The organism is Streptomyces sp. NPDC005263 (assembly GCF_042872365.1).
Lineage (GTDB): Bacteria > Actinomycetota > Actinomycetes > Streptomycetales > Streptomycetaceae > Streptomyces.
In genome coordinates this window covers 168,877-226,547 of sequence record NZ_JBIAKJ010000009.1, presented here as the reverse complement: position 1 = coordinate 226,547, position 57,671 = coordinate 168,877, and the positions used below count along the sequence as shown (strand labels likewise).

The 57,671-nt window shown below is 71.5% G+C and carries 50 protein-coding genes and 1 riboswitch (2 of these 51 only partly in view); of the genes, 18 read left to right on the top strand and 32 right to left on the bottom strand.

Going from position 1 to position 57,671, the window contains the following annotated elements; genetic code table 11:
• Positions 1-497 carry the 3' end of an alpha/beta hydrolase gene (locus tag ACFYRY_RS33895; RefSeq protein WP_389154460.1) on the top strand. The gene continues 1,108 nt to the left of window position 1, outside the view, so only the last 497 of its 1,605 coding nucleotides appear in the window; the start codon falls outside the window, past its left edge; it ends in the stop codon at positions 495-497.
• A 63-nt stretch (positions 498-560) separates the two neighbouring features.
• Here ACFYRY_RS33895 and ACFYRY_RS33890 read toward each other — a convergent pair whose 3' ends face one another.
• From ACFYRY_RS33890 to ACFYRY_RS33860, 7 genes are all read right to left on the bottom strand, one after another.
• Positions 561-1,595, bottom strand: coding sequence for an NAD-dependent epimerase/dehydratase family protein (locus ACFYRY_RS33890; RefSeq protein ID WP_389154457.1), 1,035 nt, complete (start codon positions 1,593-1,595; stop codon positions 561-563).
• A 58-nt stretch (positions 1,596-1,653) separates the two neighbouring features.
• On the bottom strand, positions 1,654-2,379 hold the full coding sequence (locus tag ACFYRY_RS33885) for a lysophospholipid acyltransferase family protein (RefSeq protein WP_389154454.1): 726 nt from the start codon (positions 2,377-2,379) through the stop codon (positions 1,654-1,656).
• Positions 2,380-2,585: 206 nt separating this feature from the next.
• The gene (locus ACFYRY_RS33880; RefSeq protein WP_389154451.1) at positions 2,586-3,815 is read right to left on the bottom strand and encodes a SpoIIE family protein phosphatase; all 1,230 of its coding nucleotides are present in this window, start codon (positions 3,813-3,815) and stop codon (positions 2,586-2,588) included.
• Between the two features lie 58 nt (positions 3,816-3,873).
• The gene (locus ACFYRY_RS33875; RefSeq protein ID WP_389154448.1) at positions 3,874-6,324 is read right to left on the bottom strand and encodes a SpoIIE family protein phosphatase; all 2,451 of its coding nucleotides are present in this window, start codon (positions 6,322-6,324) and stop codon (positions 3,874-3,876) included.
• Between the two features lie 140 nt (positions 6,325-6,464).
• On the bottom strand, positions 6,465-7,688 hold the full coding sequence (gene rocD, locus ACFYRY_RS33870) for an ornithine--oxo-acid transaminase (RefSeq protein ID WP_389154446.1): 1,224 nt from the start codon (positions 7,686-7,688) through the stop codon (positions 6,465-6,467).
• Complete coding sequence (ddaH, locus tag ACFYRY_RS33865; RefSeq protein WP_389154443.1) at positions 7,685-8,506, bottom strand: dimethylargininase; 822 nt, start codon at positions 8,504-8,506, stop codon at positions 7,685-7,687. Before ddaH ends, rocD begins: the two co-directional genes overlap by 4 nt.
• Before the next feature lie 124 nt (positions 8,507-8,630).
• Positions 8,631-9,146, bottom strand: coding sequence for an Lrp/AsnC family transcriptional regulator (locus tag ACFYRY_RS33860; RefSeq protein WP_389154441.1), 516 nt, complete (start codon positions 9,144-9,146; stop codon positions 8,631-8,633).
• Positions 9,147-9,247: 101 nt separating this feature from the next.
• On the opposite strand from ACFYRY_RS33860, the gene ACFYRY_RS33855 reads away from it, so the two are divergent.
• From ACFYRY_RS33855 to ACFYRY_RS33840, 4 genes are read left to right on the top strand one after another with little or no spacing between them, the layout of a single operon-like run.
• Positions 9,248-9,997: a LytR/AlgR family response regulator transcription factor gene (locus ACFYRY_RS33855; protein WP_389154438.1), complete on the top strand. Its 750-nt coding sequence runs from the start codon at positions 9,248-9,250 to the stop codon at positions 9,995-9,997.
• A 2-nt stretch (positions 9,998-9,999) separates the two neighbouring features.
• A complete protein-coding gene (locus tag ACFYRY_RS33850) occupies positions 10,000-10,359 on the top strand; it encodes a hypothetical protein (RefSeq protein ID WP_389154436.1) in 360 nt (119 codons plus the stop codon).
• An 11-nt stretch (positions 10,360-10,370) separates the two neighbouring features.
• Positions 10,371-12,083 (top strand): cation acetate symporter, encoded by a 1,713-nt coding sequence (locus ACFYRY_RS33845; RefSeq protein WP_389154433.1) that lies wholly within the window; start codon positions 10,371-10,373, stop codon positions 12,081-12,083.
• Between the two features lie 28 nt (positions 12,084-12,111).
• Positions 12,112-13,323 carry a sensor histidine kinase gene (locus tag ACFYRY_RS33840; RefSeq protein ID WP_389154430.1) on the top strand — a complete coding sequence of 404 codons (1,212 nt, stop codon included), beginning with the start codon at positions 12,112-12,114 and terminating at the stop codon, positions 13,321-13,323.
• Positions 13,324-13,326: 3 nt separating this feature from the next.
• Here the strand turns inward: ACFYRY_RS33840 and ACFYRY_RS33835 are convergent, their stop codons facing one another.
• The 7 genes from ACFYRY_RS33835 to ACFYRY_RS33805 form a co-directional block, all read right to left on the bottom strand.
• Entirely contained in the window at positions 13,327-13,497 is a 171-nt protein-coding gene (locus ACFYRY_RS33835) for a hypothetical protein (RefSeq protein WP_356770440.1), read from the bottom strand.
• Positions 13,498-13,510: 13 nt separating this feature from the next.
• Entirely contained in the window at positions 13,511-15,331 is a 1,821-nt protein-coding gene (locus ACFYRY_RS33830) for a protein kinase (RefSeq protein ID WP_389154427.1), read from the bottom strand.
• Between the two features lie 17 nt (positions 15,332-15,348).
• Entirely contained in the window at positions 15,349-16,701 is a 1,353-nt protein-coding gene (locus ACFYRY_RS33825; protein WP_389154888.1) for a DUF6777 domain-containing protein, read from the bottom strand.
• A gap of 177 nt (positions 16,702-16,878) precedes the next feature.
• Entirely contained in the window at positions 16,879-17,829 is a 951-nt protein-coding gene (locus ACFYRY_RS33820) for a cytochrome c oxidase assembly protein (protein WP_389154425.1), read from the bottom strand.
• A gap of 131 nt (positions 17,830-17,960) precedes the next feature.
• On the bottom strand, positions 17,961-18,986 hold the full coding sequence (locus tag ACFYRY_RS33815) for a 6-phosphofructokinase (protein ID WP_389154422.1): 1,026 nt from the start codon (positions 18,984-18,986) through the stop codon (positions 17,961-17,963).
• 289 nt (positions 18,987-19,275) lie between these two features.
• Complete coding sequence (locus ACFYRY_RS33810) at positions 19,276-20,004, bottom strand: type 1 glutamine amidotransferase (protein ID WP_389154419.1); 729 nt, start codon at positions 20,002-20,004, stop codon at positions 19,276-19,278.
• Positions 20,005-20,027: 23 nt separating this feature from the next.
• Positions 20,028-21,266 carry a MurT ligase domain-containing protein gene (locus ACFYRY_RS33805; RefSeq protein ID WP_389154417.1) on the bottom strand — a complete coding sequence of 413 codons (1,239 nt, stop codon included), beginning with the start codon at positions 21,264-21,266 and terminating at the stop codon, positions 20,028-20,030.
• Between the two features lie 146 nt (positions 21,267-21,412).
• Here ACFYRY_RS33805 and def point away from each other — a divergent pair, with 146 nt between their 5' ends.
• Entirely contained in the window at positions 21,413-21,967 is a 555-nt protein-coding gene (gene def / locus ACFYRY_RS33800) for a peptide deformylase (RefSeq protein WP_389154414.1), read from the top strand.
• Positions 21,968-22,022: 55 nt separating this feature from the next.
• Here the strand turns inward: def and ACFYRY_RS33795 are convergent, their stop codons facing one another.
• A complete protein-coding gene (locus tag ACFYRY_RS33795; protein WP_389154411.1) occupies positions 22,023-22,682 on the bottom strand; it encodes a TetR family transcriptional regulator in 660 nt (219 codons plus the stop codon).
• A 191-nt stretch (positions 22,683-22,873) separates the two neighbouring features.
• Between ACFYRY_RS33795 and ACFYRY_RS33790 the strand changes: the two genes are divergently transcribed.
• Positions 22,874-24,100 (top strand): acyl-CoA dehydrogenase family protein, encoded by a 1,227-nt coding sequence (locus tag ACFYRY_RS33790; protein WP_389154408.1) that lies wholly within the window; start codon positions 22,874-22,876, stop codon positions 24,098-24,100.
• 140 nt (positions 24,101-24,240) lie between these two features.
• Here ACFYRY_RS33790 and ACFYRY_RS33785 read toward each other — a convergent pair whose 3' ends face one another.
• The 5 genes from ACFYRY_RS33785 to ACFYRY_RS33765 form a co-directional block, all read right to left on the bottom strand.
• A complete protein-coding gene (locus ACFYRY_RS33785; protein ID WP_356770456.1) occupies positions 24,241-24,477 on the bottom strand; it encodes a DUF6213 family protein in 237 nt (78 codons plus the stop codon).
• 25 nt (positions 24,478-24,502) lie between these two features.
• Positions 24,503-25,888: an NADP-dependent succinic semialdehyde dehydrogenase gene (locus ACFYRY_RS33780; protein ID WP_389154405.1), complete on the bottom strand. Its 1,386-nt coding sequence runs from the start codon at positions 25,886-25,888 to the stop codon at positions 24,503-24,505.
• Positions 25,889-26,032: 144 nt separating this feature from the next.
• On the bottom strand, positions 26,033-26,491 hold the full coding sequence (locus ACFYRY_RS33775) for an NUDIX domain-containing protein (RefSeq protein WP_389154402.1): 459 nt from the start codon (positions 26,489-26,491) through the stop codon (positions 26,033-26,035).
• A complete protein-coding gene (locus ACFYRY_RS33770; RefSeq protein WP_389154399.1) occupies positions 26,488-28,026 on the bottom strand; it encodes an ATP-dependent DNA ligase in 1,539 nt (512 codons plus the stop codon). The genes ACFYRY_RS33775 and ACFYRY_RS33770 overlap by 4 nt, the downstream gene beginning before the upstream one ends.
• Positions 28,027-28,055: 29 nt before the next feature.
• A complete protein-coding gene (locus ACFYRY_RS33765; protein ID WP_389154396.1) occupies positions 28,056-28,997 on the bottom strand; it encodes an NAD(P)/FAD-dependent oxidoreductase in 942 nt (313 codons plus the stop codon).
• Positions 28,998-29,074: 77 nt separating this feature from the next.
• Between ACFYRY_RS33765 and ACFYRY_RS33760 the strand changes: the two genes are divergently transcribed.
• The 6 genes from ACFYRY_RS33760 to ACFYRY_RS33735 all read left to right on the top strand — a co-directional run bounded on the left by ACFYRY_RS33760 (position 29,075) and on the right by ACFYRY_RS33735 (position 34,472).
• The gene (locus ACFYRY_RS33760) at positions 29,075-29,689 is read left to right on the top strand and encodes a helix-turn-helix domain-containing protein (protein WP_389154393.1); all 615 of its coding nucleotides are present in this window, start codon (positions 29,075-29,077) and stop codon (positions 29,687-29,689) included.
• Positions 29,690-29,793: 104 nt separating this feature from the next.
• Positions 29,794-30,771, top strand: a complete 978-nt coding sequence (locus ACFYRY_RS33755; protein ID WP_389154391.1) for an NADPH:quinone oxidoreductase family protein — start codon at positions 29,794-29,796, stop codon at positions 30,769-30,771.
• Positions 30,768-31,949 carry an acyl-CoA dehydrogenase family protein gene (locus tag ACFYRY_RS33750; RefSeq protein WP_389154388.1) on the top strand — a complete coding sequence of 394 codons (1,182 nt, stop codon included), beginning with the start codon at positions 30,768-30,770 and terminating at the stop codon, positions 31,947-31,949. Before ACFYRY_RS33755 ends, ACFYRY_RS33750 begins: the two co-directional genes overlap by 4 nt.
• Positions 31,946-33,028, top strand: a complete 1,083-nt coding sequence (locus ACFYRY_RS33745; protein ID WP_389154385.1) for an acyl-CoA dehydrogenase family protein — start codon at positions 31,946-31,948, stop codon at positions 33,026-33,028. The genes ACFYRY_RS33750 and ACFYRY_RS33745 overlap by 4 nt, the downstream gene beginning before the upstream one ends.
• A gap of 227 nt (positions 33,029-33,255) precedes the next feature.
• Entirely contained in the window at positions 33,256-34,119 is an 864-nt protein-coding gene (locus ACFYRY_RS33740) for a phosphatidylinositol-specific phospholipase C/glycerophosphodiester phosphodiesterase family protein (RefSeq protein WP_389154382.1), read from the top strand.
• A 158-nt stretch (positions 34,120-34,277) separates the two neighbouring features.
• On the top strand, positions 34,278-34,472 hold the full coding sequence (locus tag ACFYRY_RS33735; RefSeq protein ID WP_356770476.1) for a hypothetical protein: 195 nt from the start codon (positions 34,278-34,280) through the stop codon (positions 34,470-34,472).
• Between the two features lie 3 nt (positions 34,473-34,475).
• On the opposite strand, the gene ACFYRY_RS33730 is transcribed toward ACFYRY_RS33735, so the two are convergent.
• The 11 genes from ACFYRY_RS33730 to ACFYRY_RS33680 form a co-directional block, all read right to left on the bottom strand.
• Positions 34,476-35,714: a phosphodiester glycosidase family protein gene (locus ACFYRY_RS33730; protein WP_389154379.1), complete on the bottom strand. Its 1,239-nt coding sequence runs from the start codon at positions 35,712-35,714 to the stop codon at positions 34,476-34,478.
• A 101-nt stretch (positions 35,715-35,815) separates the two neighbouring features.
• Positions 35,816-36,199 (bottom strand): DUF779 domain-containing protein, encoded by a 384-nt coding sequence (locus tag ACFYRY_RS33725; RefSeq protein WP_389154376.1) that lies wholly within the window; start codon positions 36,197-36,199, stop codon positions 35,816-35,818.
• Positions 36,200-36,254: 55 nt separating this feature from the next.
• Positions 36,255-37,316, bottom strand: a complete 1,062-nt coding sequence (locus ACFYRY_RS33720; protein ID WP_389154373.1) for an NUDIX domain-containing protein — start codon at positions 37,314-37,316, stop codon at positions 36,255-36,257.
• A gap of 72 nt (positions 37,317-37,388) precedes the next feature.
• Positions 37,389-40,322 (bottom strand): ATP-binding protein, encoded by a 2,934-nt coding sequence (locus ACFYRY_RS33715; protein WP_389154370.1) that lies wholly within the window; start codon positions 40,320-40,322, stop codon positions 37,389-37,391.
• Positions 40,323-40,517: 195 nt separating this feature from the next.
• Entirely contained in the window at positions 40,518-41,522 is a 1,005-nt protein-coding gene (locus ACFYRY_RS33710; RefSeq protein WP_389154368.1) for a (-)-alpha-amorphene synthase, read from the bottom strand.
• On the bottom strand, positions 41,506-42,870 hold the full coding sequence (locus tag ACFYRY_RS33705; protein ID WP_389154365.1) for a cytochrome P450: 1,365 nt from the start codon (positions 42,868-42,870) through the stop codon (positions 41,506-41,508). Before ACFYRY_RS33705 ends, ACFYRY_RS33710 begins: the two co-directional genes overlap by 17 nt.
• A gap of 468 nt (positions 42,871-43,338) precedes the next feature.
• Positions 43,339-44,571 (bottom strand): PP2C family protein-serine/threonine phosphatase, encoded by a 1,233-nt coding sequence (locus tag ACFYRY_RS33700; RefSeq protein WP_389154362.1) that lies wholly within the window; start codon positions 44,569-44,571, stop codon positions 43,339-43,341.
• 167 nt (positions 44,572-44,738) lie between these two features.
• On the bottom strand, positions 44,739-46,124 hold the full coding sequence (locus tag ACFYRY_RS33695) for an aminotransferase class V-fold PLP-dependent enzyme (RefSeq protein ID WP_389154360.1): 1,386 nt from the start codon (positions 46,122-46,124) through the stop codon (positions 44,739-44,741).
• A 74-nt stretch (positions 46,125-46,198) separates the two neighbouring features.
• Entirely contained in the window at positions 46,199-47,182 is a 984-nt protein-coding gene (gene meaB, locus ACFYRY_RS33690; protein ID WP_389154357.1) for a methylmalonyl Co-A mutase-associated GTPase MeaB, read from the bottom strand.
• Positions 47,179-49,353 carry a methylmalonyl-CoA mutase gene (scpA, locus tag ACFYRY_RS33685; protein WP_389154354.1) on the bottom strand — a complete coding sequence of 725 codons (2,175 nt, stop codon included), beginning with the start codon at positions 49,351-49,353 and terminating at the stop codon, positions 47,179-47,181. Before scpA ends, meaB begins: the two co-directional genes overlap by 4 nt.
• Positions 49,353-51,161 (bottom strand): methylmalonyl-CoA mutase family protein, encoded by a 1,809-nt coding sequence (locus ACFYRY_RS33680; RefSeq protein ID WP_389154351.1) that lies wholly within the window; start codon positions 51,159-51,161, stop codon positions 49,353-49,355. The genes scpA and ACFYRY_RS33680 overlap by 1 nt, the downstream gene beginning before the upstream one ends.
• Before the next feature lie 159 nt (positions 51,162-51,320).
• Positions 51,321-51,503: riboswitch (cobalamin riboswitch) on the top strand.
• 37 nt (positions 51,504-51,540) lie between these two features.
• On the opposite strand from ACFYRY_RS33680, the gene ACFYRY_RS33675 reads away from it, so the two are divergent.
• From ACFYRY_RS33675 to ACFYRY_RS33660, 4 genes are read left to right on the top strand one after another with little or no spacing between them, the layout of a single operon-like run.
• Complete coding sequence (locus ACFYRY_RS33675; RefSeq protein WP_389154348.1) at positions 51,541-52,572, top strand: ABC transporter substrate-binding protein; 1,032 nt, start codon at positions 51,541-51,543, stop codon at positions 52,570-52,572.
• A 26-nt stretch (positions 52,573-52,598) separates the two neighbouring features.
• A complete protein-coding gene (locus ACFYRY_RS33670) occupies positions 52,599-53,597 on the top strand; it encodes a FecCD family ABC transporter permease (protein WP_389154885.1) in 999 nt (332 codons plus the stop codon).
• Positions 53,594-54,385: an ABC transporter ATP-binding protein gene (locus ACFYRY_RS33665; protein WP_389154345.1), complete on the top strand. Its 792-nt coding sequence runs from the start codon at positions 53,594-53,596 to the stop codon at positions 54,383-54,385. Before ACFYRY_RS33670 ends, ACFYRY_RS33665 begins: the two co-directional genes overlap by 4 nt.
• Positions 54,386-54,435: 50 nt before the next feature.
• Positions 54,436-54,882 (top strand): OsmC family protein, encoded by a 447-nt coding sequence (locus ACFYRY_RS33660; RefSeq protein WP_389154342.1) that lies wholly within the window; start codon positions 54,436-54,438, stop codon positions 54,880-54,882.
• A 128-nt stretch (positions 54,883-55,010) separates the two neighbouring features.
• On the opposite strand, the gene ACFYRY_RS33655 is transcribed toward ACFYRY_RS33660, so the two are convergent.
• A complete protein-coding gene (locus ACFYRY_RS33655) occupies positions 55,011-56,495 on the bottom strand; it encodes a glycosyltransferase family 2 protein (RefSeq protein ID WP_389154882.1) in 1,485 nt (494 codons plus the stop codon).
• 427 nt (positions 56,496-56,922) lie between these two features.
• On the opposite strand from ACFYRY_RS33655, the gene ACFYRY_RS33650 reads away from it, so the two are divergent.
• Positions 56,923-57,671: the 5' portion of a glycoside hydrolase family 5 protein gene (locus ACFYRY_RS33650; protein ID WP_389154339.1), read on the top strand. 289 nt of this gene lie beyond the right edge of the window; only the first 749 of its 1,038 coding nucleotides appear in the window; it begins with the start codon at positions 56,923-56,925; its stop codon lies off the right edge, out of view.

Below are 57,671 nucleotides of genomic sequence, written 5' to 3'. Positions count from 1 at the left end.
CGCTCGTCGACGCGGCCGCCCCGGACATGTCGGACACCGCGGGCAACATCGCCTCGGAGAACGGCAACGCCGTCTACACGGCCGTGGAGTGCACCGACGCGAAGTGGCCCACCAGTTGGAAGAAGTGGGACCGGGACAACACCCGGCTGCACCAGAGCCACCCCTTCCTGACCTGGTCCAACGCCTGGATGAACCTGCCCTGTGCGACCTGGCCGGTCAAGCAGCAGACCCCGGTGAACGTGAAGACCGGCAAGGGGCTGCCGGGCGTGCTGATCGTGCAGTCCGAGCGTGACGCCGCCACGCCGTACGACGGCGCCGTCGAACTGCACAAGCGGTTCAAGGGCTCCCGCCTGATCACCGAGAAGAACGCGGGCTCGCACGGCGTGACCAGCCTGGTCAACCCGTGCATCAACCCGCGGGTGGACTCGTACCTGCTCACCGGCAAGCTGGACCGCGCCGACGTCACCTGCGCGCCGCACGCGACGCCCAAGCCGTAAGGACCCCCTGAGTCCCATGACGGCGGGGAGGGGGCGGTCGTCGGCCGCCCCCTCCCTTCGTGTTCATGCGCCGAGCGTGTCGAGGAACGCGTCCTCCGCCGCGTAGTCGAAGAGGTCGCCGTACGTCCGGAACATCTTCGGGTACGCCTCCCGCCAGTCCCGCCCGGCCAGCTGCCGTTCGATCCAGGCGACCGTGTCCGGCAGCGTCTCGGCGTACCGGACGACCGGGCGGTAGCCCAACTCCCGCTCGGCGGCGCCCATGTCGCAGACCACCGGCACCGGCACCGTCCACGGCGTGTCCCCCACGGTGGGGGCGGGCGGCGGACCGTCCACCAGGACGTCCTCCCGTTCGACGCCCATCACCGTGTCGATCGCCCGGGCGATCTCCGCCACCGTCGGCGCGTCCGGGTCCACGGCGTTGAGGGCGCGGGTGCCCGGTCGCGCGGCGGACAGCCGGATCAGCTCGGCGATGGTGTGGACACTCGCCGGATGGAACCGGCTCTCGCCGCGGTACGGGAGGATCCGCCGGGGTCGGCCGTCCAGGTTGCGCTTGACGAAGTAGAGCTCGCGCGGGGTCATGCAGTGCGGGCCGTGGACCGCGCCGGCCCGCAGCAGCGTGGTGGGCAACGCGTCGCCCGCGGCGAGGAGTTCGTGCTCCAGTCCGGCCTTGCGGGTGCTGTACGAGGCGTCACCCGGCCGAACGGTCCGCTGGTCCTCCGCGATCGGCAGCGGGTACTCGGGAAAGCCGTCCGGCTCGCCCTGGGTGTCGAAGCTGCGGCCCTTGTCGTCCTCGTACACGGAGACGCTGGAGATCACCACGGCCGAGCCCACCCGGTCGGCCAGCGAGGTCAACTGCCGTGCGTGCCCGGGGCCGTACGCCACCATGTCGACCAGCACGTCGCAGTCGTCGCCGACCACCTCGGCCAGCGCCGCCGTGTCCTCCCGGTCGGCGCGCGCGACCCGCACGTCCCCGGGCCAGCCCTCATCACGTCCGCCGCCCCGCGAGAGGGCCGTCACCTCCCAGCCGTCCCGGGCCAGCGCGCCCACGGCCACCCGCCCGATCTGTCCCGTCGCTCCGATCACCACAGCACGTCTCATGCCATGACCGTACGGTCCGGGCGGCCCCCGTCCCAGGGCTGTCTGCCGACAGCAGAGATCAACTCAGCGGCAGTTTGCGGAACCTGCGCTCCTTGTCGGAACTCGCGGCGGTGTCCTCCGCCTTCGCCACGGCCGCGTACTTGTCGACGTACTCCTGCTCGGACAGCGTCAGGATCGCGTACATGATCTCGTCGGTGATCGCACGCAGGACGGCCTTCTCGTTCTCCATCCCGGCGTAGCGGGAGAAGTCGAGGGGCTTGCCGAAACGGATCACCACCGGGTGCAGGTTCGGGACGACCTTGCCGGGTGGCTGCGCCTCGAACGTGCCGATCATCGCGCACGGGATCACCGGCACCCCGGCCCTGAGCGCCATCACCGCGACGCCGACCTTGCCCTTGTAGAGCCGCCCGTCGTGGGAGCGCGTGCCCTCGGGGTAGATGCCGAGCAGCTCGTCCTTGCTCAGCACACCGAGTCCCTCGCGGATCGCGGCCTGACCCGCCTCCTTGCCCGAGCGGTCCACCGGGATCTGCCCGGCGCTGCGGAAGAAGGCCGCGGTCAGACGCCCCTTCAGGCCGGGGCCGGTGAAGTACTCCGCCTTGGCGAGGAAGGTGATGCGCCGCTTCAGGACAGCGGGCATCAGGAAGTGGTCGGAGAACGACAGATGGTTGCCGGCGATGATCGCGGCACCCGTGTCCGGTACGTGTTCCAGGCCCTCGATACGGGGCCGGAAGACAAGTCTCAGCAGGGGGCCCAGCAACACGTACTTGAGCACGTAGTAGAACAACGGGTCGCTCCTCACTCCGGCGGCGGGCCGGGCCGCCGTGTTCCAGCAGGTCAACCGGCGTGCTGTGGGGGTGTCAAGTGTAGGGGCAGGACGGGAGGGGCGAAACCGCGTCCGGCCGGCCACCCCGCCCCGGACGAGGGCCCGTTGGGGGGTGCCCGTACGACCCGGCCCGCCGGGCTTCCCCGTCCGGCCCCGGGTTCGTGCCCTCACAGCCGCACCACGATGAGCGCCGTGTCGTCGGTGGCGCCTCCCTGGGGCAGCAGTTCCAGCAGGACGGAGTCCGCGAGGACCTCGGGGTCCGCCCCGCGATGCCGGGTGAGCGAGGAGGCGAGCCGGGCGAGGCTGGTGTCGATGTCCTCATGGCGCCGCTCGATCAGGCCGTCCGTGTACAGCACGAGGGTGGCGCCGTCGGTGAACGCCGTTCCGGCCTGGGGTCTGGGGGCCGGGTCGGGACGCGCGTCCAGCGGCGGGTCGGTGGCCCGGTCGAGGAACTCCGTCCGGCCGTCCGGATGCACCAGCACCGGCGGTGGATGCCCGGCGCTGCTGTAGGCGATGGTGTGCCGGTCGAAATCGATGAACGTGGTGACGGCGGTGGCCGATTCGGCACCGTCGACCACGTGCGCGTAGCGCCCCAGCACGTCCAGCGCCTCGGCGGGACCCTCGGCCACCCGGGAGGCGGCGCTGAGGGCGCTGCGCAACTGGCCCATGACGCCGGCGGCCTCCAGCCCGTGGCCGACCACGTCGCCCACGGACACCCCGAGCCGATGGCCGCCCACCAGGTCGATCAGGTCGTACCAGTCGCCGCACACGTTCAGCGCGCCGACCGCGGGCCGGTAGCGCACCGCCGCCCGGTGGTCGCTCACCTGGCGGCCGGCCGGCAGCATCGCCTCCTGCAACGCCAGGGCCACCTCGCGCTCACGGGCGTGCGCGCGCCGCAGGCGCTCGTTGAGCTCCTGGAGCTCACGGGCGCGGGTGTAGAGCTCGGCCTCCAACACCTGGGCCTTGCCGGTGTGCCGGCCGCCGCGGGCCTGGACCAGCTCGGTGACCTCCTCGACCCGGAGCACCAGAAGCACCACCTCGCCGTCCGGGCCGAGGACCGGCGCGTTGACCGGGCTCCAGTACCGCTCCTGCCAGTGCCCGGGCCGCTCCGGGTCCTCGACGTCATAGCGCTGAAGTGCCATCGTGTCGCGCTCACCGGTGGTCAGCACGCGCCGCAGGGAGGCCTCCAGATTGCGCGTGCCCGTCGCCCCGGGGTCGTTGGGATTGTCCGGGAAGACGTCGAACAGATGGTGCCCGATCAATTGTTCCCGTTTCCGGCCGGCCGTGCGCAGGAACTCCTCGTTGACGCCCACGTACACCAGGTCGGGCGTGAGCAGGGCCACCATTCCGGGCAGGGCCTGGAACGCCGCCGCGTAGTCGACCGCCGAATCGTTCATGGCTCCCGCTCTCGCCACCGAGATCACCCTATTTTCGCATGATATGCACGGTTCTACGTCATGCCGATGGGTCCGTCAGGGGCTGCTCCGCCCAGATGATCTTCCCTTCGGGGGCGAAGCGGGTCCCCCACCGCTGGGTGAACTGGGAGACCAGCAGCAGTCCGCGCCCGCCCTCGTCCGTGGTGCGCGGATGACGCAGGTGCGGTGCGGTGGCGCCGCCGTCGAGCACCTCGCAGATCAGCGCCCGCTCCTTGATCAGACGCAGCCGGATGGGTCCGTTGGCGTGCCGGATGGCGTTGGTGACCAGTTCGCTGACGACCAGCTCCGTGGTGAACGCCAGCTCCTCGAGACGCCACTCGGTGAGTTGCCGGGTGGCCGCCTTGCGCGCCTCGGCCACCACGGCCGGGTCACCGGGCAGGTCCCAGTCCGCGACCTGGTCGGCGCCGAGGAGCCGGGTCCGCGCCAACAGCAGGGCCACGTCGTCGTCCGGATGCTCCGGCGCCAGCGCGTCGACCACGCTCTGGCAGCGCACGTCCAGCGAGGTCGCCTCCCGCTCCAGGGCCCGTCGCAGCCGGTCCCGGTCCGAGTCCACGGTCCGCTTCGGCCCATGGGCCAGCAGACCGTCGGTGTGCAGGGCCAGCGTGCTGCCCTCCGCCAGCGCCAGCTCGACCGCCTCATAGGGCGGCCCGCCCACGCCGAGCGGCGCCCCCTGCGGAAGATCGACGAAGGTGATCGTCCCGTCGGGCAGCACGACAGCGGGCGCGGGATGCCCCGCGGCGGCCATCGAGCACTGCCCGTCGGCGGGGTCGTAGACGACGTAGACACACCCGGAGCCCACCGCCTGGGTGCTGTCCGCGCCCAGCGGATCCACCTCGACGCCCTCCTCGCGGGCGGTCCGCGCCACCAGGTCGTCCAGGTGGGCGAGCACCTCCTCGGGCGGCAGCTCCAGCGCCGCGAGGGTCCGTACGGCGGTCCGCAGACGTCCCATCGCGGCCGCGGCCCCGATGCCGTGCCCAGGCACCTCGCCCACCACGAGGGCGACCCGCGCGCCCGACAGCGGGATCAGGTCGTACCAGTCGCCGCCCAGGCCGGTCAGCTCGTCGGCCGGCCGGTAGCGGGCGGCGACCTCCACCGCGAACTGGTCGGGCAGCCGGTGCGGCAGCAGGTTGCGCTGCAGGACCAGGGCGGCGTCCCGTTCGCGGGTGTAGCGGCGGGCGTTGTCCACGCACACGGCCGCCCGCGAGACGAGATCCTCGGCCAGATGCAGGTCGTCCTCGTCGAAGGGCTCCTGGTGGCCCCGCCGGACGAACGTGCTGACCCCCAGGGTGACTCCCCGCGCCCGGACCGGCACCACCAGGACGCTGTGCGGGCCCGGCTCCGAGGCGTCGGGGCCCCTGAGGAAGTCGGTGCCCCACTCCGGGGCGAACGCGTCGAGCCGCTCCCGGAGCCAGGACCGGCCGGTGATCAGACAGTGGATCGGTGGCGACCCGGGAGGGTGGACGACGTCCTCGCCGATGCCGACGGCCCAGGCGACCAGGGAGTCCGCCGACCGCCGTCCGGCTCGTCGCAGCCGCACCGGAGCGACCCCGTCCAACGGGCCGGGAGCCGGTTCCGCGCCCCGCATCACCGACTCCAGCAGGTCCACGAAGACATGGTCGGCGAAGGCCGGGACCGCCACGTCGGCCAGCTCCTGCGCGGTCCGCACGATGTCCAGACCGCGACCGATCCGCTCACCCGCCCGGTCCAGCAGGGCCAGCCGCTGCCGGGTGCGATGGTGCGCGGTGATGTCCACGACGGTGTAGTAGACGCCCATCGGGTGACCGCGCTCGTCGTCGAGCCGGGTGAACGACAGCATCTGCGCGGTTTCCCGGTGCGGTGACGACCGCAGGCTGCCGAGCTGCTCGTATCCGATGACCGACTCCCCGGTCGCCAGGACGTGGCGCATGTGCGCCTCCGCCTCGTCGGTGTCCAGGCCCGGCTGTACGTCCCGCAGCCGCAGTCCCAGCCGCTGCTCGGGCGGCCCGCCACCGAACCGGGCCATCGCGTCGTTCGACCAGACGAACCGCAGCTCCGTGTCGACGATGGCGATCCCGATCGGCGAGCGGGCGACCATCTGCTCCAGCACCGTGCGGTGCATGTCCCACCCCGAGGCCCCCGCCAGTTCCGACAGCAGCATCAGCCACCGCGAGGGTCCCCGGGCCTCCTCGGTGGAGGTGACCCGCGCCATGACTCTGACCGGCCCTCCGTCGCCGCGCCGGACCGTCAGCAGCCCCGCCCAGCCGCCGTCCCGGTGCCACCGCTCGATCAGGCCCGGCACCCGGTCGGCGTCCTCGGCGGACACCAGCTCGGCCAGGTTCGTGCCCACCGCCTCGGCGGCGGGGTGGTCCAGCAGCCGCTGCGCCTGGGCGCTCCAGCTCGTCACCACCCCCGCGGAGTCGAGCAGCAGGGGTGCGGCATCCGCCACGTCGAACCGCCGACGGGCAGTGTCACGCTCCTCGTCTGTGCCCACGGCCGACCTCTCTGTAGCCGAGGGGGGTCTACCACCCCGTGACTCAATCTTGCCCCTTTCGGTAGAGATCGCGCGGTCGGCCGGCGCCCGCCCGGGCGGGACCGAGGAGCAGACGGCGCCTCACCGGCCGACCGCCCGGGTCACCCCCTGCCCAGCACCCTCTCCAGCGCTCCCAGCGCCATGGCGAGCTCCTCCTCGGTGATCGTCAGCGGCGGCGCCAGGCGGATGGTCGAGCCGTGGGTGTCCTTGACCAGGACGCCCTCCCGCAGCAGCCGCTCGCCGATCTCACGACCGGTGCCCACGGCCGGGTCCACGTCGACGCCCGCCCACAGTCCGCGCGCACGGAAACCGACCACGCCGCTGCCGACCAGAGCCGTGAGCCCGTCACGGAGCACCGTGCCGAGATCGGCGGCACGGCGCTGGAACTCGCCCGTCTCCAGCAGCTCCACCACCGCCGTGCCGACCGCTGCGGAGAGCGGGTTGCCGCCGAACGTCGACCCGTGCTGGCCCGGCCGCAGCACGCCGAGCACATCCCGGCGGGCCACGACCGCGGACACCGGGACGATGCCGCCGCCCAGCGCCTTGCCCAGCAGCAGCACGTCCGGCACCACACCCTCGTGCTCCACGGCGAGCGTGCGGCCCGTGCGGCCGAGCCCCGACTGGATCTCGTCGGCGACGAAGAGACAGCCCCGGCGCCGGGTCAGCTCCCGTACGCCGGTCAGATAACCCTCGTCCGGGACGACCACGCCTGCCTCGCCCTGGACGGGCTCGATCAGCACCGCCGCGGTCGTCTCGTCGACGGCCGCCTCCAGAGCGGCCAGGTCGTTGTACGGCACCACCCGGAAGCCCGGTGTGAAGGGGCCGAAGCCCGCCCGGGCCGTCTCGTCCGTCGAGAACGACACGATCGTCGTCGTACGGCCGTGGAAGTTGTCCGCCGCCACCACGATCGTCGCCCGGTCCGCCGGGACGCCCTTCACCTCGTACGCCCACTTGCGGGCCACCTTGATCGCGCTCTCCACCGCCTCGGCGCCGGTGTTCATCGGCAGCACCATGTCGAGCCCGGTCAACTCCGCCAGCCGCTCGGCGAATTCGGCGAGCCGGTCGTTGTGGAAGGCGCGCGAGGTGAGCGTCAGCCGGTCCAGCTGGCGGTGCGCCGCCTCGATCAGCGCGGGGTGCCGGTGACCGAAGTTGAGAGCCGAGTAGCCGGCCAGCAGGTCGAGGTAGCGGCGGCCCTCCACGTCCTCCACCCAGGTGCCCTCCGCGCGGGCCACGACCACGGGCAGCGGATGGTAGTTGTGCGCCAGCACCGGCCCCTCGGCGTCGATCAGGTCGGCGGACGAACGCGTGCGGACGGGAGCGGTCATGAGCGGATCTCCTGAGTGCAGCACTTGATGCCGCCGCCGGCCTTCTGGAACTCCGAGAGGTCGACGGGGACGGGGACATAACCGCGGTCGGCGAGGCGGGTGGCCAGCGCCTCGGCCTGCGGTGCGATGAAGACGTTGCGGCCGTCGGAGACGGAGTTCAGCCCGAACGTCATCGCGTCGTCGCGGGTGGCGAGCACCGCGTCCGGGTACAGCCGCGCGAGGACCTCGCGACTGCCGTGGGAGAAGGCCTGCGGGTAGTACACGATGTTGCCGTCGTGCCCGCCGTCCAGGACGAACAGGGCCGTGTCCAGGTGGTAGAAGTACGGGTCCACCAGCGTCAGGCTGATGACCGGGTGCCCGAAGAACTCCTGCACCTCGCGGTGCGCCTCGCGGGTCGTGCGGAAGCCGGTGCCGGCCAGCAGGTACCGGCCCGTCCACACCAGGTCCCCCTCGCCCTCGCAGACGGAGGTGGGGCGGTGGACGTCGTAGCCCGCCGTCTTGAACCAGGTGTCGTAGTGCGTGGACTCGGGACGGCGCTCCGGCGCGTGGAAGAGCGAGCCGAAGACCCGGCCGCCGACCACGAGCGCCGAGTTGGCGGCGAAGACCATGTCCGGGAGACCCGGGACCGGCTCCAGGGTGTCGACCTCGTGGCCATGGGCCCGGTAGGCGCGGATCAGCTCCTGCCACTGCTCGTGCGCCAGATCGGTGTCGACTCGGGTGTCGGGATGCATCCAGGGGTTGATCGCGTACTGCACGGCGAAGTGTCTGGGTTCGCAGACGAGGAAGCGCCGTCGGCGCGGCACACGGGTATCGGTCACAGAGGGGTTCCTCCGCTTCCTGCGGTGTCGACTGAGGGTTGACACCAAGGTAGAAAGAGGTGCATACACCCGACAAGAAACAAGAAGTGCGCGCTTGCGCAGGATTGCTGCGTCTTTAGCCGGTTCAGCGCACGTCTGTTGCGTAGCCCGGGTTTTCCTCCGGCGCGGGCTGGCTGGCACCCGCCTCCGGGCTCTCCGGGAGCAGGTGGGACAGCACCATCACACTGATCGTCTTCCGGATGAACGGCTCCGTCCGGATCCGCTCCAGCACCTCCTCGAAGTGGTCCACGTCCCGCGCCCGCACATGCAGCAGCGCGTCCGCCCCGCCCGTCACCGTCATCGCCGCGGTGATCTCCGGATGGTGGCGGACCATCTCCGCGAGCCGCCGGGGCGGGGCCGCGCCCTCGCAGTACACCTCGACGTAGGCCTCCGTGAGCCAGCCCAGCGCCGACGGCCGTACCGTCGCCGTGAACCCGGTGATCACACCCGTCTCACGCAGCCGGTCCACCCGCCGCTTCACCGCCGTCGCGGACAGTCCGACCACCGCGCCGATCTCGGCGAAACTGGTCCTGGCGTTCGCCATCAGCGCGGTCAGGATCTTCCGGTCGAGCTCGTCGAACGGTGTGGGCCTGCTGTTCATGCGGGCACTGTATCCAGTGCCCCCGGGGCACCCCCTCCGGCGCGCACCTCCCCACGCAGGCACATGTCCAGTCGTACGAATTGCTCCTACACTCCACCTTCATGCTGCGCGCCCTGGCTGTCGACGACGAACACCCCTCACTGGAGGAACTGCTCTACCTCCTGAACGCCGACCCCCGCATCGGCAGTGCGGAGGGCGCCGGTGACGCGACCGAGGCGCTGCGCCGGATCAACAGAGCCCTGGAGTCCGGGCCGCACGGGCCGGAGGCGATCGACGTGGTCTTCCTCGACATCAACATGCCCGGCCTCGACGGGCTGGACCTGGCCCGCCTGCTGACCGGGTTCGCCGAACCGCCGCTCGTGGTGTTCGTCACCGCGCACGAGGACTTCGCCGTCCAGGCCTTCGACCTCAAGGCCGTCGACTACGTCCTCAAACCCGTCCGCAAGGAACGCCTCGCGGAGGCCGTCCGCCGGGCCGCCGAGCGCAGCGACCTGAGCCCCCGCATCCCCGTGCACGAACCCGACCCGGACCACATACCCGTGGAGCTCGGCGGCGTGACCCGCTTCGTCGCCGTCGACGACATCACGCATGTCGAGGCGCAGGGCGACTACGCCCGGCTGCACACCGACAGGGGCAGCCACCTCGTACGGATCCCGCTGTCCACCCTGGAGGAACGCTGGCGCTCCCGCGGCTTCGTCCGCATCCACCGCCGCCACCTGGTCGCACTGCGCCACATCGGCGAACTCCGCCTGGACGCGGGTACGGTGAGTGTCCTGGTCGGCGCGGAAGAACTCCAGGTCAGCCGCCGCCACACCCGTGAGCTGCGGGACCTGTTGATGAGGAGGCCCTGACGGTGCCCCAGCACCCCACCGAACGCCGGGTCGTCGTCACCGGCCCGCCCCGACGGGAACGCCGCGTCCTCGGCTACTACCGGCCGCGCACCGAGATCGACGAACAGACCACCCTCGGCCACACCTACGTCCGCTCCCTGATGCGCAGTCAACTACGCGCCGCACTCACCGTGTTCGCCGTCCTCGGCCTGCTGGTGGGCCCGCTGCCGCTGCTCTTCGCGGCGATGCCGGACGCCCGCCGCCTGGAATGGGCCGTCCTCGGCTTCGGCCTCTACGCCCCCCTGGTGCTGCTCGCCCGCTGGTACGTGCGGCGCGCCGAACGCAACGAGCGGGACTTCGTGCGCCTCGTCGAAGACCGCTGAACAGACCGCGGATGAACTCGAACTACGCCGTCCCCGCCGTCGCCCTCGTCGTCGTAGCGACCGTCCTCGTCGGCGCCTTCGGCCTGCGCATCTCCCGCACCACCTCCGACTTCTACGTGGCCTCCCGCACCGTCGGCCCCCGCCTGAACGCGACCGCCATCAGCGGCGAGTACCTCTCCGCCGCCTCCTTCCTCGGCATCGCCGGACTGGTCCTGGTCCAGGGCCCCGACATGCTCTGGTACCCCGTCGGCTACACCGCCGGCTATCTGGTCCTGCTCCTGTTCGTCGCCGCCCCGCTGCGCCGCTCCGGCGCCTACACGCTGCCCGACTTCGCCGAGGCCAGGCTCGCCTCCCAGGCCGTACGGCGACTGGCGGGCGCCTTCGTCGTCGGGGTCGGCTGGCTGTACCTGCTGCCGCAACTCCAGGGCGCCGGGCTGACGTTGACCGTGCTGACGGGGGCGCCCGAGTGGCTCGGCGGAGTGATCGTCGCGGTCGTGGTGGTGGCCACCGTCGCCGCCGGCGGCATGCGCAGCATCACCTTCGTGCAGGCCTTCCAGTACTGGCTCAAGCTCACCGCCCTGCTGGTCCCCGCCCTCTTCCTGTTCCTCGCCTGGCAGGGCGACGGAGCACCCCGGCACGCCTTCGAGGAACCGGTGACCCTCCGCGAGCAGCGCGTCGTCCGGGTCGACGACAGCCTCGACCTCAAGCTCGACGGGCCCCTGACCGTCACCGTCACCGGCACGGTCGACGGCCGCCCGCACGAGGGGCAGCGCCTCCGTCTCCCGGCCGGCACCCACCGCATCGAGCAGGGCACCCGGCTCACCTTCGCCAAGGGCGCCACCGTCCCGGCCGCCGACCGCGGCACCAACGGCGGCATGTCGACCTCGCTGGCCGCGAGCCGTGAGGAACGCCCGCTGTACGCCACGTACGGACTGATCCTCGCCACCTTCCTCGGCACCATGGGCCTGCCGCACGTCGTCGTCCGCTTCTACACCAGCCCGCACGGCGTCGCCGCCCGGCGCACCACGGTGGCCGTGCTCGCGCTGATCGGCGTCTTCTACCTGCTGCCACCGGTCTACGGCGCCCTCGGCAGGCTCTACACCCCCGAACTCACCCTCACCGGCAACACGGACGCCGCCGTCCTGCTGCTGCCCGACCGCATGATCGGCGGCGTCGGCGGAGACCTCCTCGGCGCGCTGGTGGCGGGCGGTGCCTTCGCCGCGTTCCTGTCCACGGCCTCCGGGCTGACCATGGCCGTCGCCGGCGTCCTCACCCAGGACGTCCTGCCCGCGCGCGGCGTACGGCACTTCCGGCTCGGCACGGCCCTCGCCATGGCGGTGCCGCTCGCCGCGAGTGTCCTGGCCGGCGGACTGCCCGTCGCGGACGCGGTGGGCCTGGCCTTCGCCGTGTCGGCGTCGTCGTTCTGCCCGCTGCTCGTCCTCGGCATCTGGTGGCGCAGGCTGACCCCGCCCGGCGCGGCCACCGGGATGCTGGTCGGCGGCGGCTCCGCGTTCGTGGCCGTGGCCGCGACCATGGCGGGCTTCCCGGGCACCGGCCCGCTGCACTCCCTGCTCGCCTGGCCGGCGCTCTGGTCGGTGCCGCTGGGCTTCCTCACCATGGTGCTGGTGTCCCTGGCGACTGCGGGACGGGTACCGGCGGGGACGGCGGCGATCCTGGCGCGTTTCCATCTGCCGGAGGAACTGCGGGCGGAGGTCAAGGCATGAGCGTGCCTCACCGGGCGGCGGCGACACCATGAGCGGATTCCTCGCCGGGCTGTGCGTGGCGATCCTGCCCCTGCTGGCCGCCGGTTTCTGGCTCGGCCGGCGCACCGCGCGCCCCCAGAACCTCGGCGGCCTCGGCACCCCCGTCGAACACGCCACCTTCGAGACCCTGCACACCGCCTCCCTCGCCGCACCCCCGCTGCGGGCCGGCCTGACCGAGGAGACCGCCCGCAAGTCGGCCCGACGGCTGCGCACCCTGCTCGGCACGGACGCGCTGTGCCTGACCGACCAGCGGCAGGTCCTGGTCTGGGACGGCGTGGGCGGCCACCACCGCTCCGAGATCATGGAGCGTCTGGCGGGCCCCTTGGAGACCGGCCGCGGGGAGGCGTTCCGGCTCAGGTGCGACGCCCCCGACTGCCCGGTGCGCTGGGCGGTCGTCGCCCCCCTCACCGTCGACGACCGGGTCCACGGCGCCCTGGTCGCCTGCGCACCCCGCGAGTCCGCCGTCCTGGTCAGGGCCGCCGGAGAGGTCGCGCGCTGGGTCTCCGTACAGCTGGAACTCGCCGACCTCGACCAGTCCCGCACCCGCCTCATCGAGGCCGAGATCAAGGCGCTGCGCGCCCAGATATCCCCGCACTTCATCTTCAACTCGCTCGCGGTGATCGCCTCGTTCGTCCGCACCGACCCCGAGCGGGCCCGCGAACTGCTCCTGGAGTTCGCCGACTTCACCCGCTACTCGTTCCGCAGACACGGCGACTTCACCACCCTGGCCGACGAACTGCACGCCATCGACCACTACTTGGCGCTCGTCCGGGCCCGCTTCGGCGACCGCCTCTCGGTGACCCTGCAGATCGCCCCCGAGGTGCTGCCGGTCGCCCTGCCGTTCCTGTGCCTGCAACCCCTCGTCGAGAACGCCGTCAAGCACGGCCTGGAGGGGAAGGCCGCGTCCGGCAAGAGCCACATCACCATCACCGCACAGGACTCCGGCGCCGAGGCCCTGGTCGTCATCGAGGACGACGGCGCCGGAATGGACCCCGCCCTGCTGCGCCGCATCCTCGCGGGTGAGATCAGCCCGTCCGGCGGCATCGGCCTGTCCAACGTGGACGACCGGCTCCGCCAGGTCTACGGCGACGCCTACGGCCTGGTCATCGAGACCGCCGTGGGAGCGGGCATGAAGATCACCGCCCGGCTGCCGAAATACCAGCCGGGGGTGCACTCCGCGAGCCGCCTCAGTGGCGGCTGACGGTCAGGTGCTGCGCGTGGCCACCATCCCGAGGGTGATCAGGCCCAGCACGACCCAGCCGAACCACAGCCAGCCGTTACTGCCGAGAGCCACCGTGTAGGCGGTCACCGCGACGAGTCCGCCCACGGTGAGCACCCCCATCGTTCTGATCGAGCCGTCCGGGGAACCGGGCATCGCAACACCCTCCTCATGGTTCGTCTCCCTCCATGGTGCCCCCGTTCTGCCTCCGAACGGTGCAGACGACGAAATGTGTGCCACGCTTCCAGGGCCCCTGGCTGGTCCAGGAGCCCGCCGTGTAGACAGAAGGGTCGAATCCGTAGTCGCCGGGCGGGACCTCCCGCCCGCACGCCAGGTCCGACTCGGTGCGCGCCTCGGCGAGCGTGACCTCGGCGCCGAGCCGGGTGAACCCGAGCACCTGCTCGTCGTGCGGTCCGCCGCAGGGCGCCAGCCGGGCGTCCCGGTTGGACCGGACGTCCAGACAGTCCCGCTTCTGCATGGTCGCCGTGTCCGCGAAGGCCGAACCGGGCCCGCGGTGGCCGCCCAACGGCCCGTACACGGGCCCGTGCGCGCCCAGCACCAGACAGGCGCTGCGCCGTCCGGCGGTCCGGAAACCGTCCGGCGACGGCACGACGGCGAGAGCGCGCACATCGGCCAGCTTGTCCCGGATCTCCCGCGTCCGCTCCTCACACCGGGCCGGCCCCAGCCGCCGCGCCTCGTCCGCCGACGCCGCCGGTACGAGGGCCAGCACCTGTCCGTCCGGGGCCGCGGTGCTCCCGCAGGTGGTGTCCACGGTCAGCCGGGGCACGCCCTGGAACCGGGCGCCCGCCCACTGTGTGAGGACACAGTCGCCCTCCCGCAGCGGCCCGGTCAGCCCGACGGCCTCGCCGTACGGCGGTCCGGTCCCGGTGTCCAGGCCGCCACCCGCTCGGTCGGCCAGGGCGTACCAGACACCGCCCAGCGCGAGCGCCAGCCCCAGAGCGCAGGCGACCGCGGCCCGCCGGAGGTGCGAGCGCTCACGCCGCCGCCGAGGCGCCGCGGGCCGGGGAACAGCTTGCCGCGGATCTGTCGGCGGTGCGGGCGGCCCCGCCCACGGTGGCTGCGACCCCAGGTCGGTCCGGGTGCGGGCGTACGCCTCCGCCTGCGGGGTGACGATCCGCGACAGCGCCGCCTCGGTCTCCGGCGCCGTCAGCCGCTGGTCCGGGTCCTTGGCGAGCAGGGCCCGCAGCACCGGCGCCAGCGCCCCGGCCCGCACGGCCGGCCGGGGCTCCTCCATGACCACCGCGGTGATCTCCGCGAGATGCGACCCGCGTTCGAACGGCCCCTCGCCCTCCACGGCGTGGTAGAGCGTGCACCCCAGCGAGAACAGGTCGGCGGCCGGGGTGGGCGCCTCGCCCGTGGCCCGCTCGGGCGCCAGATAGCCGGCCGTGCCCACGAGCACGGACGCCAGCGTGTACCGCGTCTCATCGGTGTCCGGCCGCACGGAGATGCCGTAGTCCATGAGCAGGACTCGTCCGTACGGGGCTCCGGAGCGATCCGGCGCCAGCAGGATGTTCGCCGGTTTCACGTCCCGGTGCAGTACGCCCTGTTCGTGTCCTGCGGTCAGCGCGTCGAGCACGGCCAGGCCGATCCGGGCGCACTCGGCGGGGGCGAGCGGCCCCTGTGTCGCGACCAGGTCGCGCAGATCGACGGCGCCCGCCACGAACTCCATGACGATCCACGGCAGCCCGTCGTGCTCCAGCACGTCGTGCACGGTCACCACATGCGGATGGCCGCGCAGCCCGGCCGCGTACCGGGCCTCGGCGCGAGCCCGCGCGACCCGCGTCTCCCGTTCGTGATCCGCTTCGGCCGGGTCACGGAACACGATCTCCTTGAGCGCGACCTCGCAGGCGAGTCTCTGGTCGTGGGCGAGCCACACATGGCCCATGCCACCACTGCCCAGCCGGTTCAGCAGCACATAGCGGCCGGCGATGACCCGGCCCACTCCCGACGTCGATGATCCTTGGGACATCCGGTGACTCCCGGGTTCTACGAGGTGCCAGGTGAACGCGTCGAGGTCGGCTCGCCGCCCGCCGGTTCGCCGGTGGCGCTTGTCGGGGGCGGAGCGCTGGTGGTCACCGGGGTGCTGGACGGGGGCGGGGCGCCGGGCGGGGGCCCGCTCGTCAGCTCGGGCGGCGAAGGGACCGGAGGAACGGACGCGGGTGGCGCACCCGACCGGGGCGAGGCCGCGGGCTCGGAAGCCGGCGCGGGAGGCGGGTCCGACGACGGTGGCCCGGATCCGGGCGGCGGGGCGGACGGCGGAGACGGCGGCCCGAGTGAGGCACCGGGTGGACCAGAGGTTCCGGACGTGCCGGGAGTGCCGGGAGTGCCGGGAGAGGGAGTCTGCGGCTCGCCGCTGGACGGGGGAGTGGTCGTCCCACCGGGCGGGACACCGGGCGGCACCCTGGGCAGGCCACCGGGCAGGCCACCGGACGTGCCCTCCGACCCGCCGACGGAGGGTTCCTCGGCCGGGTCCCCCCGCCCGCCTCCGGACCCGCCCCCGGCCACGCTCAGCGTCACATACTCCCCGAACCGCAGCTCGGTCCCCGCGGGCGGATCGGTGGCCGTGACCCTGGCGGTGTCCCGCGGCAGCCCCCGCCCGTCGTAGCCGGCCGCCAGCCCCGTGTCGGCCAGCCGGCGGCTCGCCTGCCCGAACGTCGTCCCGGCGAGGTCCGGCACCGCGCGTCGCTCCCGGGTGTCGAAGGCGGAGTCGTCCTCGCCCGTCGTGCCGACCGGCCGGTTGATGCCCCGCGTCGGCGTGTGGACGTCGACGAGGGCGACCCGGTCCAGCGTCCGGGAGGCCGGCCGTACCGCCACCACCGACGAAGGCTCGTACCCCCGCCATTTCCTGTTGCCGTCCTCGAACCTGACGGAGATCCGGCTCGTGTCGCCCTGGAAAGGCCGCAGTGGATTTCCGCACGAGCACTTCACCGCGGGAAGCCCCCGCTGATCGACGAGAATCGAGATTCCCGCCTGAAGCAGGGAGTCGTAGGGGACGGCCTTTCCCTCTTTGTAGTCGTGGTTCTTCACGAGAGTGTCGTGACGCAACAGAACGGGTGTGAGTCGTTCCAGATAATCCGGGATCTCCTCCCTGGGGATCCCCAACACCCGTGCCCACACCCGCGACTTTTGTTCGTTCGCGGGATCCGTGAGGAACTGTTCGAGCCGTTCGACATCACAGACCGTCGGCTGTTTCGAGCCCCCGTACAGTCCGGGTGTGTCGCCCTGCTGCAACCCGCCGTGTGCGGGAAGCGACCTGACCTGGGCGTCCTGGCCGAGCCCGCTGTCCTCATCGAAGAACGGCGCCAGGGAGGGCACTCCCGCGGCGACCGCCTTCACCACCGACAAGGACGTGTCTCTGCCACATCCGCTCAGAAAAAGAACAAGAACGAAAACGAGAAGGAGAACGCGTGGACACGCAATCCTTTTCGTGGGCCTGTGCATGAACGCGCGAAATGTCATCACCGCTCCCCCTGGCGGTTCCCCCGTCGCGCCTCATGCTACTGAAAGAGTGGCCCTTCAACGCCCGCGTGAGTTCAATGAGGCCAAATAGGCGTTGTACGCCTCGAGTTCCTTGTCGCCGTCCCGGTCGGCGGCCCGGTCCTGGCGCTTGGCCTGCCGCTGCTCGGACCCGTACCACTGGAACAGCAGTGCGATCAGCACGAGTACGGACGGAATCTCACTGAACGCCCACGCGATTCCACCGGCCGCGTTCTGGTCCGACAGCGCGTCGATACCGAGCGAGGCCGGCGGGTTCTCGAACGTCTTGACCATCGGCGTGGACGCCATCATGAGCGCGATGCCGAAGAAGGCGTGGAAGGGCATGCCCGCGAACAGCTCCAGCATCCGCATCAGATAGCCGGGGCGGTTCGGGCCCGGATCCACTCCCATGATCGGCCAGAAGAAGACCACGCCGACGGCGAGGAAGTGCACCATCATCGCGATGTGCCCGGTCCTGGACCCCATCAGGAAGTCGAAGATCGGGGTGAAGTACAGCGCGTAGAGGCTCGCGATGAACAGCGGGATGGTGAACGCGGGGTGCGTGATGATCCGCATGTAGCGGCTGTGCAGGAACATCAGCAGCAGTTCCCGCGGACCCTTGCGGCCGCGCCCCGCCGGCGGCAGCGCGCGCAGGGCCAGTGTGATCGGGGCGCCGAGCAGGATCAGGATCGGCGACAGCATGCTGATCACCATGTGCTGCACCATGTGCACGCTGAACATGACCATGCCGTAGTCGTTCAGCCGGGTGCACATCACGAACGCGATGGTCAGGACACCCGCCACGTACGCGACCGTCCGTCCGACCGGCCAGGCGTCCCCACGCCGCCGCAGCCGCACGACCCCCCACCCGTACAGGGCGAGGCCCACCAGGCAGGCCACCAGGAAGAACGGGTCAGCCGACCACTGAAGACCCCGCCCCAGCGTGAACGGCGGCAGATCCATGGTCATGCCGTGCCCGCTGTGATCCATTCCGCCGGCTCCTGATTCGTGGGGGTTGTACGGTTTCGGTCCGCCCCAAGACTAGAACCGCCCCCGGCCACTGATGTGACCGGGGGCGGGACAACCGGCTCGACCGCACGCACCGAGCTGTCATCGGCACGTCACAACACGCACTCCGCCTCCGCGTACCGCTCCGCCGGGACCGTCTTCAACGTCTCCACGGCCTCCGCCAGCGGCACCATCACGATGTCCGTCCCCTGCAGGGCCGTCATCTTCCCGAACTCCCCCCGGTGCACCGCCTCCACCGCGTGCCACCCGAAGCGGGTCGCCAGCACCCGGTCGTACGCGGTGGGCGTGCCACCCCGCTGCACATGCCCGAGGATCACCGGTCGCGCCTCCTTGCCCAGCCGCTGCTCCAGCTCGATCGACAGCTGCCGCGCGATCCCCGCGAACCGCTCGTGCCCGTAGATGTCCTTGCCGCCCTCGTCGAAGGGCATGGTGCCCGGCGCCGGCTTGGCGCCCTCCGCCGCGACGACGATCGCGAACCGCTTGCCCGCCTCGAACCGCTCGCCGACCCTGCGGGCCAACTCCTCGATGTCGAAGGGCCGTTCCGGTACGACGATGGCGTGGGCGCCGGCCGCCATACCGGACTGCAGCGCTATCCAGCCGGTGTGCCGGCCCATGACCTCGACGACCAGGACACGCTGGTGGGACTCGGCGGTGGTCTTGAGCCGGTCGAGGGCGTCCGTCGCGACGCCCACGGCCGTGTCGAAGCCGAAGGTGACGTCGGTGACCGCGATGTCGTTGTCGATCGTCTTCGGCACGCCCACGATGGGCAGACCGCCGTCCGACATCAGCCGGGCCGCCTTGAGCGTGCCCTCGCCGCCGATCGGGATGACCGCGTCGAGGCCGAGCTCCTCGAGATGGCCCCGGGCCCGCTCCACACCGTCCCGCAGATGCGAGGGCTGGACCCGGGAGGAGCCGAGGATCGTGCCGCCGCGAGCGAGGATGCCGCTCACCGCGTCGAGGTCGAGTTTGAGGTAGTCGCACTCCAGGAGGCCCTTCCAGCCGTCCCGGAAACCGATGACCTCGTCGCCGTGGTCGGCGACGGCACGGTGCACGACGGACCGGATGACCGCGTTCAGTCCGGGGCAGTCGCCGCCGGACGTCAGGACACCAATGCGCATAGCCCGAAATACCTTCTCCACGTGGGCCGGGTCCGGACCACGTCGTCCGGCTGGATTCCGGCCACCTTATCGGCGTCTGGGGGTGGCTCCGTAGCAGGCGTCCGCCTGATGGACGCAGCCGCACAAGTGAGCGGATGACGCGTCAGGCGGGCTCGACGACGACGATGCCGGAAGGTACCAGCGGCCGCCTGGAGTTCCCCTGGAACGCACGACGGGCGCGCCCGAGGTCTCCCTCGTACGCGCCCGTGGCGAAACCGGCCCGAAGCTCACGCGGGCCGCCGTGCCGTTCTCACGCGGGCTGCTGCGCGGCAGTGATGCGCTCGTTGCGCAGCGCCTCGTACCACCGCTCGTCGGTCGGCGGCAGCGCGTTCACGTCGAGCGCCAGCTTCAGCAGCAGGTCGGCGATGAGCGGATTGCGCGCCAGCACCGGGCCGTGCATGTACGTGCCGAAGACCGTGTCGTTGTACGCGCCCTCGGTGCCGTCGCCGGTGCCGTTGCCGTTGCCGAAGCGGACCTGGGCCAGCGGGCGGGCCGTGGGGCCGAGGTGCGTGACGCCCTGGTGGTTCTCGAAGCCGGTCAGCGGGGGCAGCCCCAGGCGCGAGTCGATGTCCCCGAGGACGTCACCCACACACCGGTCGCCCTCGCCGCGCACCGACACCACGTCGAGCAGACCGAGGCCGGGCTCGCGCTGACCGAGGTCGTTGATGAACTCGTGGCCGAGGATCTGGTAGCCGGCGCACACCGAGAACACGATGGCCCCGTTCTCCACCGCCCGCTGCAGACCGCCGTCCCGGCGCAGCCGCTCGGCGGCGAGCCGCTGCGGGCGGTCCTCGCCGCCGCCGATCAGGTAGATGTCGCCTGAGGTCGGGATCGGCTGGTCGCTGCGCACGTCCAGACGGGCCACGTCGAGGCGGCGCTGCCGGGCCCGGCGCTCCACCACGAGGACGTTGCCCTGGTCGCCGTAGGTGCTGAGCAGGTCGGGATAGATCCAGACGACCCGCAGTTGGTTGTCGCTCACAAAAGTCCCCTGAAGTCCGGTGCTCAGTTGCCGACCCGGCGGCGCAGGTCCTGGAAGGCGGTGTAGTTGGCGATGACCTCGATGCGGCCCGGCGGGCTCATCTGCACCGCCTGGTCGAGGTTCTCGCACACCTGGAAGTGCTGGTTGGCCACCTCCAGACGCACCGCGAGGTCCAGCTTCCGGTCCCCGATCACGCAGATGGGGTGGCCGGTCAGGCGCGTGTAGTCGACGTCCCACAGCCAGGAGGTGTCGGTGCCGTCGGCGCCGCGCGCGTTCACCGAGAGGATCACCGGGGTCGGCGGCGGGTCGATCAGGCTGAACGTCTCCAGCCAGCCGGCCGGGTTCTTCGCGAGCAGCAGACGCAGGTCGCGCTCCATGAACTGGACCACGTCGTACCGTCCGGCCACCGCCTGCACCTGGTACATGCGCTCCAGCGCGACCTGCGGCGGCACCCCGAAGACGGCGGCGACGGCCGCCGAGGAGGCGGCGTTGGCCTTGTTGGCGCGGCCCGGCAGCTGGAGGTGGATCGGCCAGGCGGACCCGTGCGGATCGAGGACGTGGTCCCCGGACAGGGCCCAGCTGGGCGTCGGCCGCCGGAATCCGCACTCGCCGCAGAACCAGTCGTCGCCCGGCCGCTGCATCACGCCACCGCAGGACGGGCAGGACCAGGCGTCGTCCTTCCACATCTGTCCGGCGGCGACCCAGATCACATTGGGGGAGGAGGACGCGGCCCACACGACCAGCGGGTCGTCCGCGTTGGCCACGATCACGGCCTTGGAACCGGCCAGGCCCTCCCGCCAGTTCTCGGCGAGCATCCGGGTCTCGGCGGCGCGGTCGAGCTGGTCGCGGGAGAGGTTGAGCAGCGCGATGCACTTCGGGTCGGTGTCCTTGGCGACACCGGCCAGGTACTTCTCGTCGACCTCGATGACGCCGTAGCGGGCGTCCGAGCTGCCCGCCAGCGCCGAGGTGATGCCGGCCGGCATGTTGGCGCCGAGCGCGTTGGAGACGACCGGGCCGGCCGCCCGCAGTGCCTCGGCGATCAGCCGGGTCGTCGTGGTCTTGCCGTTGGTCGCCGACACCAGCACGACGTCCAGGTGCTGGGCGAGCCGGGCGAGCAGGTCGGGGTCGAGTTTGAGCGCCACCCGGCCGCCGATCACGGAACCGCTGCCGCGTCCGGCGGCGCGCGACGCCGCCGCGACCGCCTTGCCCGCGGTCACGGCGATCTTGGCCCGCGGCGAAAGCGGGTCCGAGTTGCCTGCCATCAGTTCTCGATCCTCCTTGCGTACGCGCCGCGCTCCTGCCTCCGGCAACGTGGTGTGGACCTCAGCCTATCGAGATCCATTCGCACTCCCGAATCGCGGCGCCCGTACGACCTTCGCGTGACACAGAGGACCGTACCCTTGCCGCCATGCGAAACGGCTCCATCCCGGGCTCCCGAGGGCGTGTGAGGCCCCTCGCCCTGCTCGGCGACCCGGCACTGCACGCCCCCTGCGAGGAGGTCACCGACTTCGGCCCCGAACTGGGGCGTCTCGTCGAGGACTTGTTCGCGACGATGTACGCGGCCCAGGGCGTGGGCCTCGCCGCCAACCAGATCGGCGAGCCGCTGCGGGTGTTCGTCTACGACTGCCCGGACGACGAGGAGGTCCGTCACCTGGGCCACGTGGTGAATCCGCGCCTGGTGGACGCGGACGGGGTGGTGCTGCGGGGCCCCGAGGGCTGCCTGTCCCTGCCGGGTCTGGAAGCCGGAACCGAACGCTACGACCACGCGGTGGTCGAGGGCTTCACGGTGACGGGGGAGCCGGTCACCGTGCACGGGACGGGCTTCTTCGCCCGATGCCTGCAGCACGAACACGACCACCTGGACGGCAGGGTCTACGCGGACCGCTTGGCGGGCTGGCGTCGCAGCAGGCTGATGCGACAAGCAAGACGAGCCTCTTGGAGCAGGGAGACTGATCCCACATAGGGGCGCGGGGAACCGCGCGACCGGCCACCCACAACCCGCGGTCGTCCCACGACCGTCAGAACCCCGGACTGCCGATCTTGTCCGCCGCCGCGGCCAGCCGCCCCCACAGCAGATCCGCCAGGCTCCGCACCAACTCGGCCCGTGAGCACGGTCGTTCCTGCAACCACCAGTCACCGGCCGCGTGCATCATCCCGACGATCCCGTGGCCCCACACCCGGGCCAACTGCTGCCCCCCGGGCCCGAGATCCAGCCGGTCCTCGATGACCTGGGCCAACTCCTCGCCCATTCGCCGCAACAGCGGGATGGAGTGCTTGCCGACATCGAACGCCGGGTCCCCGGCCTGCCCCCCGTCGGCATGGCCGCCGTCCGCCGGGTGCATCAGGAACCGGTACACCTGGGGCCGGGCCTCGATCGCCGCGAGATACGTGTCCAAGGTGGCCTCGACCCGTTCCCGCCGCTCCGCGGGAGCGTCGAGCGCCGCCCGCAGCGAATTGAGCAGGGCGTCGGTGTGCCGCTTGGCCAACGCGGCGTAAAGTCCGCCCTTGTCGCCGAAGTGGCGGTAGAGAATCGGCTTCGTGATGCCTGCTTCCGCAGCGATCGCGTTCATCGAGGCCTGAGGTCCGTCGCGCAGCACCACTCGGTCCGCGGCCTCCAGTAGCTCGCGTCGGCGGCGGTCGGCGGACCGTTGCTGATCGGTCCGCTGCGTGGTGTCCATGTGCTCTCCCCACCCGTGGTTTAGGTAACGCCTGCGCAAACTAACACCAAGGATGCACCGCACATCGAACGGGCGGTCGGGCGGTCACCAGGACTTGACTTTGCCGATCAAGAGTTGACTTTTCCTACCCGCGAGTAACAGACTCGGTGTTACCTTAAGTAACACGCACGTGCTTCGCCGCTGGAGGGGACATGGCCGAGTTCACCATGGAGCTCAATGACGAGCAGAAGGAGGTCAGGGACTGGCTGCACGGCTTCGCGGCCGACGTCATCCGCCCCGCGGCAGCCGAATGGGACGAGCGTGAGGAGACTCCCTGGCCGGTGATCCAGGAGGCCGCCAAGGTCGGGATCTACTCCCTCGACTTCTACGCCCAGCAGTACTTCGACCCCACCGGCCTCGGCATCCCGATGGCCATGGAGGAACTGTTCTGGGGCGACGCGGGCATCGCCCTGTCCATCGTCGGCACCGGCCTCGCCGCCGTGGGCGTCCTCGCCAACGGCACCGAGGAGCAGATCGGCACCTGGATCCCGCAGATGTACGGCGATGCCAACGATGTCAAGGTCGCCGCGTTCTGCTCCTCCGAGCCCGACGCCGGCTCGGACGTCTCCTCGATGCGTACCCGCGCCGTGTACGACGAGGCCACGGACGAGTGGGTGCTCAACGGCACGAAGACCTGGGCGACCAACGGCGGTATCGCCAACGTTCATGTCGTCGTCGCGGTCGTCGACGCGGACCTGGGCTCCAAGGGCCACGCCTCCTTCATCGTCCCGCCGGGCACGCCGGGTCTCGCGCAGGGCCAGAAGTTCAAGAAGCACGGGATCCGTGCCTCGCACACCGCCGAGGTCGTCCTCGACAACGTGCGCGTCCCCGGCTCCTGCCTGCTCGGCGGCAAGGAGAAGCTGGACGAGCGGCTGGCTCGGGCCCGGGAGCGGGCGAGGACCGGTGGCGAGCGAGTGAAGAACGCGGCGATGGCCACCTTCGAGGCCTCCCGTCCGGCCGTTGGCGCGATGGCCGTCGGTACCGCCCGTGCCGCGTACGAGGAGGCCCTCGACTACGCCAGGACGCGTGAGCAGTTCGGCCGGCCCATCATCGACAACCAGGGGGTGGCCTTCCAGCTCGCGGACATGCGCACCTCCATCGACGCGGCCCGTCTGCTGGTGTGGCGGGCGTCCTGGATGGCGGTCAACGGCAAGCAGTTCACGGCCGCCGAGGGATCGATGTCGAAGCTGTTCGCGAGCGAGACGGCGAAGAAGGTGACGGCACAGGCGGTCCAGATCCTGGGCGGGAACGGCTACACGCGGGAGTACCCGGTGGAGCGGATGCACCGGGACGCGGCGATCTACACCATTTTCGAGGGGACGAGCGAGATCCAGCGGCTGGTGATCGCCCGGACCCTGTCGGGGATGCCGATCCGGTAGCGCCCGTCAGGGGTGTGGGTCCGTCGCGGTCCGACGGCCGTCCGCGGCCGGTGCGCCCACGCGCACGGCTCAGCCGTGCTGCGGCACGGCCCCACACCCGCCCCCGTCACCGCGAATCCCACCGGTGCGAGGGGTGCCGCCTACGGCGTGGTCCCGCTGCTGTGCGCGATGCACGCCACGTCGATCCGGTCGGCGAGCTTCGCGAGCTCGATCGTCAGGGCCGCCACCGTGTCCTCGTCGAGCCCGTCCTCCCCGGCCTCGACGAGGTGCAGCCAGCGACCACCCACCGTCCGCAACAACTTGCTGACTTCGGCGGCAGCCACCTGCAAGGTCCCGCGGTCGTCGACGATCAGAGGCAGAGTCACTTCGCGGTTCACAAAGGGGATCGTAGCCGCGGAAGCGTCACGCTCCGTGCCATACCGTGGTGATGTTGCAGAACTCCCGGATTCCGTGCCCGGACAGCTCACGTCCGTACCCGGACCTCTTGACTCCGCCGAACGGGAACGCCGGGTGCGACGCGGTCATCCCGTTCACGTACACCCCGCCTGCCTCCAGGTCCCGTACGAACCGGTCGACGTCCGTCTCGTCCCGCGTCCACACATTCGAACTCAGGCCGAAAGGCGAGTCGTTGGCGATGAGTACCGCCCCGTCCAGGTCGGCCGCGCGGTACAGCGTGGCGACCGGCCCGAAGGCCTCCTCCCGGTGGATGCGCATCTCGCGGGTGATGCCGGCCAGGACGGTCGGCGGGTAGTACCAGCCGTCCCCGTCGGGCCGTTCGCCCCCGCACAGCACGCTCGCGCCGCCGCGCCTCGCGTCGTCGACGAGTTCCTCCAGGTCGGCCCGCCCCTGCTCGCTGGACAGGGGCCCGATCTCGGTGTCCTCCTCCAGCGGATCGCCGACCTTCAGCGCCTCCATGCCCGCGACGAACCGCTCGGCGAACGCGTCGTAGACGTCCGTGTGGACGATGAACCGCTTGGCGGCGATACAGGACTGCCCGTTGTTCTGCACCCGCGCGGTCACCGCCACCTGGGCGGCCCGGTCGATGTCGGCGGAGGGCATCACGACGTAGGGGTCGCTGCCGCCCAGCTCCAGCACCGTCTTCTTGATCATCTCGCCGGCGGTGGACGCGACCGCCCGGCCCGCGGGCTCGCTGCCGGTGAGGGTGGCTGCCTTGACCCGGTCGTCCCGCAGGATCTCGTCGACCGCGCCGGATCCGATCAGCAGGGTCTGGAAGGTGCCCTCGGTGAAGCCCGCGCGGTGGAAGAGGTCCTCCAGGTACAGCGCGGTCTGCGGGACGTTGGAGGCGTGCTTGAGCAGGCCCACGTTGCCCGCCATCAGGGCCGGAGCCGCGAAGCGGACCACCTGCCACAGCGGGAAGTTCCACGGCATCACCGCGAGCACCGGGCCCAGCGGCCGGTAGCGGACCAGGGCGCGGGAGGCGCCGGAGTCCTTCACGTCGGCGGCGGCGGGTTCCTCGTCGGCGAGCAGTTCCTCGGCGTGGTCGGCGTACCAGCGCATCGCCCTGGCACACTTCGCGGCCTCGGCGCGGGCCTGCTTGACCGGCTTGCCCATCTCCGTCGTCATCACACGGGCGATGTCCCGCTGGTCCTCGTCGAGGAGATCGGCGGCCCGGTGCAGCAGGCGGGCGCGCTCGGCGAAGCTCGTCGTCCGGTACGTGCGGAACGTGGCCTCCGCGAGCTGGAGCCTGCGCTCGATCTCCTCCTCGCCCATGGCTTCATACGTCTTGAACGTCTCGCCGTTCGCCGGGTTGACGGTTGCGATGGGCATGGCTGGCCTCCCTGGGACGGCTGTGTCTCCGACCTTCCCGCGCGGCGGTGCGGGCCGCAACGCGGGTGCGTCTGCCTAGGAGGGTGCTGTAGATCTTGGCCGGATCAGTGAGCCGGGGGCCCGGACAAGATCTTCAGCGCCCTCCTAGACCGAGTGCTCCGTCAGCCGGTCGAGAAACGCGGCCTGTGCCTTCACGATCACCGCGCGGGCGGCGTCGAGGCCGAACCACGCCACCCGGTCCAGTTCGGGGAACTCCTGGGTCTGTCCGGACTTCGGCGGCCACTCCATGCGGAACGTGCCCGGCGTGATCGTCGCCGGGTCGAGGTCCGCCGCCACCGCCCACGCCGTGACGATCTTGCCGTTGGTCTGCCGGACCTCGCCCAGCGGCACCGCCTCGCCGTCGGGCGGTGCCAGCCCCAGCTCCTCCTGGAACTCGCGCCGGGCCGCGTCGAAGGCGGGCTCGTCGGGTTCGTACTCGCCCTTGGGCACCGTCCAGGCCCCGGCCTCGCGCCGCGCGAAGAAGGGGCCGCCCATATGCCCGAGCAACACCTCCAGCCCGTGATCGGTGTGCCGGAACAACAGCAGGCCCGCGCTGCGTTTCACGGCCTCACCTCGGGATGGGCGGCGAGGAGCATCTCGACCGTGTCGGCGTCCTCGGGGCGTTTGTCCTCGCGGTAGCGGACCACGCGGGCGAAGCGGAGGGTGACGCCGGCCGGGTAGCGGGTGGACCTCTGCAGACCGTCGTAGGCGATCTCGACGACGAGCTCAGGACGTACGCTCACCACGTACCCGTCGCTGTCCACGGCCAGTTCCTGGAGCCGTTCGGTCTGCCAGGCCAGCATCGCGTCGGTCATGCCCTTGAAGGTCTTGCCGAGCATCGCGAACGAACCGTCCGCGGTGCGAGCCCCCAGGTGCAGGTTGGACAGCTTCCCGGTGCGGCGACCGTGGCCCCACTCGGCGGCCAGGACCACCAGGTCGAGCGTGTGCACGGGCTTGACCTTCAGCCAGGAGGCACCCCGCCGGCCCGCGCTGTAGGAGGCGTCGAGGGATTTGGCGACCACGCCCTCGTGGCCGCGCTTCAGGGTCTCGGCGAGGAACTCCTCGGCCGCCCCCACCCCCCGCGGGCCGGACACCAGGGTCCGCCGTACCCGCATCGGTTCCGGCACCAGCCGGGCCAGCTCCGCGTGCCGCTCGGCGAACGGCAGGTCCAGCAGGTCACGGTCGTCGACGGACAGCACGTCGAAGAAGACGGGGGAGACGGGGACCGCCCGGGCGGCTGTGGTCACGTCCACCCGGGAGCCGACCCGCCCGGCGGTCTCCTGGAAGGAGCGGGGGCGTCCGGCGGCGTCGAAGGCGATCACCTCGCCGTCCAGGATGAACCTCTCGCCCCGCAACTCCAGTGCCGCCGAGGTCAGTTCGGGCAGCCGGTCGGTGATGTCGTCGAGGGTGCGGGTGTACAGCCGTACGGAGTCGCCGTCCCGGTGCACCTGGACGCGGATGCCGTCCAGCTTCTCCTCCACCGCGCACGCGCCGAGCTTGTCGACCGCCTCGGACACCGAGGAGGCGCTGTGCGCCAGCATCGGCAGGACAGGGCGGCCGACGGTGAGCCGGAAGCGGTCGAGGGCTCCGGGACCGTCCGAGAGCAGGGCCTCGGCCACCGTCTGCAGCGAGCCCGCGAGCATCACGGCCCGCCGTACGTCCGCCGCCGGCGCCCGGGTGGCCTGGGCGAGGCCCTCGATCGCGACGGCGTCCAGCGCGCCCTGCCGTACCTCGCCGCTGATCAGTCCGAGCAGGAACCGCTGCTCGTGCTCGGTGGCCGCGCCCATCAGCTCGCCGACCAGGCGGGTCCGCTCGGCCTGCGATCCGGCGCCCGAGACCTCGCCGAGCGCGCTCAGCAGGTCGTGCGTGTCGCGCACGGTCAGGCTCGGCTCGGCGGCCGGGGCGACGGGCCGGCTCAGCACCTTCCAGCCGACGCCGAGCCGCCCCTGGGGCAGCCGGCCGGCGAGGTAGGGGATGACGATCGGCACGTCCTCCGCCTCGGCCTCCCGGAACAGCTCGGCGAGGAGCGCGATCTTCCGGGAGCGCGCCGAGGTGGCGGCCACCTCCTGGGACACCTGGGCCAGCCGGGTCAGCAGCATGCAGCCATGGTGCACCGCGGACCGGCGGTCTACACCCCGACGGCCGCGTCGAGGTCCGCCATCAGCAGGTCCCCGTTGATGGTCGCGGCCGCCCGGTAACCGCCGGCCGCCGCGTTGACGACCTGTTCCGCGAAGCCCATCACGTTGCCCGCCGACCAGACGCCGGACACGGTCGTCAGCCCTGTCTCGTCGACCACGGGATACGCGCCGAACGGGGTCTCCCGCAGCTCTGCCCCCAGCCGCCGGAGCAGACCGGTCCGCGGGACGGCCCGGGGTGCCACGAACAGCGCCTCGCACCCGTGGACCGCGCCCCCGGCGAGCCGGACCCCGGTGAGCCGGTCATCGGCCAGGACCAGTTCAAAGACCTCGCCGGGCACCACCGCGACCCCGGCCGCGGCCAGCCTGCGCAGGTCCTCGTCGGACAGCTCCTCCTCGGCGAGCCGGTGGAGGAAGAACGTCACGTCCTTGGACCACTGGGAGACCATCAGCGCCTGGTGCACACTCATCGGGGTCGTCGCGAGGACGCCGAAGGCCTGGTCCCGCACCTCCCAGCCGTGGCAGTACGGGCAGTGCAGCACATCCCGCCCGAAGCGTGCGGCGAGGCCGGTGACGTCCGGCAGTTCGTCCCTGAGGCCGGTGGCGATCACCAGGCGCCGGGCGCGCACCGTCCGGCCGCCCGCCAGAGCCACGGCGAAGTCCCCGTCCCGGGTCACGTCGAGGGCCCGGTCCCGGACCAGCTCCACCCCGTAGCGCGCGATCTCCTCGCGGCCCTTCGCCAGGAAGGCGGCGGGTGACATACCGTCCCGGGTCAGATAGCCCTGCATGTGCGCGGCGGGCGCGTTGCGCGGCTCGCCCGCGTCGACGACCAGCGTCCGGCGCCGCGCTCTTCCCAGGATCAGCGCGGCGGACAGTCCAGCCGCGCCGCCTCCGACGACGACCACCTCGTAGGTGTCGTTGTCCTTCTCGGTCATGGTGACCACCTCCACTCCGACCGTCGCTCGTCCCTGCCACATTGACAAACTGGTTTGCCGAAACTGCAATGGTCGGCATGAGTGACGACGGTATGGACGAGGTGCTCGCGGAGGTCGGCCCGCGACTGCGTCGGATCCGCAAGGAGCGCGGCGCGACGCTGGCCGGGCTGTCCGGGGCGACCGGTATCTCGGTGAGCACGCTCTCCCGGCTGGAATCGGGTCTGCGCAGGCCCAGCCTGGAGTTGCTGCTGCCGATCGCGCGGGCGCACGAGGTGGCGCTCGACGAACTGGTGGGCACCCCCTCGGTGCGCGACCCGCGGGTGCGGACCGCGCCGATCTCCCGGCACGGGCGCACCTACTGGCCGCTCACCCGCCAGCCCGGCGGACTCCAGGCCTTCAAGGTGCTGGTTCCGCAGGGGAACGAGGAACCGGAGCCGCGGACCCACGAGGGTTACGAGTGGCTCTACGTGCTGTCCGGACGGCTCCGGCTCGTGCTCGGCGGGCACGACGCGGTCCTGACGGCCGGGGAGGCCGTGGAGTTCGACACCCGGGTGCCGCACTGGTTCGGGTCGACGGGGGAGGGGCCGGCGGAGTTCCTCAGCCTCTTCGGGCCGCAGGGGGAGCGGATGCACGTGCGGGCGCGGCCGAAGCGGTCGAAAAGGACGGCCCGCGAGGGCGACGAGGACCACTGACGTACCACCGAAGCCGACGGGCGGGAAGTGTTCCCTGATCAGCAAGCGACCGCTTAGTATGCGAGGGACCCCGGTCAGACGAAGCAGTCCTGTGGAGGCCCCGCATGCAGGCATGGCAAGTGCACGAGAACGGCGAGCCGGGCGAGGTGATGCGCCTGGCGGACGTGGCGCGGCCCACGCCCGGTGACGGCCAGGTCCTGCTGAAGGTGCGCGCCGCGAACATCAACTTCCCGGACGTGCTGATGGCCCGGGGTCACTACCAGGTCAGGCCGCCGCTGCCGTTCACGCCCGGCGTGGAGATCTGCGGCGAGACGGAGGACGGGCGCCGGGTCGTCGCCAACCCGGCCCTGCCGTACGGCGGTTTCGCGGAGTACGCCGTCGCGGACGCCGCCGCTGTCCTGCCCGCCCCCGAAGCGCTGGACGACGCCGAGGCGGCCGCCCTGCACATCGGGTACCAGACCGGCTGGTTCGGCCTGCACCGCAGGGCCGGGCTGGAAGCCGGCGAGACGCTGCTCGTCCACGCTGCCGCAGGAGGGGTCGGCAGTGCGGCCGTGCAGCTCGGCAAGGCTGCCGGAGCGACGGTGATCGGAGTCGTCGGCGGCGCCGACAAGGTCTCCGTCGCCCGGCAGCTGGGCTGTGACGTGGTGATCGACCGGCGCGGCGAGGACGTCATCGCCGCCGTGAAGGAGGCCACCGGCGGCCGGGGCGCCGACGTGATCTACGACCCCGTCGGCGGCGACGCCTTCACCCAGTCGACCAAGGTCGCCGCCTTCGAGGGCCGGATCGTCGTCGTCGGCTTCGCGAGCGGCACCATCCCCAGCCCGTCGCTCAACCACGCCCTGGTGAAGAACTACACGATCCTCGGCCTGCACTGGGGCCTGTACGGCACCAAGAACCCGAAGCTGGTCCAGCACTGCCACGAGCAGCTCACCGACCTGGCCGCCCGGGGCGCGATCAAGCCGCTGGTCAGCGAGCGGGTGCCGCTCAGCGGTGCCGCGGCCGCTGTGCAGCGGGTCGGGGACGGTGTGACGACCGGACGGGTCGTGGTCGTCCCCGCCCTGACGGAAGGAACGGCGGCATGACCGACGCAGCCGAACTCAGGCGCCGCACAGCGGAGTTGCTGGCCGCCCATCCGCCCGCCGACACCGACCGGCTCGACTTCCTCAAGGCCCGGTTCGACGCCGGACTCGCCTGGGTGCACTACCCCGAGGGCCTCGGCGGCCTCGGAGCCCCGCGCTCCCTCCAGGCCGTCGTGGACGCGGAGCTGGCCGCCGCCGGAGCCCCCGACAACGACCCACGGCGCATCGGCATCGGCCTCGGGATGGCCGCGCCGACGATCCTCAAGTACGGCACCGACGAGCAGAAGCAGCTGCTGCGGCCGCTGTGGGTGGGCGAGGAGGTCTGGTGCCAGCTCTTCAGCGAGCCCGGCGCCGGGTCCGACCTGGCCGCCCTGCGTACCCGGGCCGTCCGTGAGAGTGGGGGAGAGTGGGTCGTCAACGGGCAGAAGGTGTGGACGTCCAGCGCGCACCTCGCCCGCTGGGCCATCCTCATCGCGCGCACCGACCCGGACGTGCCCAAGCACCGGGGCATCACGTACTTCATCTGCGACATGACCGACCCCGGGGTCGAGGTCCGGCCGCTGCGCCAGATCACCGGCGAGGCCGAGTTCAACGAGGTCTTCCTCACCGACGTCCGCATCCCCGACTCCCGGCGCCTCGGTGAGGTCGGTGACGGCTGGCGGGTCGCCCAGACCACACTGAACAACGAACGCGTCGCCATCGGCGGCATGCGGCTGCCCCGCGAGGGCGGCATGATCGGCCCGGTCTCCCGGACCTGGCGGGAACGCCCCGACCTGCGCACCCACGACCTGCACCAGCGCCTGCTGAAGCTGTGGGTGGAGGCCGAGGTCGCCCGTCTCACCGGCGAACGCCTGCGCCAGCAGATGGCCGTCGGCCAGCCCGGCCCGGAGGGCGCCGGCATGAAGCTGGCGTTCGCCCGCCTCAACCAGGAGATCAGCGGCCTCGAGGTCGAACTCCTCGGTGAGGAGGGCCTGTTGTACGACGACTGGACCATGCGCCGACCGGAGCTGGTCGACTTCACCGGCCGCGACGCCGGCTACCGCTACCTCCGCTCCAAGGGCAACAGCATCGAGGGCGGGACCAGCGAGGTCCTGCTGAACATCGTCGCCGAGCGCGTCCTGGGCCTGCCCAGCGAACCGCGCACCGACAAGGACGTCGCCTGGAAGGACCTCGCCCGATGAGCACCGAGCCGGACCTGCTGTACTCGGAGGAGGAAGAGGCGCTGCGCGCCGCCGTCCGCGACCTGCTCACCGACCACTGCGACCCGGCGGGCGTGATCGCGCGGACCGAGTCGGCCACGCCCCACGACCGCGAGACATGGAAGGCCCTCACCGAGGGCATGGGCCTCGCCGGGCTGCTGGTGCCCGAGGCGCACGGCGGCCAGGGCGCGACCCACCGCGAAGTCGCCGTCGTCCTGGAGGAGTTGGGGCGGGCCGTGGCGCCCGTGCCCTACCTGACCAGTGCCGTCGTCGCCACCGAGGCGCTGCTGGAGTGCGCGGCCGACGACCTGCTCGCCCTGCTGGCGTCGGGCCGGACGATCGCCGCCCTCGCCGTCGCGCTGCACACGGCACCGGACGCGGCCTTCACGTCCGTACGGCTGGAGAACGGCACCCTGCACGGGGAGCTGACCGGGATCGCGGACGCGGCTGTCGCCGATGTGCTGCTCGTCCCGGCCGAGGACGGCGGGCTGTACGCCGTCGACGCGGACGCCGTGACCGTCACCCCGCAGGTGCCGCTGGACCTGACCCGGCCGCTCGCCACCGTCACCCTGGACGGTGCGTCCGCCCGCCGGATCGGTGACGCCGGGCCCGCCGTACGGCGCGCGCTGCGCACCGCGGCCGGGCTGCTGGCCTCCGAGCAACTCGGCCTGGCGGAGTGGTCGTTGACCGAGACGGTCCGCTACCTCAAGGAACGCAAGCAGTTCAACCGACCCGTCGGCGGATTCCAGGCGCTCAAGCACCGGCTCGCCCAGCTCTGGCTGGAGGTCGTCAACCTGCGGGCGGCGGCCCGGGGCGCGGCGGACGCGCTCGCGACCGGCGAGGACGTCGACGTGGCGGTCGCCGTCGCGCAGGCCTACGCGGCCCCCGTCGCGGTCCGCGCCGCCGAGGAGGCCCTGCAACTGCACGCCGGCATCGGTATGACCTGGGAACACCCGATCCATCTGAATCTGAAGCGGGCCAAGGCCGACTCGATCGCCTACGGCACCGCGGGCGCCCACCGCGCGACCCTGGCCGAACTGGTCGACCTCCAGGCACCCTGACGTTCACGAGGCAAAGCCCGCCCGCCCGGCGAATCTCCAGCGGGCGGGCTTTTCCGTGTGCCCTGCGCGGATGAGATGAACGGACAGCGGCAGTCCGGCCAACTCCTGTTCCGGCTCTGCACCTCGGGGTCGTACGGATCGCATACTCACCCCCAGTCCCGCATTCGCTCGACCGGGGGACAGGGAACCCCCCATCGATCCCGTACGGCCCACCAGGGAGGCAGAGTATGGCCCTCACCACCCGACGCAGAGCCCTCACCACCCTCGGCGCCGCCCTTGCGGGCGCGGTCGCCCTGCCCGCTGCGGACGCCTTCGCAGCCGAACACCGGCACCGGCCGCGCCCGTTGTGGCGTGCCCACGCGCACAACGACTACGAGCATCCGCGGCCCCTCCTCGACGCCCTCGACCACCGCTTCGGCAGCGTCGAGGCCGACATCTACCTCGTGGGCGACCAGCTTCTCGTCGCCCACGACCCCGTCGACCTCGACCCGACCCGCACCCTCGAATCCCTCTACCTCGACCCGCTGGCCGCCCGGGTCCGGGCCAACCACGGCTCCGTGTACCGGGGTTGCCGCGAGCCGCTGCAACTGCTGATCGACATCAAGACGGAGGGGTCGTCGACCTACCTCGAACTCGACCGTCATCTGCGGCGCCACCAGCACCTCTTCACGACCTACGCCCACGGCCGGGTGCGCCCGGGCGCGGTCACGGCGGTCATCTCCGGGGACCGTGCGGCGCGTACCCCGATGGAGGCCCAGACCGTCCGCCGGGCCTTCTACGACGGCCGGCTCGCCGACCTCGGCAGCACGGCACCCGCCTCCCTCATCCCGCTGATCAGTGACAACTGGATGCTCAACTTCACCTGGACGGGTGTCGGCGCCTTCCCCGACGCCGAACGGCAGAAGCTGCGCGGCATCGTCCGGGCGGCTCACCAGCGCGGTCAGAGGGTGCGGCTGTGGGCCACGCCGGACCTGGCCGGCCCGGCGCGGGACGCCGTGTGGGCCGAACTGCTCGCCGCCGGCGTCGACCACATCAACACCGACGACCTGGCGGGACTGGAGGCGTTCCTCGACGCCCACCAGGCGACGTAGCCACCAGGCGACGTAGCCACCAGCCCGACGTGACCACCACCCGCCGGACACCACCTGTTCGGCGGACAGGTCAGCCGCCCGGACGAACCCTCCGCTACGCCACACTTGCGGCCGAACGCCGCGAACCAGACATGGCGGCGTGGCGGAGGAGGTTGACGATGGCGATTTCCATCTCTGTGGTGCTGCTGCTGGTGATCCTGGCGACGGTCTTCCTGCGCAGTGGCGGGCTGAAGGTCTCCCACGCGCTGGTGTGCCTGCTGCTCGGCTTCTACCTGGCCGGCACGGACATCGCACCCAGCATCAACAGCGGTCTGATGGCGACGGCGGACATCGTCAGCGGCCTCAGACCGTGAGCGTCAGCGGGTCGTGAAGACCCCGATGCCGTTGGGGACGGGCCGCTCCGCGCCCCCGGAGGGATGGTTGCGTACGGTGACGGTGCTCGCGCCGGGCACCCGGGCGGCCAGGGTCGTGGAACCGCCGCCGTCCAGGCTGAAAGCGTCGACCGACCCCAACTCCCGCATGATTCCGGCGACTTCGGCGATGGTGAGCCCGCTGCGGTACTGGGGTGCGCCGTCCAGCGCGAGCAGCAGCAGGCGCCGCCCGCCGTTCGCGACCCCCACGGCGGTCCGCACGGCCGAGGTCGTGTTGTCGAGGCCGGGCAGCGGCAGCTCGCCCCGCAGGACGGGGTAGCCGCCGAGCGCGAAGCGGTACCGGACCCGGGTCGAGGACGACACCAGGCGGTGCCGCACCGTCACCCTCTCGCCCCGGGAGAACGTCCGCAGCTGCCGCGCGCCCGCCTCCCGGCCCACCAGCACGGTGGTCCCCGCGGTGATGGGGCCACTGCCGGGAGTGTCGGACACCGACACGACCCGATGGTGACGGACGGTCACCTCGTAGGTGTCCTTGCTGCACGGAGCGGCCCGGTCCACGTCGGTGCCGCAGGTGGCGCGCACCCGGGAGGCGCTGCCCCAGTCGGAGGTGAACGCGCCGACGGAGCCCTCCGGCAACGCGTACTGGTTCAGCCCGCCGAGCGGCAGTCGCCCCACCGGCGTGCGGATCGAACCGTCCAGGGCGAGGGCGTCCAGCCGGGCCCGTCGGTCCACCCCCACGCCGAACACCTCCTCGGTGCCGGTGCCGGGCGGCAGCGCCGGGCCGAAGCGCTGGCCGTCGGGCACCGCCGCCTTGAGAACGTGGCCCCGTGTGATCGCCGGGCCCACGGTCGCGCCCGTCGCCTCGACACCCGGGTGCTGGGTCTCGCTGATGTTGAAGAAGTCGCCGTTGACACCCGCCACGGCCCCGGCCGCGTCCGCCATGCCGGAGACGGGGGCACGCGCGGCCACCGCCCCCGGATACAGCAGGTCCAGGCGGACGTGAGGATCGCGCAGGTCGACGGTGAGCACATGGGCGTGCGCCACCCCCTTTGCCGCCGGGACGTCGAACTCCCGGTACCCGACCCCGGGCGCGAGCGCCGTCCCGTCCGCTACCGCGCCGGCCGGTGCCGCCCCCACCAGGGCCGCACCGGCCAGGGTGCCGAGCGCCGCGAGCAACGCCAGTACGTTTCTGCCCGCCCCGAACCGTCTCTGACGACGCGTCACAGTCACAGTCCCCCCACTGATGTCTCGTCCCGTCCTGATGTCCCGTCAACTGTTCCAGGACCCAGGGGAAGTGCACCAGACGACCGGGAGCGGAGCGGTGTCTATGCGCCGACGACCCGCGAACGGATGAGGAATCGCACCCCCTCGGGTGCCTCCAGCGAGAAGCCGCTGCCGCGGCCCTCGACGACGTCGACGATCAACCGGGTGTGGCTCCACACCTCGTACTGGCTGCGGGACATCCAGAACGCCACCGGCTCCTCGACCCCCTCCACCACCAGCTCGGCGAGCAGCACGTCCGAGCCGCCGGTACGGAACTCGCCCGCCGCGAAGCACATCGGCGCGCTGCCGTCGCAACAGCCGCCGGACTGGTGGAACATCAGCGGGCCGTGCGTCTCGCGCAGTCGCCGCAGCAGGTCGGCGGCCGCGTCCGTCAGCTCGACGCGGGGGGTCTCGTCGTACCCGGCGCGTGCGGATTCCTCGTCCATGGTCCCCGAGTGCAGCACGGGCAAGGTTGCGAGAGGGTTGCACGCGCCCGCGCGGTCATCGGGCGTACGGGGTGAAGTGGGCGGGGGTGTGGTCGACCGGCAGGTCGGGGCGCCATGCGGTGAGTCCCTGGGCACTGCACACGAACAGGTTCTCCGGCAGCCGGTCCAGGGCGAACCAGCGCCAGTCGCCGACGCGTTCGCCGGGCTGGTCGGCCGGCTCGCCCCGCCACGCCGCCACCAGGGCGGGCACCGTCACCCGTACGACGTCGCCGACATGGTCGAGGAGCGTGCCCAGGAGGTGTACGTCGGCGGGGCCCGCCTCGATCCCCGTCTCCTCGGCGAGTTCGCGCACCACCGTCTCCTGGAGCGACTCACCGGGTTCCACCGTGCCGCCGGGCAGCTCCCAGGTGCCCCTGCGGTGCCGCCCCAGCAGCAGGCCCCGCGGGCCGTACAGGATGGCGCCGACACCGAGGGCGCCGTGCGGGACCGGCGGCCCGGCGCCGCGGGGACGGGAGGAGACCCGCAGGGGGCGGGTGACGCGGAGGATCCGGTGGGAGGCTCGGTCCGGCGCGTCGAGGACCTCGACGTGTTCGACACGCAGCCCGTGCTCGCCGAGCAGGTCGGTCCAGAGCTCCGGCGTGAGCACCCACCTTCGGGCGCCGTCCGCGCCGCGAGGCTCGACCGACGACGAGGGGCCGTCGCCGCGGGAGTCCGTGTGCGGCACGCCGAAGCACAGCGTCCCGCCGGGGCGGAGCGCCGAGGCGAGGGCGGGCAGCAGGCGGCGGGGATCGACGGACGCGACGGCGTCGACGGAGTAGATGACGTCGTACGGCTCCGCGCTGCTCAGGTACTCCACCGCTTCGGCCCGCACCAGGCGCAGTCCCGGCAGCGAGCCGTGCTCGGCGCCCGCCCGCTCGCAGGGCCCCGAGTCGACCGCGTCCACCGAGGCGCCGTACGCGCGGACGAGGTGGGCGGCGTGCCGACCGGTGCCGCAGCCGAGGTCGAGCACTCGCCGCCCCGAGATGTCGCCGAGGATCCCGGTCCCCGGGCCGGCGCCCGGGAAGCCCCAGTCGAACGGCGCCGCGGCGTCGTCGGGACGGAAGGTCTGTGACGGCAAGCTGCCTCCTGGTGACGAGGGGTCAAGGGATCCTGTGGCCTCCCCATGATGACCGAGCGGCCGCCGATGTCCTCAGAGTGTCCGGGGCCGCGGGAAGGTCTCCAGCGCCTCGGCCAGGCCCGCCGGGTCGGTGCCGACCTTGCGGTACACGGAGGACAGCAGCTGTCGCACCCCCTGTTCCTTGAGGCGGAGATCCTTCGCGACCACGGCTGCCGGGTGGCCCTGAGCCGTCATCTCGGCCGCTTTGCGTTCGTGGGCCGTGAGGGTGTCGGTCTGCGGGTACCGCAGCGGCAGCGGGCGCAGGCCGGCCGCGGAGAGTTCCGCCCTGGCCCGGGCGGCCAGCGCGTCGGCACCGCAGTGCACCGCTCCTTCCAGGCCCTGGTAGAGCCGGTCCGCGGCGTCGTGGAGCTGACCGTACCGGGCCAGCGAGGCACCGTGACCGACCAGCGCGCGGGCCAGCTCGTAGGCGGCGGGCGACCGTTCCAGATGCTCCACGGCGGCGGCGTGCAGAGCGAGCGCCGCCCGCCCGCCGGTCACCTCCGCCAAGGTGTGCGTCGCCTGTCCGATCGCGGACGCCGCGCCGAAGTCCCGGGCACGCTCAAGGGCCTCCTCGGCGTACCGCACGGCTCGGTCGGGGGCGGAGCGCGCCACGGCGGACGCGAGATGCAGCTGCCACGGGCACCAGGCGGGGTTGCGCCAGTCCCGTCCGTCCAGCCAGTTCCCGACCTCGGTCAACAGGCACTCCGCCTCGGCGAGGCGTCCCTCCGCCAGCAGCAACTCGGCATACACCGTGCGGGGATCGGGGTAGATGACGGCATTCGGGACGTCCCCGCCGTAGTCGTGGCGGTCGGCGATCCGGCGCGCGTCTCGGGTGCGCCCGCGGGCCAGCAGCGTCTGGATGAGGATGCCGACGGCGAACCACTGCGCGGGCACCGCCCCTTCGACCCGCTGCGCCGTGCGCAGGCCCTCACGCACCCAGTGCTCCGCCTCCGCCAGACACCCCCGGCGGTGCCGGATGTAGGCGAACAGGGCCTGGCCGACGGCCAGATGAGAGCCCCGCCACCCCTTGGTCTCGCACTCCGCCATCCCCTTGGTGAACAGTTCCTCGGCCCGGCGCGGCCGGTCGCAGTACATGTAGGCGAGGGCCACGGAGACGGGGACCTCGAAGCCCCGGTTCTCGTCGGTCCAGCTCATTCCGCCGCGCAGGGCGTCCTCGGCGTGTTCGAGGACGGTCCGTCGTGGCTCGCCACGCAGCAGGGCGTCCCACGAGCGCAGGCCCAGAATGCAGCGTTCCTCGAGGCCGCGGTCGGCCGGCCGCCCCCGGTCCGTCAGCCGTGCGGCCAGCCGGGTCAGCGTGCGGGAGCGGGCGGACGAGTCGGGTTCGTCGGTGCGGTTCATGCTCCAGACGAAGTGATCGGCCTGCATCCGCAACCGGACCCGGGCGTTGGTGGTCAGCCGTGCCTCCTCGGCGGCCACCTGCGCGGCCTCGGCCAACCGGTCCGTGTGGGCGAGTGCCTGGGTGAGCCGGTAGACGATGGAGGCGCGCAGTTCGGGGTCGATCCCGGGCTCCGTCAGAGCCGCCCTCAGATGTCTCACGGTGGCCGTGGGTTCGATGAGGAAGGTCGAGCCCGCGAGTTCGTGCAGGAGGGCGGCGCGCTCCTCCGGCAGACAGGGCTCCTGCAACGCCCGGGTCAGCAGGCGGCGGGCCGCTTCCGGAGAGCCCGCCCGCAGGGATTCACGGGCGGCTTCCCGGAGACAGTCCACCGCTTCGGGTTTGCCGTCGCAGGGGACCTCGAGCAGGTGCCGGGCGGACGCGGTCGGGCCGAACCCGGCCGCGCGCAGCGCCTCGGCGGCCGCGTTGTGCATGCCGACCCGCAGACCCGACGGGATGGACTGGTAGATCGTGGTGGCGATCAGCGGATGGACGAACCCCAGGTCGCCGCCGGGCCCGTCGGTGTCGGTCAGGATGCGGGCGGCGCGCAGCTTCTCGGTCGCCTCGGCGGCGGCCTCGCGGCCGATCGCCGCGATGGTGGCGGCGAGGTCGGGCGAGAACGGCGCACCCAGGACGGCTCCCGCGTACGTGAAGCGGACGGTGTTCGTGCCGAGCCGCCGCAGCCGCTCGACCAGCCCGGGTCCCTTTACCGCGGAGGCCAGGGCCCGCATCGTCGGCAGCTCGTCCTGGCTGCCCCGCAGACCGCGCTGGCCGAGGCGGATGGCGAGTTCCACGGTCTCGAACGGGTTGCCGCCGGTGACGGTGCGGCACTCCTCGCAGAACTCGTCCTCGGCGCGTCGGCCCACCTGCTCCCGCACGATCCGCGCCACGCCCGCGGCGGTGAGCGGTGCGAGTGGGTGGGGGCGGCTGCCGTGACCGTCGACCAGGGCGCGGAACGCGGCGGCCTCGTGCGGCAGTTCGTCGGGCCGGTAGGCGACCACGATCAGCAGCGGCAGGTCCGCGGCCCGGGGCGCGAAGGAGGCGAGCCAGCCGAGGGACTCGATGTCGGCCCAGTGCAGGTCGTCCAGGAGCAGCACGACGGGCGCCTTCTTCGTCACCGTCAGGCGGGTCATGACCCAGTCGAGTCCGTCGCGTACGCCCGCCGGGTCCGGTACGTGCGAGGTGTCCGCCGCCTCCAGGCCGAGCGTGGCGGCGATGATGGCGTACCAACTGCCCAGGAACGCCTCCCGTTCCGTCTCGTCCATGGTGGCCAGCGCGGGTTGGACGAGCTGGCGGACCACATGGAACGCCAGCTCCTGGTCCGCCTCACCGCCCCTGCCCGAGAGCACCCTGAAGCCCGCGGCCGTGGCGCGGGCGCGGGCTTCGGTCATGAGTGCCGTCTTGCCCAGCCCCGCCGGGCCGGTGAAGGCGAGCAGCCCGGTGTGCCGGGTGCACGGGCCGCCGTCGGCGACGGCCCGCAGATCCGACAGCGCCGCGTCGAGCGCACCGAGCTCCTGTGCGCGTTCGAGCAACTGCCGGGACGAGCTGCTCGGTTGCCGTGACCCATGCGCCATGTGCCGTACCGCTTCCTGTCGTTCGACCACCGGGAGGCAGGCAGGAGCGTACGCCCCACGACATGCGGTATGGGCGAATTCGCGAACGAATGTGCCAAGTATGGATGAATCACCCGCCCTCGTGGCTTGGCGGGTCCGTCTCGTGGGTACGGTCGACCGAATGTGCCGCCCTCGAAAGCACCGTGACGGAAGGTCTCACGACGCGGGCTCCGTCGCCGTGTCCGCGTAGCGCGGCACCGTACGGGACCAGTGGTAGCACCCGCCGATCCAGCCGGCCATGCCCTCCACGCAGTCGAGTCCCGCGGGACTCAGGACCGGTTCGATCTGCGCGCGGAGCCTCTCGAACTCGTCGATGGCGCTGTTGATCTGCCGGATGGCCAGGGTGATGGCGACCGGCAGGGAGCACCCCCGGGCGCGCTGGTGGGCCAGGGCCAGATTGATCAGACCTCCCGCTCGTTGTTCCTTCACCGCGGAGAACAGGTCCGCGGTCCACACGGCCGCGTCGACCGACAGGCGCCGCATGCGCCGCATGACCGGATGGTGAATCTCCTCGGGGGCGGACTCGCCGCGCCGCGCGGCCTCGTACAACGGGTAGAAGGGCTCGACGCCCGCGGTCAGCGAACGTACGGAGGTGCACAGACCGGTCCGCAGCGGGAAGGCGCCGTTCTGGGCCACGGATTCGTACAGCAGCCCATGGACGTACTCCCGGCTCGTCCAGGCCCAGCGAGCCGCCTGTGCCGGGGTGCAGCGCTCCTGGACCTGGCGGTACAGGTCGGCCAGGGCCGCCCCGAGGGCCGTGGTGGGCGGCTGGCCGTCGCGCAGGATCGCCACGCTCTCGCAGAGCATCGGCAGCAACCGGTCCGGCCACCGACGGCCGACCTCCTCCGCCCGGTCGTCGAAGACGAACTGATAGGCGATCTGGTTCGCCACGATCTGGAGGATGTCCGCGTCCACACCCGGACTGGTGCGGGACGCCAGCTCGGCGGGGCGGGTGCGGCGGAGCATCTCCGGTACGCCCGGTTCGCGGTTCAGTCCCTGCGCGCGGAGCCACTCCTCGACGCCCGCCACGGCCAGCGACTCGTGGGGGTTCCTGAGGAGCGCGTAGGGCATGTGGAGGTGGGTGTCGACCAGTTCCTTGAGGGTGGAGGCGTGCGGTGAGCCGTGCGGGGTGGTCATGCTCTCCTCATGCGTCGTCGACACCGGTGTCACCTGCCGTTCGGGCGTCCGTGGCTCGCAGGGCGGCATCGGCAGCTCGAAGGGCGACATCGGCCCGGAGCGCGGCCGCGTCCTGCTGGGCCGGTATGTCCGTCGTACGGCGGACCCGGGGTTCACAGGTCATCACCAGCGACCTCGGACCCAGCGTCACCACCGGGCGCTGCGGCCCGACCGGGCCGGGCAGGTGCCGCAGCCGCCAGCGGCCCGCGACGACCGCGACGACCGCGATCGCCTCCGTCATGGCGAACGTGTCGCCCAGGCACTTGCGGGTCCCCGCGGCGAACGGGAGCAGCGCACTCTGCGATCGGGGTGCCGGTGCGGGCAGCCAGCGACCGGGCAGGAAGCGGTCGGGTTCGGGGAACGACGCGGGGTCGTGATGCAGGAGGTAGGGGCTGTACAGAACGGTTGATCCCTTGGCGAGACGGTGCCCGGCGAGTGTCGTGTCCCGGGTCGTGACGCGGGTGAAGAGCCAGCCCGGCGGGGAGTGGCGCAGCGTCTCGGTGATGACGGCGCGGGTCTGTGCGAGGCGCGGGAGATCCTCGGGGGCCAGGCGGGGGCGCCCGGCGAGCACGGTGTCGATCTCGCTGTGGAGACGTTCCTCCGCCTCCGGATTGCGGGCCAGCAGGCCGAAGGCCGAGGCCAGGCACAGGGCGGTGGTCTCCACCCCGGTCAGCAGCAGGGTGATGAGCTGGTCGTGGATCTCCTGCTCACTGACCGCCGGCCCTCCGTCGCCGTCGCCCCGCGCGGCTTCCAGCAGCGTCTCCAGCAGATCGTCGTGAGGGGCGCCCGCGGTGCGTCGGCGACGCTCGGCGATCACACCGTCGATGATCGTGTGCAGCCGGGCGACCGCGTGCCGATAGCGGCGGTTCGCGGGCGTGGGCAGACGGAAGACGGCGTCGACGGAGACGACCGTGCGCAGGAACAGGCCCCGCACGAACTCTTCGAGACAGTGCCGCACCTCGGCGGTCGTCGCCGCGTCGAGGGAGTCGGAGAAGAGGATGCGGCTGATCACCCGGGTGGTCATGGCCATCATGGCCGCGCTCACGTCGACCTGCCGGCCGGGGCGCCACTCACGGCACACCAACTCGGCCTCGTCCAGCATCAGTCGGGTGTGCTCGGCGACCCGTGACGGGCGGAACGCGGGCTGGACCAGCCTGCGTTGCCTGCGGTGTTCCGCGTGCGGGCAGGTGACGACGCCGTCCCCCATCAGCAGCCGCAGCCGGTCGTACTGCGTGCCTCCCCTGTCGTAGGTACGGGTCTCCCTGAGCATCTCGTGGACCAGGTCCGGGTGGCACACCACCCAGGCGCGCAGGGGACCCAGCCGTATCTGCACCAGGTCTCCGTGTGCGGGCAAAGAATTCAGAAACTCCAGCGGGCGTCGGAACAAGGCGATACCGTGAGCGATGGAGGGGAATATGCTGGGAGCAGTACCCACTCTCCACTTTCGCTCCGGCTCGGGGACAAAGGTGTTCATCGAATACCACCGTCTCGGCCAGAATGCGGAATGCGGAATTCAGTGATGTGTCGCCGACGTGGTGCTTGAACCGTGTCCTGCCCAGTCCACCTGCCGCCCGACGTGCCGACACCTTGCCTCAAGGGGGCGCACGGGAGCGCGCGGGAGCATTTCGCAAAAACGCGATTCGCTCGTACGCCCAGAATGTCGGTGTACTTCCGCCCCTGGGGTGTCTTCCGTCGTCTCCCGCGACCCTTTTCCGCGTGCAACGATCTGGTTCGGATGCCTGAACGTGCGGAATTCAGCCGGAATGGGATCGTCCGCGGGTGCGGTATCCGATAAGGAGGTTCACAGACGGATGACGATCAGCGCCGTGTCGTCGGTGGTGCCGCTGGAGGGGAGGAGGTCGGTCAGGAGGGCGTCGGACAGGGGCTCGACTTCGGCATGCCGATGGCGGCTCAGGGAGTCGGCGAGGCGGGCCAGGCCGGTGTCGATGTCCTCGTCGCGGCGTTCGATGAGGCCGTCGGTGTACAGGACCAGCGTGGACCCCTCGGCGAAGGAGGCACGGGCCTGGGGGCGGGGAAGGTGTTCCGGGCGGGTGGCGAGCGGGGGATCGGTGGCCTGGTCCAGGAAGGTCACGTTGCCCTCGGGGTCCACCAGGGCGGGCGGCGGATGGCCGGCGCAGCTGTAGGTGACGGTGTGACTGTCCCAGTCGATGAAGGTCGTCACGACGGTGGTCGCCTCGGCGCCCTCGACGAAACGGGCGTACAGGCCGAGCGCCTCCAGGGCCCGGGCCGGGCCGTCGGCGACGCGGCAGGCCGCGCTCAGCGCGCTGCGCAGCTGTCCCATGGTGCAGGCGGCCCCGAGGCCGTGGCCGACGACGTCGCCGACCGCGACCGCGAGGTTGTCGCCGGGCAGGTCCACCAGGTCGTACCAGTCGCCGCACACGTTCAGGGCGCCGATGGCGGGCCGGTAGCGCACGGCCGCCTCGTGCGGACCGATCGGGCCGGGCGCGGGCAGCATCGCCGCCTGCAGCGCCAGCGCGACCTCGCGCTCCCGGGCGTGCGCCTGGCGCAGCCGTTCATTGACGTCCTGCAGTTCCCGGGCGCGGGTGTACAGCTCGGCCTCCAGCACGCGGGCCCGGTCCTCGTCGCCGACCGGTCCGCCACGGGCACGGATGAGTTCCGTGACCTCTTCCACCCGGTGGACGACCAGGGCCACCCTTCCGTCGGGGTCGAGGACGGGTGCGTTGACCGGGCTCCAGTAGTGCTCCCGCCAGTACCCCGGGCGCGCGGGATCCTCGATGTCGTAGCGGATCAGTGCCATCGTGTCGCGCTCGCCGGTCTCCACCACCCGCAGCATCGACGCCTGCGTCTCCTGCATGCCCGCCGCGGCCGGGTCGTTCGGGTTCTCGGGGAAGACATCGAAGATGTAGCGACCCAGCAGCTGCTCACGGGTGCGGCGGGCCAGCCGCAGGAAGTCCTCGTTGGCGTCGGCGTACACCAGCTCGGGGGTGAGCAGTGCCACCATGCCGGGCAGGGCCCGGAAGACCGCCGCGTAGTCGATCTGCGGTTTCCTCATGTGCTGTCTGCCTCGACAGGGGTCGTCATTGCCTGATTTTCCACGATAGACGGAATGAGCCACCGACGAGGGGCGGACCGGGTGGGGCTTGGGCTGCTCGGCGGTGTGCCGTGGCCGGCCGGAGCCGCCGCCGGTCGCCTCGACCCGGGCCGTCGGGCCCGCGTGGCTCAGCAGTGCAGTCGGGGGGCGAGTCCGTCGGTCCTGGGAGCGCGGTCGCGGTAGGTGTCGGTGACGAAGCCGAGGAAGGTGTCGACGTCGGCCTGGTTGGAGGACAGACCGAGGGACACCCGGACCGCGCCGCCGGAGGGGAGGCCGAGGCCGGCGAGGTAGTCGTCGACGGTGCCGTCGGGACTGAGGCTCACACCGCGCAGGGCCGACGGGCCGACGCCGAAGGCGGCCTCGCCGGCGCCCGGGTTGCAGAAGCAGCCGGTGCGCAGGGAGATCCCGCGGGCGGTGCTGTCCCGGCTGACCGCGCGTTCGTCGATGACCTGCCCCCGAGGGTCCAGGAGGTTCAGGCTGATGGTCGCGCCGCGCAGGTCCGTGCCGAGGGGGCCGTAGAGGCGGGCCAGGGGCTCGCCGTTCGCGTGTCGCAGGGCGCGCAGGCCGTCGAGGAGGGAGCGGGTCAGGCCGGTGACGTGGGCGTGGACGGTGTCGATGCCTATCGAGCGGATCCAGTCCAGTCCCACCTCGACGTCGGGGATGGACAGGAAGTCGAGGGTGCCGTCCTCGAAGGCGGTCTCGTCGTCGGCCATGCGGTGCCACCGGCCCCCCGCGCTGGCGACCCGGATCGTCCCGCCGGAGAACCAGGGGCGGCGAAGCCCTGCCAGGGCCGCACGGCGGGCGACGAGGGCGCCGACGCCGGTGGGGTAGCCGAAGACCTTGTACCAGCTGAGCGCGGTGAAGTCGGGCCGTGTCACGCTCAGGTCCAGCCGGTTGGCGGGCGCGAAGGCGGCGGCGTCGAGCAGGACCTGGTAGCCGTGGGCCCGGGCGCGTTCGATCCACGCCAACGGGTGCTGGACCCCGGAGAAGTTGCTCTGCGCGGGGAACGCGAACAGACCGCCGCTGCCGACGTCGGCGGTGAGCGCCTGGTCGAGCGTGTCGTCGGACATCCTCAGCTCGGGCCCGTCCAGCGGTATGTAGTGCGTGTCGGCCCCGCGTGAACGGGCGTACTCGCGAAGCCCGTTGACGGAGTTGTGGTTGTCGGCGGTGAGCAGCAGACGGCTGTCCCCGGAGAACGGGTACGCCTCCCCGACCAGACGTATGGCGCCGGTCGCGTTGGGCGTGAAGACGACGGCGTATTCGCGCGGGTCGGCGTTGAGGAAGCGCAGCACGGCCTGCCTCGCGCTGCGTACCAGGGCCTCGGACGCCGCCGCTGTGGGATTCTCCGAGTGCGGGTTGCCGAAGGCGTTCGCGGTGATCCGGTCGGCGTGGGCGCGCAGTTGTCGCCTGGCGGGCAGAGCGGCGCCCGTGTGGTCGAGGTAGACATGCTTGTTCTCGTCCAGGTAGCCGTACTCGGTCGTGCGTAAGTCGGACGGCGAAGATGCGTCGAACATCTGTACAGCTTAGGCACTTCGCGTGGAAGCGCGGGCCTCGTGGGACGGTGACGGCGGCTCCGTGTCCCGCGCGCTCAGCGGCCGGGCCCGCCGAACGCCTTCAGGATGCGCTCCGCGGCCAGCGTCGCCGTCAACTCACCGTCGCGCACCTGCTGTTCGAGACCGGGCGCGATCTCCCGCACGGCCGGGTCGGCGTGCAGCCGGCCGAGCAACTCGTCGCGGACCATGGACCACGCCCAGTCGACCTGCTGTTCGCTGCGCTTGGCGGCCAGCCGCCCGGTGGAGTCCAGCAGGGTGCGGTGCTGCTCCAGGCGCTCCCAGACGGTGTCCAGGCCGGTCGACTCCCGGGCGCTGCAACTGAGCACCGGCGGGGTCCAGGCGGCGTCCTTGCCGTGCATGAGGCGCAGCGCGCCCGTCAACTCCCGTGCCGCCGCGCGGGCGTCGCGCTCGTGCGGGCCGTCCGCCTTGTTCACGGCGATGACGTCGGCCAGCTCCAGGACGCCCTTCTTGATGCCCTGCAGCTGGTCCCCGGTGCGGGCCAGGGTGAGCAGGAGGAACGAGTCGACCATGTCGGCGACGGCGGTCTCCGACTGGCCGACACCGACCGTCTCGACCAGGATCACGTCGTACCCGGCCGCCTCCATCACCACGATCGACTCGCGGGTGGCCTTGGCGACCCCGCCGAGAGTGCCCGCGCTGGGGGAGGGGCGGACGAAGGCCGCGGGGTCGACGGACAGCCGCTCCATGCGGGTCTTGTCGCCGAGGATCGAGCCGCCGGTCCGGGTGGAGGACGGGTCGACCGCCAGCACGGCCACCCGGTGGCCCAGCGAGGTCAGCATGGTGCCGAACGCGTCGATGAAGGTCGACTTGCCCACCCCCGGCACCCCGCTGATCCCGATCCGCCGGGCCCGCCCGCTGTGCGGGAGCAGCTCGGTCAGCAACTCCTGTGCCAGCGCCCGGTGTTGAGGCCGGGTGGACTCGACGAGCGTGATGGCGCGGGCCACGATCGCCCGTTTCCCGTCGAGCACGCCCTTCACATACGCGTCGAGATCGATCACCGCGGATGCCCGAGGCCGGCCGCCAGCCGTGTCACCAGGTCGTGGGCCGCGTCCGGGATCACCGTCCCGGGCGGGAACACGGCCGCGGCGCCCATCTCCAGCAGGGTCGGCACGTCCTGCGGCGGGATGACACCCCCGACGACGATCATGATGTCCTCGCGGCCCTCCTCGGCGAGCTGCTCGCGCAGCGCCGGTACGAGGGTCAGATGGCCCGCGGCCAGCGAGGAGACCCCGACGATGTGCACGTCCGCCTCGACGGCCTGGCGGGCCACCTCGGCCGGGGTCTGGAACAGCGGACCGACGTCCACGTCGAAACCGAGGTCGGCGAAGGCGGTGGCGATCACCTTCTGGCCGCGGTCGTGACCGTCCTGGCCCATCTTGGCGACCAGGATGCGCGGCCGCCGCCCCTCGTCCTCGGCGAAGGCGTCCACCAGGGCCCGGGTGCGGTCCACGGACGGGGACTCGCCTGCTTCGTTTCGGTACACGCCGGAGATGGTACGGATCTGGCTCGCGTGCCGGCCGTACACCTTCTCCAGGGCGTCGGAGATCTCCCCGACGGTGGCCTTCGCGCGGGCCGCGCGCACCGCCAGCTCCAGCAGGTTGCCGTCGCCCCCGGCCGCCCGGGTGAGGGCGTCGAGAGAGTCCTGGCAGGCCCGTTCGTCGCGCTCCGCCCGCAGCCGCCGCAGCTTCTCGATCTGCTGGGTACGCACCGAGGAGTTGTCGACCTTCAGTACGTCGATCTTCTCGTCGGTCTCGACGCGGTACTTGTTCACGCCGATCACCGGCTGACGGCCGGAGTCGATGCGGGCCTGGGTGCGGGCCGCGGCCTCCTCGATGCGCAGCTTGGGGATGCCGGCGTCGATGGCCTTGGCCATGCCGCCCGCCGCCTCGACCTCCTCGATGTGCTGCCAGGCCCGGCGGGCGAGGTCGTAGGTCAGCTTCTCCACGTACGCGCTGCCGCCCCACGGGTCGATGACCCGGTTGGTGCCGGACTCCTGCTGGAGCAGCAGCTGCGTGTTGCGGGCGATGCGCGCCGAGAAGTCAGTGGGCAGCGCGAGGGCCTCGTCGAGGGCGTTGGTGTGCAGCGACTGGGTGTGGCCCTGGGTCGCGGCCATCGCCTCCACACACGTACGCGTCACGTTGTTGAACACGTCCTGCGCGGTCAGCGACCAGCCCGAGGTCTGCGAATGGGTGCGCAGGGAAAGGGACTTGGCGTTCTGCGGGCCGAACTGCTTGACCAGCTTGGCCCACAGCAGCCGGGCCGCCCGCAACTTGGCGATCTCCATGAAGAAGTTCATGCCGATCGCCCAGAAGAAGGAGAGCCGGGGCGCGAACGCGTCCACGTCCAGGCCGACCTCACGGCCCGCGCGGATGTACTCCACACCGTCCGCGAGCGTGTACGCCAGCTCCAGGTCGGCCGTCGCACCCGCCTCCTGGATGTGGTAGCCCGAGATGGAGATGGAGTTGTAGCGCGGCATCCGCTGCGAGGTGAACGCGAAGATGTCGGAGATGATCCGCATCGACGGCTTCGGCGGATAGATGTACGTGTTGCGGACCATGAACTCCTTGAGGATGTCGTTCTGGATGGTCCCCGCCAACTTCTCGGGCGGTACGCCCTGTTCCTCCGCCGCCACGATGTACAGCGCCAGCACCGGCAGCACCGCGCCGTTCATCGTCATCGACACGGACATCTTGTCCAGCGGGATGCCGTCGAAGAGCTGCCGCATGTCGTAGATCGAGTCGATCGCCACGCCCGCCATGCCGACGTCGCCGGTCACCCGCGGGTGGTCGCTGTCGTAGCCGCGGTGGGTGGGCAGGTCGAAGGCGACCGACAGGCCCTTCTGGCCGGCCGCGAGGTTGCGGCGGTAGAAGGCGTTGGACTCCTCGGCGGTGGAGAAACCCGCGTACTGGCGGATCGTCCACGGCTGGTTGACATACATCGTCGGATAGGGGCCGCGCAGGTACGGGGCGACGCCCGGGTAGGTGCCCAGGAAGTCCAGGCCCTCCAGGTCACGGCCGGTGTACAGCGGTTTGACCGCGATGCCTTCCGGGGTCTCCCAGAACGACTCGTCCCCGCCCCTCGCCGTATCGACGGCCTTGCGCCACTCGTCGGCGCCGCCGTCGGCGGTGGGCGTCCCCAGTTCGATCCCGGTGAAGTCGGGGATTCCCATCAGGACACTCCCATGCGGTCGAGGGTGGCGGAGAGCACGGCGACGGCGTCACAGCCCGCGAAGACATAGGCGTCGACACCCGTGTACTGCCCGGGACGGCCGGCCAGGAACACATGGCGGGCACCGGCTGCCCTCAGAGCCCGCGCGGTGCTCTCGGCCTGCTCCTCGTACAGCGTGTCGCTGGAGCACAGGCAGACCTCGGTGGCGCCGCTGTCCTCGAAGGCGCCGTCCGTGACGGGCTCGATGCCGCCGGCCTGGAACAGGTTGGCGGCGAAGGTCGTGCGCGCGGTGTGCGCGGCCGCCGGGCCGATCGCGGCCAGGTAGACGCGCGGCCGGGATCCGGTGGCGGCGAGATGGGCGTCGGAGCGCGCCCGCAGGGCCTCGTACGCCTCGTCGCGCCGCACCCGCGGCAGCCCGCCGGACGGCGGCTCGGGAGCCGGTGCACGTTCCACGGGACGTTCGGCGAGGTACGGGAACTCGCTGACACCGGTGATGGGTTCGCGGCGCTCGGCCAGCTTCGCGCTGCGCGCCTCCCAGGTGTCCGCCAGGTCCTGGGCGAGACGGCCGGAGCGCAGGGCGGCGGCCTGACCGCCGACGCCCTCGATCCGCTGGAAGAACTCCCAGCCCGCGTGGGCGAGTTCGTCCGTGAGCCGCTCCACGTACCAGGAGCCGCCCGCCGGGTCGGTCACCCGGGACAGGTGGGACTCCTCGACCAGGATCGTCGAGGTGTTGCGGGCGATACGGCGTGCGAACGCGTCCGGCAGGCCCACGGCGTGGTCGAAGGGCAGCACGGTGACGGCGTCGGCGCCGCCGACCCCGGCGGCGAGCGTGGCGATGGTCGTGCGCAGCATGTTCACCCACGGGTCGCGGCGCGTCATCATCACCGGCGACGTCACGGCGTGCTGCACCTGCGCCCCCGCGCCCGGAGCCCCGCACACCTCGGCGACCCGCGCCCACAGCCGTCGGGCCGCGCGCAGCTTGGCGATGGTGAGGAACTGGTCGGCGGTGGCCGCGTACCGGAACTCCAGCTGAGCACAGGCCTGTTCGACACTGAGCCCCGCCTCGGTCAGCTCACGCAGGTAGGCGACGCCGGTCGCCAGGGAGGCGCCCAGTTCCTGCGCGGCCGAACCGCCGGCCTCGTGGTACGGCAGCGCGTCCACGGTCAGGGCCCGCAGCCCCGGGTATCTGTCGGCGCACAGCCGCGCGAGAGCGGCCGCCGGCGCGAAGTCCGACGCGTCGCCCGTACGGGCCTGGTGGGCCAGCGGATCGGCGCCCAGGTTGCCGATCGCCGCGTGGTCGGCGACGCCCCGCTCCTCGTACAGGCCCAGCAACTCCCGTGCGGCGGCGTCGAATGCGCTGCCCGCGTCCAGGACGACGGGCGCGAGGTCGAGGTGGACGCCGTCGAGGACCCGGCCGAGGGAGCCGAGCGGCAGGCCGCCCGTTCCGACGACCAGCCACAGCGAGGTGACGCCGTTCTCCAGATCCCCGAGCACCGCGTCGCCGCCGGTCGCGGCGTGCCGTTGCCGGACGTCCCAGCCGCCGGTGACGCTTCCCTCGGCCCGGCCGCCCCGTACGAACGGGGGGAACCCGGGGAAGCCGGGCTCGGGCGTCACATCGTTCGCGGTGTACAGGGGGCGGGTGCGCAACCCGTCCTCCAACGCGGTGGACAGGGCGTCTTCCGCTGCTTCCCCCGAGACTTCCTTTCCCGACTTGCGCAGGACGCCCGCCACCAGGCGTTGCCACTGCTCGTGCGTCGCGTCAGGGAACTCGGCGGCCAGCGAGAGCCCGTCGTCAGGCAGGACCGTCATGCTCGGATGCTAGGTCAGACCGCCAAAGGAGCGGCAGAGGACACCGCTGTGACCTTGCACTCCCTGTCACTGTGACCTGCGTTGCCCTGCTGGGCGCGGCCACGTGCCGCAGGGACGACGGCCCGGCCCCGCACTGCCCCTCGGACCGGTGTGACAACGTGATAATTTGCCCAAGCCAGTCAAGGGAATCCGGTGCGAATCCGGAACTGACGCGCAGCGGTGAGGGTGACGAGCGGGGCAACGCGAGCCACTGGACGACGGTCACATGTGACCAGGGTCCGGGAAGGCGCTCCGGCCGGGTGATCCCGAGTCCGAAGACCTGCTGGCGACCCGTACGAACGGGCCCCGCGACCGGGCCCTCGACGCCAGAGGATGTTGTGTGCCCGTCACCCCTGCTGTTCGCCGCTCCGCCCTGCTCCTTTCCGGGGCGCTCCTCCTGACGGCCTGCGGCGGCTCGTCCACCGGGCCCCCCGGCTCACCCACCACCGCGACGGGCCGCACCCTGGTCAACTGCGGGCAGCGGATCCGGATCCCGTCGCCGCCGAAGCGAGCGGTGTCCCTGAACCAGGGCACCACCGAGATCATGCTCTCCCTCGGCCTCGCGGACCGGATGGCGGGCACCGCCACCTGGACCGACCCCGTCCTGAAGGGCCTCGCGAAGGACAACACCCGGGTGCCCAGGCTCTCCGACAACCAGCCCTCCTTCGAGAAGGTCCTGGACACCGAACCCGACTTCGTCGCCGCCTCCTTCGCCTCCACCCTCAGGCAGGGCGGCGTGGCCCCGCGCGAGAAGTTCGAGGAGCTGGGCGTGCCGACCTACCTCTCTCCCGCCGACTGCGAGGGCAAGGACAACAGCGGTGACGGCGACGGCGCCCGCACCCAGCCGCTGACCATGGAATCGGTCTACCGAGAGATACGGGACCTGGCGAAGATCTTCGGCGTCGAAGCGCGGGGCGCGAAGCTCGTCGCCTCACTGAAGAGCCGCGTCGCCAGAGCCACCTCCGGGATCGACGCCTCCGACACCTCGGTCCTGTACTGGTTCGCCAACCAGGAGTCCCCCTACATGGCGGGCTGCTGCGGCGCCCCCGGCATCATCACCGACGCGCTCGGCGCGAAGAACGTCTTCGACGACACGAAGCAGGAATGGCCGCAGATCAACTGGGAGACCGTCGCGGACCGCAACCCCGACGTCCTGGTCATCGGTGATCTCACCCGCGACTCGCAGACCGCCGAGACGGCCGCCCGGAAGATCGCCTTCCTGGAGTCCGATCCGGCGACCAAAACCATGGACGCGGTGAAGCACAAGAGGTACGTCACGCTCAGCGGCCAGGCCATGAACCCCACGATCCGCACCGTCGACGGCATCGAGAAGGTGGCCGCGGCGCTGCGCGCCGACGGGCTCGCCGGGTGACGACCTCGTCCGTCACGGCCACGGCGTTGCGGACGGTGGCCGGCCTCGTGACCCTGGCGGGGTCCCTCGCCGTGGCCGTCACCATCGGCCCGGCGGACATCGGCGTCGGCGACGTCTGGTCGGCGGTGGCCGCCCATCTCGGCGGGGGACCCTCGCGGCTCAGCCCGATCCGGGACGGCATCGTGTGGAACCTGCGACTGCCCCGCACCCTGCTCGCCGCGGTCTGCGGCGCCGGGCTCGCCGTGTGCGGAGCGGTCATGCAGTCCCTGCTGCGCAACCCGCTCGCCGACCCCTTCGTCCTCGGCGTCTCCTCCGGAGCCTCCACCGGCGCGGTCGTGGTGGTGGTCCTCGGCGCGGGCGGCGGCGCGCTGTCCGTCTCCGGCGGCGCCTTCGTCGGAGCCGTCTGCTCCTTCGCCCTGGTGCTGCTGCTCAGCCACACCCTCGGTGCCACGACGGACCGGGTCGTGCTGGCCGGAGTCGCCGCCATGCAGCTGTTCTCGGCGCTCACCTCCTTCGTCGTCCTGACGGCCGCCGACGCCCAGACCACCCAGGGAGTCCTGTTCTGGCTGCTCGGCTCACTCGGCGGCGCCGACTGGAACGACGTGTGGCTGTGTCTGACCGCGCTGGCGACCGCCCTCGTCGTGTGCCTCGGATCCGCGCGGACGCTGGACGCCTTCGCCTTCGGGCAGGACGCGGCGGCCTCGCTCGGGGTCTCCGTCGCCCGGACCCGGCTGGTGTTGCTCTGCGTCACGGCCCTGCTGACCGCCGCTCTGGTCAGCTCGGCGGGCGCCATCGGTTTCGTCGGGCTGGTCCTGCCGCACGCCGCCCGTGCCCTCACCGGCCCCGGGCACGCCCGGCTGCTGCCGGTGACCGCGCTCACCGGGGCGGTGTTCCTGGTGTGGGTCGACACCCTGGCCCGTACCGCCCTCGACCCGCAGGAGATACCGGTCGGCGTCGTCACCTCCCTGATCGGCGTACCGGCGTTCGTCCTCGTCCTGTACCGCACCCGGAGGGCGCACCGATGACGCTCATCGCCGACCGCGTCTCCCGTACCGCCGCCGGACAGCTGATCCTTGACGGCGTCAGCCTCACCGCGGCCCCCGGATCCGTCACCGGCCTGCTCGGCCCCAACGGCTCCGGCAAGTCCACACTCCTGCGCCTGCTCTCCGGCGTTGTCACCCCCACCTCCGGCGTCGTCACCCTCGACGGCCAGCCGTTGCGCGAGTACAGCCGCCGAGCGGTCGCCCGCCGGCTGGCGGTCGTCGAACAACAGGCGGACACCCAGACCGAGTTGACCGTCCTGGAGGTCGTACGGCTCGGCCGGGTCCCACACCGTCGCGCCTGGACCCCCACCACCCCGGCCGACGAGCAGGCCGTACGCGCCGCCCTGGACCGCACCGGCCTCACCGAGCGGGCCGGCCGCCTCTGGCACACCCTGTCCGGCGGCGAACGCCAACGGGTCCAGATCGCCCGCGCACTCGCCCAGGAACCACGCGAACTCCTCCTCGACGAACCCACCAACCACCTCGACATCCAGCATCAGCTCGACCTCCTGACGCTGGTCACGCAACTCCCCGTCACCACCGTCATCGCCCTGCACGACCTGAACCTGGCGGCGATGTACTGCGACCATCTCGTCGTGCTGAACGAGGGCCGGGTGGCCGCCGCGGGCGGCCCGGCAGAGGTGCTCACCGAGGACCTCATCGCTCAGGTGTACGGCGTGCGCGCCACCGTCACCCCCGACGCTCCGGGAGACCGGCCCCATGTACGGTTCCTCGGCACGCTCCCACGAGACGCCGTGCGGTCGCCATGACCGTACGGCCGCCACGGCGGCGTCCAGCCCCCCGGCGTTAGTGTCGGCACATGACCCAGGACTCCCTGCGCTCCGTCACCGTCGAGCGCGTCAGCACCGGCCACTTCGTCGCGACGAACGCTCGCGGCGCCACGATCAGCTTCGGTACGAGTTCCGGTGCGCACGGGGACAGCGCGTTCACCCCGGTCGAGTTGTTGCTCGCCGCGATCGGAGGGTGTTCGGCGGCGGACGTCGACGTCGCCACCAGTCGCCACGCGGAACCCACCACGTTCTCCGTCGCGGTGACCGGTGACAAGGTCAGTGATGAGCTCGGCAACCGGATGACCGACCTCAGGGTCGCCTTCTCCGTCACCTTCCCGAAGGGCGAGGGTGAGGGCGCGGACCGGGCCAGGACGATCCTTCCGCGAGCGGTCAGGACCTCCCACGACCGGCTGTGCACGGTGAGCCGCACGGTCGAGATCGGTACGCCCGTCACCGTGACGATCGAGGACGACTGACCGGGGCCGCTCGTCCACACCCGACGCCGTCGGCATGGACACGGCACGCCACCGTACGTCGGCGGCAACCGCGGCAGAGGTCCTCAGAGCCGCGCCGATCCGGGCTCTGAGGACGTGCTCGCGTGGTGTCACAGCCCACCGAGGTTCTCCGCGGGCTCCAGCTTTCTCCGGGTGAGCCCCGGGACGGACTCTTCCCCGGTGCCACGGTCCGGAACGAGGACGCGGCCCACGATCACGGCGTAGAACAGGCCGGAGGCCAGCACCAGCGCGAAGTCGGGCGCGTACAGGGTGAGCATGCGCCAGACCGCGATGCCCACCCACAGCAGGGCCGTACCGCCGCTCCAGAGCCGGACGCCGATCACAAAGCGCCGGTGGGTGTTCCGGCCGGCGGACGCCGAGCCGGTGGGCCGCCACGCCTGGCGTCTGCCGCGTGCGATGTCCCAGATGGCGAACAGATGCGCCCAGCCGTACAGCAGGCGCACGGCCCATGCTTCGATCCGGTAGGGGCACTTGTGCCACAACGGGAAGATCAACACCGTGTAGACGACGCTGGGAAGGACCAGCAGCATGTACTCGACCTTGAGTTTTTCGGGCATGGCCACCAGCAGGACGATCGGGAGCAGTGGTGCCACGAAGGTGAAGAGCGCGGTGTGGAGGTAGTAGAAAAAGCCGGAGAAGTAGCAGAGCCGGGTGGTGAGTCTGAGCTTTGTGCTCCAGAACTTCTTGCTTCCCAGCAGGCTCATGGAACCCGAGCACCAACGGTATTGCTGGTGGTAGAACGCGCTCACGTTGTCGGGACAGTTGCCGGTGGCGAGGGGAATCGGCACATAGCGCAGACTCCAGCCCAGACGACCCAGGTCGAAGCCCGTGTGCACGTCCTCCGAATGCTCGATCAGAGTGGTGCCGCCGTTGGCCTCCAGGGCTGCCCGCCGGTACACGGCGCAACTGCCCACACAGATGGCGCCGCCATGGCGCTGACGAGAAACCTGGATCGCCCGGTAGAACAGTTCCTGGACGGAACCCGCGCCCCGCTCGATCCACGTCTGCCGGTCGGTCACCCGGAAATACTGCGGTGACTGGACGATGCCGGTTTTCGGGTCTCTCTCCATGTACGGCAGCAGTTCCTCCAGCAGATCCGCCCGCGGGGCGAAGTCGGCGTCGAGGATGAGGATGTACTCCTCGTCGGAGATGCTCAGCCCGTAGTGCAGGTTGCCGGCTTTCTTGAACCAGCCGGGGCGGGGCCGGGTCCCGTAGACGAAACCGAGATCCTCGGCCATGGCGGCGAGTTCCGGATTCGCGGAGTCGTCGAGTACGTATGCGGTGGCCTTGCCGGGATAACGGTCGGCGAGCCGGCGAACGTGCCTCCAGGTGTTCTCCAGAATGTCGACGGGTTCGCCGCACACCGGCAGGAAGACGGCGACCGTCGGGTACTTCTCGGGGCGCCAGTTCTGGACCAGCCGGCGGTGGCCCTGGAGATCAAAATCGGTGGTGAACGCGTTCACACGCAGTGAGGCGATGTAATACAGGACGCTGAAGCCCAGGCACGGCAGCAGGACGAACAGCCACGGTGACGACTGGATCAGCCGGAACTGGCTGAAGACGAGACAGCCCATGCTGATGAGCGAGGCCACCGTGAGTACCCAGAGATGACGCCTTGCGTAGGAGTACTTCTCCTCGTCATCCGGTGGCTGGGGGAGTACGCACGTGGCCGCCTGCTCGGACCGAGGGGGCTCCTTGAATGTAGTGGTCACCTCCAAACCACTAGCCAGACCGCGCGTGCCGTGTGCGTCCGGCTGGGCTGATTGCTGTACGGGTCGCTCGAAGGAAGGATTCTTCGGAGTGGCACCACCGCAGAGTCGAGCGGTGGTTGAGGTACGGCGACGTTCTCCCCGCCGCGGTACCTCCGGATGGCCGCCCGTGCCCCCACAGAGGTGAACATTCCTGCCGCGCGGACGAATCGCGGTGGCGCCGACCCACCGGTGACGAGTCAGTTCGTCATATTTGCTCATCGGCACCCTCTCCAAGGAACTGGAGGCAGAAATGCATTCACTGAATTCCCGCAGCCGTCGCGCGGCCTGGACCTCATTGGCCCTCGCGGGGACGCTGGGCCTCATTCCCGTGACCCAGGCGCACGCGGCGGACAGCGCGCCGAAGCCCAAGGCCAAGACGCCGGTGCAGACATACGGCCAGCTCCACGTCTGCGGCACGAAACTGTGCTCGCAGTCCAACAAGCCGGTCCAGCTGCGGGGCATGAGTACGCACGGCACGCAGTGGTATCCGCAATGCCTGACCGCCGCGGCACTGGACGCCCAGGCCTACGACTGGAAGGCGAGCGTCCTGCGCGTCTCGACGTACGCACGGGAGGGCGCGTACCTCAAGGATCCGAAGAAGTACACCGAACTGGCGAGCCGGCTCGTCGACATGGCGAGCGCCCGCGGAATGTACGTCATCGTCGACTGGCACACGATCCACCCGGGCGACCCGCACCAGGACCTCGACAACGCGCGCGCCTTCTTCAAGCAGATCGCCGAGCGCCACAAGAACAAGAAGAACGTGATCTACGAGATCGCCAACGAGCCCAACGGCGTGAGCTGGGCGACGATCAAGGACTACTCGGAGAAGATCATTCCGGTGATCCGCTCCCGCGCTCCGGAGAGCGTGGTCCTGGTCCCGACGAGAGGCTGGGCCACGCTCGGCCTGGCCGAAGCGTCCAAGGAGCAGGAGATCGTCGATGCTCCGGTACGCGCCAAGAACGTCATGTACACGTACCACTTCTACGCGACCGCGGG

Coding starts and splice junctions, on each gene's coding strand:
- ACFYRY_RS33890 (WP_389154457.1), bottom strand. CDS start 1,595: ATGAGACGTGCTGTGGTGATCGGAGCGACGGGACAGATCGGGCGGGTG.
- ACFYRY_RS33880 (WP_389154451.1), bottom strand. CDS start 3,815: ATGAACGATTCGGCGGTCGACTACGCGGCGGCGTTCCAGGCCCTGCCC.
- rocD (WP_389154446.1), bottom strand. CDS start 7,688: ATGACCGCTCCCGTCCGCACGCGTTCGTCCGCCGACCTGATCGACGCC.
- ACFYRY_RS33860 (WP_389154441.1), bottom strand. CDS start 9,146: ATGAACAGCAGGCCCACACCGTTCGACGAGCTCGACCGGAAGATCCTG.
- ACFYRY_RS33855 (WP_389154438.1), top strand. CDS start 9,248: ATGCTGCGCGCCCTGGCTGTCGACGACGAACACCCCTCACTGGAGGAA.
- ACFYRY_RS33845 (WP_389154433.1), top strand. CDS start 10,371: ATGAACTCGAACTACGCCGTCCCCGCCGTCGCCCTCGTCGTCGTAGCG.
- ACFYRY_RS33840 (WP_389154430.1), top strand. CDS start 12,112: ATGAGCGGATTCCTCGCCGGGCTGTGCGTGGCGATCCTGCCCCTGCTG.
- ACFYRY_RS33835 (WP_356770440.1), bottom strand. CDS start 13,497: ATGCCCGGTTCCCCGGACGGCTCGATCAGAACGATGGGGGTGCTCACC.
- ACFYRY_RS33830 (WP_389154427.1), bottom strand. CDS start 15,331: ATGTCCCAAGGATCATCGACGTCGGGAGTGGGCCGGGTCATCGCCGGC.
- ACFYRY_RS33820 (WP_389154425.1), bottom strand. CDS start 17,829: ATGGATCACAGCGGGCACGGCATGACCATGGATCTGCCGCCGTTCACG.
- ACFYRY_RS33815 (WP_389154422.1), bottom strand. CDS start 18,986: ATGCGCATTGGTGTCCTGACGTCCGGCGGCGACTGCCCCGGACTGAAC.
- ACFYRY_RS33805 (WP_389154417.1), bottom strand. CDS start 21,266: ATGGCAGGCAACTCGGACCCGCTTTCGCCGCGGGCCAAGATCGCCGTG.
- def (WP_389154414.1), top strand. CDS start 21,413: ATGCGAAACGGCTCCATCCCGGGCTCCCGAGGGCGTGTGAGGCCCCTC.
- ACFYRY_RS33795 (WP_389154411.1), bottom strand. CDS start 22,682: ATGGACACCACGCAGCGGACCGATCAGCAACGGTCCGCCGACCGCCGC.
- ACFYRY_RS33790 (WP_389154408.1), top strand. CDS start 22,874: ATGGCCGAGTTCACCATGGAGCTCAATGACGAGCAGAAGGAGGTCAGG.
- ACFYRY_RS33780 (WP_389154405.1), bottom strand. CDS start 25,888: ATGCCCATCGCAACCGTCAACCCGGCGAACGGCGAGACGTTCAAGACG.
- ACFYRY_RS33770 (WP_389154399.1), bottom strand. CDS start 28,026: ATGCTGCTGACCCGGCTGGCCCAGGTGTCCCAGGAGGTGGCCGCCACC.
- ACFYRY_RS33765 (WP_389154396.1), bottom strand. CDS start 28,997: ATGACCGAGAAGGACAACGACACCTACGAGGTGGTCGTCGTCGGAGGC.
- ACFYRY_RS33760 (WP_389154393.1), top strand. CDS start 29,075: ATGAGTGACGACGGTATGGACGAGGTGCTCGCGGAGGTCGGCCCGCGA.
- ACFYRY_RS33755 (WP_389154391.1), top strand. CDS start 29,794: ATGCAGGCATGGCAAGTGCACGAGAACGGCGAGCCGGGCGAGGTGATG.
- ACFYRY_RS33750 (WP_389154388.1), top strand. CDS start 30,768: ATGACCGACGCAGCCGAACTCAGGCGCCGCACAGCGGAGTTGCTGGCC.
- ACFYRY_RS33745 (WP_389154385.1), top strand. CDS start 31,946: ATGAGCACCGAGCCGGACCTGCTGTACTCGGAGGAGGAAGAGGCGCTG.
- ACFYRY_RS33740 (WP_389154382.1), top strand. CDS start 33,256: ATGGCCCTCACCACCCGACGCAGAGCCCTCACCACCCTCGGCGCCGCC.
- ACFYRY_RS33735 (WP_356770476.1), top strand. CDS start 34,278: ATGGCGATTTCCATCTCTGTGGTGCTGCTGCTGGTGATCCTGGCGACG.
- ACFYRY_RS33725 (WP_389154376.1), bottom strand. CDS start 36,199: ATGGACGAGGAATCCGCACGCGCCGGGTACGACGAGACCCCCCGCGTC.
- ACFYRY_RS33715 (WP_389154370.1), bottom strand. CDS start 40,322: ATGGCGCATGGGTCACGGCAACCGAGCAGCTCGTCCCGGCAGTTGCTC.
- ACFYRY_RS33700 (WP_389154362.1), bottom strand. CDS start 44,571: ATGAGGAAACCGCAGATCGACTACGCGGCGGTCTTCCGGGCCCTGCCC.
- ACFYRY_RS33695 (WP_389154360.1), bottom strand. CDS start 46,124: ATGTTCGACGCATCTTCGCCGTCCGACTTACGCACGACCGAGTACGGC.
- scpA (WP_389154354.1), bottom strand. CDS start 49,353: ATGGGAATCCCCGACTTCACCGGGATCGAACTGGGGACGCCCACCGCC.
- ACFYRY_RS33680 (WP_389154351.1), bottom strand. CDS start 51,161: ATGACGGTCCTGCCTGACGACGGGCTCTCGCTGGCCGCCGAGTTCCCT.
- ACFYRY_RS33665 (WP_389154345.1), top strand. CDS start 53,594: ATGACGCTCATCGCCGACCGCGTCTCCCGTACCGCCGCCGGACAGCTG.
- ACFYRY_RS33660 (WP_389154342.1), top strand. CDS start 54,436: ATGACCCAGGACTCCCTGCGCTCCGTCACCGTCGAGCGCGTCAGCACC.
- ACFYRY_RS33655 (WP_389154882.1), bottom strand. CDS start 56,495: ATGGGCTGTCTCGTCTTCAGCCAGTTCCGGCTGATCCAGTCGTCACCG.